The 57,671-nt window shown below is 41.2% G+C and carries 34 protein-coding genes (2 of these 34 running past the window's edge); 1 reads left to right on the forward strand and 33 read right to left on the reverse strand.

The features are described from left to right. The 33 genes from EJN84_RS05780 to EJN84_RS05940 all read right to left on the reverse strand — a co-directional run. Positions 1-281: the start of a TIM-barrel domain-containing protein gene (locus EJN84_RS05780; protein WP_129594524.1), read on the reverse strand. It extends 2,578 nt beyond the left edge of the window; 281 of the gene's 2,859 nt are visible here — the first part of the coding sequence; it begins with the start codon at positions 279-281; its stop codon lies beyond the left edge, outside the window. A gap of 85 nt (positions 282-366) precedes the next feature. Then, positions 367-1,998: a glycoside hydrolase family 9 protein gene (locus EJN84_RS05785; RefSeq protein WP_129594525.1), complete on the reverse strand. Its 1,632-nt coding sequence runs from the start codon at positions 1,996-1,998 to the stop codon at positions 367-369. Between the two features lie 8 nt (positions 1,999-2,006). Next, the gene (locus EJN84_RS05790; protein ID WP_129594526.1) at positions 2,007-4,313 is read right to left on the reverse strand and encodes a glycoside hydrolase family 3 N-terminal domain-containing protein; all 2,307 of its coding nucleotides are present in this window, start codon (positions 4,311-4,313) and stop codon (positions 2,007-2,009) included. Between the two features lie 12 nt (positions 4,314-4,325). Further along, on the reverse strand, positions 4,326-5,756 hold the full coding sequence (locus tag EJN84_RS05795) for a sialate O-acetylesterase (protein ID WP_129594527.1): 1,431 nt from the start codon (positions 5,754-5,756) through the stop codon (positions 4,326-4,328). A gap of 5 nt (positions 5,757-5,761) precedes the next feature. Continuing rightward, entirely contained in the window at positions 5,762-6,736 is a 975-nt protein-coding gene (locus EJN84_RS05800; RefSeq protein ID WP_129594621.1) for a glycoside hydrolase family 5 protein, read from the reverse strand. Between the two features lie 30 nt (positions 6,737-6,766). Then, positions 6,767-7,996: an AGE family epimerase/isomerase gene (locus EJN84_RS05805; protein WP_129594528.1), complete on the reverse strand. Its 1,230-nt coding sequence runs from the start codon at positions 7,994-7,996 to the stop codon at positions 6,767-6,769. Between the two features lie 44 nt (positions 7,997-8,040). Further along, positions 8,041-9,468 carry an MFS transporter gene (locus tag EJN84_RS05810; protein WP_129594529.1) on the reverse strand — a complete coding sequence of 476 codons (1,428 nt, stop codon included), beginning with the start codon at positions 9,466-9,468 and terminating at the stop codon, positions 8,041-8,043. Positions 9,469-9,519: 51 nt separating this feature from the next. Then, positions 9,520-10,575 (reverse strand): glycoside hydrolase family 5 protein, encoded by a 1,056-nt coding sequence (locus EJN84_RS05815; protein ID WP_129594530.1) that lies wholly within the window; start codon positions 10,573-10,575, stop codon positions 9,520-9,522. Positions 10,576-10,666: 91 nt separating this feature from the next. After that, entirely contained in the window at positions 10,667-11,833 is a 1,167-nt protein-coding gene (locus tag EJN84_RS05820) for a glycoside hydrolase family 130 protein (RefSeq protein ID WP_129594531.1), read from the reverse strand. Positions 11,834-11,849: 16 nt separating this feature from the next. Beyond that, positions 11,850-12,989, reverse strand: a complete 1,140-nt coding sequence (locus EJN84_RS05825; RefSeq protein WP_129594532.1) for a glycoside hydrolase family 26 protein — start codon at positions 12,987-12,989, stop codon at positions 11,850-11,852. A 9-nt stretch (positions 12,990-12,998) separates the two neighbouring features. Beyond that, positions 12,999-14,387: a glycosyl hydrolase gene (locus tag EJN84_RS05830; RefSeq protein ID WP_129594533.1), complete on the reverse strand. Its 1,389-nt coding sequence runs from the start codon at positions 14,385-14,387 to the stop codon at positions 12,999-13,001. 68 nt (positions 14,388-14,455) lie between these two features. Then, on the reverse strand, positions 14,456-16,570 hold the full coding sequence (locus tag EJN84_RS05835) for a glycan-binding surface protein (RefSeq protein WP_129594534.1): 2,115 nt from the start codon (positions 16,568-16,570) through the stop codon (positions 14,456-14,458). A 22-nt stretch (positions 16,571-16,592) separates the two neighbouring features. Beyond that, on the reverse strand, positions 16,593-17,834 hold the full coding sequence (locus EJN84_RS05840; protein ID WP_238943942.1) for a glycan-binding surface protein: 1,242 nt from the start codon (positions 17,832-17,834) through the stop codon (positions 16,593-16,595). A gap of 26 nt (positions 17,835-17,860) precedes the next feature. After that, positions 17,861-19,558 carry a RagB/SusD family nutrient uptake outer membrane protein gene (locus EJN84_RS05845; RefSeq protein WP_129594535.1) on the reverse strand — a complete coding sequence of 566 codons (1,698 nt, stop codon included), beginning with the start codon at positions 19,556-19,558 and terminating at the stop codon, positions 17,861-17,863. An 11-nt stretch (positions 19,559-19,569) separates the two neighbouring features. Continuing rightward, complete coding sequence (locus EJN84_RS05850; RefSeq protein ID WP_129594536.1) at positions 19,570-22,812, reverse strand: SusC/RagA family TonB-linked outer membrane protein; 3,243 nt, start codon at positions 22,810-22,812, stop codon at positions 19,570-19,572. A 193-nt stretch (positions 22,813-23,005) separates the two neighbouring features. Continuing rightward, positions 23,006-23,896, reverse strand: a complete 891-nt coding sequence (locus EJN84_RS05855) for a helix-turn-helix domain-containing protein (RefSeq protein ID WP_129594537.1) — start codon at positions 23,894-23,896, stop codon at positions 23,006-23,008. Positions 23,897-23,901: 5 nt separating this feature from the next. Next, the gene (gene xylE, locus EJN84_RS05860) at positions 23,902-25,293 is read right to left on the reverse strand and encodes a D-xylose transporter XylE (RefSeq protein WP_101486826.1); all 1,392 of its coding nucleotides are present in this window, start codon (positions 25,291-25,293) and stop codon (positions 23,902-23,904) included. A 74-nt stretch (positions 25,294-25,367) separates the two neighbouring features. Next, complete coding sequence (gene xylA, locus EJN84_RS05865) at positions 25,368-26,690, reverse strand: xylose isomerase (RefSeq protein WP_101486825.1); 1,323 nt, start codon at positions 26,688-26,690, stop codon at positions 25,368-25,370. A gap of 18 nt (positions 26,691-26,708) precedes the next feature. Beyond that, complete coding sequence (locus tag EJN84_RS05870; RefSeq protein WP_129594538.1) at positions 26,709-28,196, reverse strand: xylulokinase; 1,488 nt, start codon at positions 28,194-28,196, stop codon at positions 26,709-26,711. A 26-nt stretch (positions 28,197-28,222) separates the two neighbouring features. Then, positions 28,223-29,407, reverse strand: coding sequence for a mannonate dehydratase (gene uxuA / locus EJN84_RS05875; protein ID WP_129594539.1), 1,185 nt, complete (start codon positions 29,405-29,407; stop codon positions 28,223-28,225). A gap of 16 nt (positions 29,408-29,423) precedes the next feature. Then, positions 29,424-32,072, reverse strand: coding sequence for a glycoside hydrolase family 3 C-terminal domain-containing protein (locus EJN84_RS05880; RefSeq protein WP_238943943.1), 2,649 nt, complete (start codon positions 32,070-32,072; stop codon positions 29,424-29,426). A gap of 27 nt (positions 32,073-32,099) precedes the next feature. Then, a complete protein-coding gene (locus EJN84_RS05885) occupies positions 32,100-33,071 on the reverse strand; it encodes a glycoside hydrolase family 43 protein (RefSeq protein ID WP_129594540.1) in 972 nt (323 codons plus the stop codon). Positions 33,072-33,093: 22 nt separating this feature from the next. Continuing rightward, positions 33,094-34,224 carry an endo-1,4-beta-xylanase gene (locus EJN84_RS05890; RefSeq protein WP_129594541.1) on the reverse strand — a complete coding sequence of 377 codons (1,131 nt, stop codon included), beginning with the start codon at positions 34,222-34,224 and terminating at the stop codon, positions 33,094-33,096. Positions 34,225-34,247: 23 nt separating this feature from the next. Continuing rightward, on the reverse strand, positions 34,248-35,726 hold the full coding sequence (locus EJN84_RS05895; RefSeq protein ID WP_129594542.1) for an MFS transporter: 1,479 nt from the start codon (positions 35,724-35,726) through the stop codon (positions 34,248-34,250). A gap of 39 nt (positions 35,727-35,765) precedes the next feature. Beyond that, a complete protein-coding gene (locus EJN84_RS05900; protein ID WP_129594543.1) occupies positions 35,766-37,721 on the reverse strand; it encodes a sialate O-acetylesterase in 1,956 nt (651 codons plus the stop codon). A gap of 12 nt (positions 37,722-37,733) precedes the next feature. After that, positions 37,734-39,809, reverse strand: a complete 2,076-nt coding sequence (locus tag EJN84_RS05905) for an alpha-glucuronidase (RefSeq protein ID WP_129594544.1) — start codon at positions 39,807-39,809, stop codon at positions 37,734-37,736. 33 nt (positions 39,810-39,842) lie between these two features. After that, on the reverse strand, positions 39,843-42,359 hold the full coding sequence (locus tag EJN84_RS05910) for a glycosyl hydrolase 115 family protein (protein ID WP_129594545.1): 2,517 nt from the start codon (positions 42,357-42,359) through the stop codon (positions 39,843-39,845). A 195-nt stretch (positions 42,360-42,554) separates the two neighbouring features. After that, entirely contained in the window at positions 42,555-44,525 is a 1,971-nt protein-coding gene (locus EJN84_RS05915) for a RagB/SusD family nutrient uptake outer membrane protein (RefSeq protein WP_129594546.1), read from the reverse strand. 12 nt (positions 44,526-44,537) lie between these two features. Then, positions 44,538-47,615: a SusC/RagA family TonB-linked outer membrane protein gene (locus tag EJN84_RS05920; RefSeq protein ID WP_129594547.1), complete on the reverse strand. Its 3,078-nt coding sequence runs from the start codon at positions 47,613-47,615 to the stop codon at positions 44,538-44,540. Between the two features lie 45 nt (positions 47,616-47,660). Further along, positions 47,661-49,910 carry an endo-1,4-beta-xylanase gene (locus tag EJN84_RS05925; RefSeq protein WP_129594548.1) on the reverse strand — a complete coding sequence of 750 codons (2,250 nt, stop codon included), beginning with the start codon at positions 49,908-49,910 and terminating at the stop codon, positions 47,661-47,663. Positions 49,911-49,929: 19 nt separating this feature from the next. After that, on the reverse strand, positions 49,930-51,255 hold the full coding sequence (locus EJN84_RS05930) for a glycan-binding surface protein (RefSeq protein ID WP_129594549.1): 1,326 nt from the start codon (positions 51,253-51,255) through the stop codon (positions 49,930-49,932). 23 nt (positions 51,256-51,278) lie between these two features. Further along, entirely contained in the window at positions 51,279-52,946 is a 1,668-nt protein-coding gene (locus EJN84_RS05935) for a RagB/SusD family nutrient uptake outer membrane protein (protein WP_129594550.1), read from the reverse strand. Between the two features lie 20 nt (positions 52,947-52,966). Then, positions 52,967-56,152: a SusC/RagA family TonB-linked outer membrane protein gene (locus EJN84_RS05940; protein ID WP_129594551.1), complete on the reverse strand. Its 3,186-nt coding sequence runs from the start codon at positions 56,150-56,152 to the stop codon at positions 52,967-52,969. 455 nt (positions 56,153-56,607) lie between these two features. Between EJN84_RS05940 and EJN84_RS05945 the strand changes: the two genes are divergently transcribed. Continuing rightward, positions 56,608-57,671: the beginning of a hybrid sensor histidine kinase/response regulator transcription factor gene (locus tag EJN84_RS05945; protein ID WP_129594552.1), read on the forward strand. 3,037 nt of this gene lie beyond the right edge of the window; 1,064 of the gene's 4,101 nt are visible here — the first part of the coding sequence; it begins with the start codon at positions 56,608-56,610; its stop codon lies off the right edge, out of view.

Consider the following 57,671-nt stretch of genomic DNA (forward strand, 5'->3'; position numbering starts at 1 on the left):
ACCTCTTTATCGGTTTCACTTACTTTAAATTTATCCGTATATTGGAGATTGGAAACGGTGATTAAACTCTTTTCCTGCGAAAAATCTTTATCGGCTGTTGCTTGTACATGCACGACTTTGTCGTTTACAACCTGTATTTTAATTTTTTGTGCAGGGATACTATCCTTTCCTTTTATGGAAAGGACAATTCCGTTTTCCACTCTTTGAAATGATTTGGAAGCACAGGAAGAGCTAAATATAACGAACGAAATAAAAATAATGATATAATATAAGTTCTTCATAATTAATGGAATAAAATTTTATGTTTATGACGACAAAAGATTGTTTTTATCAATCATAATGATTTTAGAAGGATATTTACAAAAATCATTTCAACATCCATCCCAATGCAAAAACCAGCGGCGCTTGCCAGTTAATAGCTATTTCATTACGAGCGTAATCGTTTTGTTCATCAACCCAGTCGGTAGCCGTATGCCCTCCGCCAACCAAATAGCCGGGCCACGGAGCTCTATTTTTGTCTGCGCCGGAACGTCTATCATGTGGGTGCATCGGTGGATTTATTCCAATTCCGGTTACATAGGACCGGTTGTAGTAGTTTCGTCCAAACAAGTGGGCAACGGCATCCGATGCGGTTTCTTTATAAACTTTATCGGAATTGAGACAATCCGCAACAAAGAGATTGATGGTTTGTCTGGCTACTGTTCCGTTGCAGCCCCAGTAATATCGCTTTAGCGGACGACGATAAATATCTTTTTGAGCGTTATTCACTATTTTTTGAGCAACTGCAATAATATTTTGTCGAATGGTTTGTTCAACATTTTTGTTTTTACCTTTTCTTTCACACAAGGAATAAGTGAACATACCCAAATTGGAAACATTTCCCCAATCCCAATCCTCGTCAATTCGACAATTCATTTTTGAGGCTCGTTTTTCGAAATCTTTCAAAAATTCCTCTTCGCCGGTTGTTTGCCACATTTCGGCAGCAGCCCAAAGTCGGTCGTCTTCATCAGAAGTTTGATAACCACCTGTTTTAAAATCCCCCTGAACAAAAGGTTTATTTTCGGGATGCGCTTTCAGATATTGATAACTCAGACGGGCAGCTTTCAAACATTTTTCACTAAAGGCCTTATCAAATGGAGCGAAAATTCGGGCAGCCATTGCCGTAATAGCTACAAAATCAGCCGTTGCGGCAGAACTCCATTCGGTAAAATATCTTTTTTCCTTATCTTCCTCCGGCATGATAAAAGGTGCAAACTCGACACGGGTAAGCTTATGCGATACACGGCCACTGCCATCGGGATATTGCATTTTCAAAATCCAATCCGTTTCCCACTTCAATTCCTTTAAATAATCAGGTAATTTGGGAGCTGTGTCCGGAATGTCCAACGAAATTTTTTCGATATCCGGTTGAAAATGTTCCCATGCCATAAACAGGATGCCGAGGGTGATTCCGGCATTTACAACATATTTGCCGTAATCACCTGCATCGTGCCAGCCGCCTGTCCCGTCACGTTTAAATCCCTTGTTGCCAAGATAATCATCATACCCATCATCCAAATGGCAAGCTGCATGTGAAAATATTTCTCCATTGTGCTTGCCATGAACGTCAGTGCCGCATCGCCACAGGTAAAAACCCCGCATGACGGTTTCGAACGGCTCATGATATACATTTTCATTAACCGGAAACACTGTCGATTTTTCACCGTCCGGAAGTTCGATATAATAATTCCCGCGATTTGTAAACGCCGAGAAATCGGCAATCCATGCCTCTTGATTCACATCTTGCTGAAAAATGGGGCCTCTTGTTTTGCCGGCAAAAACCATTTCATGAGTTGCTGCATCTTTTACAACAAAAGAGTCGCATTTTTTGATAATTGTTGCTTCCTTCATTTGCTGAGGCACAAACCCGAGCGAATTAAAACGTACGTTCGAAGTGTTTTGAGCATATGCTTCTAAGCACGAAATGCTTAAAAGAAAAATGAGCCAGTTTTTTTTCATTTCGATTTCTATTCTTTCACGTAAAAACTTTGTTTCAGTAAATCTTCCTCTCGGGACGAAGAACCGACCATTACGATAAATTCTCCGTTTTCAACCACCGGCTTCAGATTTTTATCCAAAAAAGTGAGTTTGTCGGGAGAAACAGTAAAATGTACGGTTTTGGTTTCACCGGTTTTCAGCGTTACACGGGCAAAATCCTTCAATTCCTTTATCGGCCGTGTTACGGAACTAAACTTATCGCGAAGGTAAAGTTGCACAATTTCCGTACCATCCATTTTGCCGGTATTGGTAACATCCACACTTACTTCAAGGTTTTCGTCTTTCGAAATTTCCGAACCGGAAAGTTGGAGATTATCATATTTGTAGGTGGTGAACGACAATCCGAATCCGAATGGATATAAAGGTTCACTGGAAGTTACCACATACGGATGAAAGTATTGCGAAGGTTTGTGATTGTAAATCATTTGTATCTGACCGACGCTTCGAGGAATGGTTATGGGAAGTTTTGCCGAAGGATTGATTTTTCCATAAAGAATCTCGGCTATTGCCTCGCCTCCGTACATTCCCGGTTCCCAAGCCTGAACAAGTGCATTCACTTTCTCAACTGCTTTTTCTACCCCCAACGGACGACCGGTAATTAAAATCAAAATCGTTGGCTTTCCCGATGCCGCCACTTTTTCGATCAGGTCGTTTTGCAACCCAACCAAATCGATATCCGAACGGTCTGTATCTTCGCCTCCGGTTCGTTCTGTCCAGCGAAAACGCATCATATATTCTCCGGCAACTACGATATTCAAATCGGCGGACTTGGCTTTTTCAGCGGCTTCGTTTACTTTTTCGGGTGACATGTTTCGTGGATCCCAGCCTTGATCGACAAATTCGAAATGTGTATTTGGCGATACCATTTTTAGTCCTTCCAAAACGGTGATCACATTTTCATCTTTTTGAACTGCACTCCAGTCGCCGAGAATATTCATATCGTTGGCATTGATACCGGTTACGAGCACATTTTTATATTTTTCCGTCAAAGGAAGAATTCCGTCGTTTTTCAGTAAAACAATGCTGTTACGTGCGGCTTCAAGAGCAGTTTGTCGGTGTTCGGAATTTAATCGGATTTTCATCGTTGTTTTTTCGTCGGCATAAGGATGCTCGAAAAGCCCCAAACGAAATTTTATCGTCAGGATTTTTCGTACCGATTCATCGATTCGTGATTCGGGGATACGACCTTCTTTCACCAGTTCCGAAACCAGTTCGTTCCAGTGAATGCCGTGCATGTGCATATCCATTCCGGCCATAATGGATTGATAAAAAGCCTCCTTCAGATTTTCGGCCGTTGCATGTAAGTCGTACAAATGTTCGATATCCATCCAATCGCTCACGATAAAACCTTTGAATCCCCATTCTTTCCTCAGCACATCGGTCATCAGCCACTCGTTGCTGTGGCAGGGAATGCCGTTAAGTTCGTTGTGCGACATCATCGCCGACATAGCTCCGGCATCAACACCGGCTTTGAAAGAAGGGAAAAAAACTTCGCGTAATGTTCGTTCCGAAAGATCGGCCGGTGAGCCATTGGTTCCGTTGATCGGTTCGCTTCCGGCAACGAAATGTTTAATGCAGGCTAAAACGTCGTTCTCACTGTTTAAATCGCCTTGATAACCTTTGACTGTTTGAATGCCCATTTGGGTGACCAGATGAGGATCTTCACCGAAAGTTTCGCCAACACGACCCCAACGCGGATCACGGGCAACTTCTACATTTGGATTGAACGTCCAGTGCATATTCATCGATCGCATTTCCTTTGCTGTTTGTCGGGCAATTTTGTATGCCATTTCCGTATCGAATGATGAAGCCAAACCGATATTTGTCGGATACACAGTATTGTCGGGTGCATTGGCATTTCCGTGAATGGCATCGATACCAAAAATGACGGGAATTTTCAATCGGCTTTGCATAGCCAGCGACTGAAGATAATTGGCTTCCTGAATAGTTAAAACATGAAGAAACGAACCAACCAGACCTTCTTTTGTCAGGTTTTCCAAATCAGTGGTCGAAAATCCGGGATAAAAAGCGCTTGCAGTATTGTTTTTTAGTTGTTCGGCCGTAAGATTAGCTTCGGCAGTTTTGATATGTTCAATGCCTACAAACTGATTCATTTGCCCGATTTTTTCTTCGAGTGTCATTCGCGAAAGCAAGTCATTTACACGTTCTTCCACGGTTGCTTTTGGATTCTGATACAAGGGGACGGTTTTTTGAGCGTCCACATTTGCATTCATTACCAAAATTAAACTAACGACGGAAATAAATATTTTTTTCATTTTTCAACAGTTTTATTTTTCGAAATTGTCCGTTCTGAAGGGAACTACAGGCAATTCGCGTGTGTTGTAAAGATTACCGATTTGGAAATTTTTAAAGCAATATCTCGCTGCTACGGGTTTTGATATATTTTCATTGGAAACAATCAAAATGCGATTGTTTAAATCGACTTCCACTTTTGCAGGATAAAAAATGTGATCTTCTCCGGCAATTTCAAAACCTTTTATGTCCACTGCGCGACTGAACCCATCTTCGGCATAGTTGAAGGAAAGATAAATTTTTCCGTCTTTTATTTCCATCGATTTATATTCCGGGCCGTGCGACGCAATTCCTTTCAGTCCATAAGTTTGCGAAAGAGCCAAAAAAGCCAGTCGTTTGCCCACGTCGATTTTGTTTCGCGGATGAATGTTGGTCTTTTCGTAATCTTTTACTAAATCGTTGGTAGAAATCATTCCGCTGTTCGGGATCAATGATTGAGTCTTAAATTGAGCTTCGCGCAACAAAGCTCCCGAAGTGCCGGTCTCGCCATCGCCATAAATCCACGGCGCTATTTCGACGTAATAAAAAGGCAAATCGCCCAATCCCCAATCTTTTCGCCACAAATTGACCATGTTGGCAAGTCGCTCGGCATATACATCATGTTTCCCCACATTTGATTCACCTTGATACCAGATAAATCCCTTTATCGTATAGTGGATTAACGGATGTATCATGGCATTGTACATAAGCATGGGTCGAGCCATGGGGTTGAGTTCGTTAATGGCCTTTTCGCTCAAATCAATATCAGGATAGGTCTCGAGAATCTCACGATTAATCCATCCTTCTACTCTCGTTCCTCCCCAACTGGAAACAATTATTCCTACCGGAACGTTTAATGTCCGATAAAGCATTTGGGCGAAATGATATGCTGTGGCGCTAAACCACGGAGCATTTTCCGAATTACATTCTTTCCAAGTTCCTTTAACGGTTTCCTGAGGCGTCATTGCTGCCGTTTTAGGAATGGTAACAAAACGCATTCCTTTGTTTTGTCCTGCCATCGCAATAGTTTCGTTAGCTTTGAGAATCAGATTGTTCCAAAAACCATTCAACGGCATTTCCATATTACTTTGTCCGGAAGCAAGCCAAACTTCGCCAATAAGAATATTTTTCAACGTAAGTTTTTCGCCATCTGAAAAGGTAATGGTATATGGAGTAAAACTTGCTGCAGGTGTAGCAACGGAAGCGATCCAATTTCCTTTTGCATCGACCTTCACTTTGGTAATTTCGGAAGTCCATGAAGGGCGAATTTCGACAGTTTTTCCGGGATCGGATTTCCCCCAGAGATTGACTTTTGTGTTCTGTTGCAAAATCATGTTATCGCTCATGATTTCGGGCAACAAAATTTTTGCTCCGAGTGAATTGGTCAGCATCAATAGGAGCAGTAATGGTAAAATTTTGATTTTCATATTAATTATTTTTTATGATTATTATCGATAATGCTTTGTCGTGCAAGTTTTCCCCAAGGTTTGAGCAGATTGTCGTTCCATTTTCCATAGGAAGAAGCGTTAGGCAAAAGCATTGAACAAGTTTCGTTTTTGTCGGAAACTGACCATGCAACCCAGCTCAGCTTTCGGCTTTCCATCCATTCCACATATGTTTTCCATTCTTCTGTTCCCAAACGTCCGTCGCCATTCGCCTCTGATGCCCCACATTCCGAGACAAAAACAGGAATACCTTTTGCAATGGCGGCATCGGTACGATCGCGCAACCATTTATCGTGAGTTGCAGCATAAAAATGCATGGTGTACATAATGTTTGTTGCATTCTGAATCGGATCTTCGGCAACCAAATGCAAATCCTGATCCCAATGAGGGTTTCCTACCAAAATAATATTATTCGGATCATTTTCGCGAATCACTTCCATCACTTCTTCCGCATAGGTTTTTACTTCCGGCCATTCAAAATAATCGGGTTCATTCCAGATTTCGTAAATAACGTTTGGATATTTCCCGTATTTGGTGGACATTTTTTTGAAAAAAGACTTTGCTTCATCCAAATATTTGAGGTGTGCATGAAAATCGATAATTACATAAATACCATTTTCAATAGCTCCTTCAATCACCGGAGTAATGCATTGCAATGCAAATTGTGGATTTTCACGATAGTTATTTTCAATTTGAACTCCCATTGCTGCGCGAATGACACTGCAATGCCAATCATTGGCAAGCCATTTCACTGCTTTTTTGTTGTAGAATCGTGGCCAAAGGTTGTGCCAACCCAAACTCACGCCACGAAGAACCACCGGTTCTCCTTTTTCATTGCAAAGTTGCGTTCCTGAAACTTTCAATTGTCCATTAAGAGCAACCGGCGAATTTTTTGGCGCTGCGAAACAGCTCATCAAGGAAAAAGAAAAAATCAATGTCAATATTTGTTTGCGATATTTCATCATTTTAGGTGACACTTTTAATTGAAATTGTCATTTAATTCGATTGATCAGTTCCAGGCACATTCGGCTGTTGTGGTAAGGACATTTCCAAAATCCGGCTTTATCGTTCAACGTGTCTTTTCGCCCGTCCTTCGAAACTGACCAGTACCATTCGCCATTTTCGTTGTCAATCAGGTTTTCTTTGATAAAATTCCAGGAACGGATCGCTTTTTCGAGGTAAGATTCTTTTTTCGATAGTTGATATGCATTGAAAAATCCGACCACAGCTTCTGCCTGTGGCCACCAATCGCAATTTGTATCGAGGTGATTTGTCTCGACGTTTTTTTCGTTCATCAGCCCTCCGTTTTCACGAAGTCCTTCTGCAGCTGCATCCGCAACGCGAAGAACGGTATTTCTCACTTTTTCCAGTGTTTCCGCATCACCCAAAACCACTCCGGCTTCGTCCAACAACCAGGAGGCTTCAATATCGTGTCCGAACGATTGAATGGACGATTTACACACCCAATTTTCATCGAAAAAAAGATTCAAATGATATGTTTCGGAATTGATAATTTTTTCGAGAAAAAGATTTATCAGATTTTTCAGTTGCTTTTCCAACAAAGGATTTTTCCAAACCCGAAATAAATGAGTGTAAGCTTCGAGCAAGTGCAAATGGGTGTTCATCGTCTTTTTTTCGTTGGCATCTTTTTCGCTCAAACGTACGTCGTCGAGCAAAATCCAATCGCGACTGTATGCTTCGAAATAGCCGTTTTTGTCCTTATCGAAACTGTATTTTTCTATCAACGAAAAAAGTTCTTTTGCCTTTTCCAAAGCCGTTTCATTGCCGCTCGCACGATAAAATTCGACCAATGCATAAATGAAAAATGCTTGACTGTAAATCTGTTTTTTGGTGTCGGCAGGCGAACCATCTGCATTCAGCATCCAATAAGTCCCTCCAAATTCTTCATCAAAAAAATGGTTGAAAATATATTCCTTTGCATGTTCAGCTTCCTTCAGATACGCTTCGTTTTTCAAATGAAATGCTGCGGAAGAAAAAGTCCACAAAATGCGTGCATTCAAAATTCCACCTCTTGGAGCGTTTTTTATCAGCTGACCTTCACCGGTCATTTGTCCAAAATACCCACCACGTACCAAATCTTTCATTTTTTCTGCCCAAAACGGAAGAATATCTTGCGTTAATTCGTCGTAAACTTCCTCCTTTAATTTTATTAGATTAAAAGAAATATTCTTGTTTGCTGTTTGTTTTGAATAATTTGTCATTTCGAAATCAAAGATTTACAACGTTTTGAATGAAAAAACCGGTTTTATTGAATTGTCGATTTAGCTCTTTTCTGGTCGAGTTGTTCGATTATTTCTTTTACTTTTTTGTCGGAAAGCGGATAAAACAACATTCCTACAAATGTCAACAAACAGCAAAATGCAGGGAAGATACTTATCATAAGTCGCTCTCCGAAAATGGTTTCTACAGCCTGTTGTGCAGCCTGAGGATTATAATTGAAAATTGCCAAAATCCAACCGCTTAAAGCTGCTCCTAACGCCCAACCCAATTTTTGAGACATGGAAGAAGACGAGAAAATCAATCCCGTAGCACGTCGTCCCGTAGTCAGTTCCTGATGATCGACAATATCGGCAAACATCGACCAAAGCAGCGGCAACACATATCCTGCGAAAATAGAAGTAAAAAATTGCAAAACAAGAATCAGCGGAACATTATTCGGAACAAAATAAAAACCTGTACTCAAAATTCCCGCCATCAAAATGGAAATCATGTACGTTCGTTTCTTGCCATATTTGGCAGAAACAGCAGGTGCTGCCATTACTCCAATCAAATTGGCTGCCTGTCCGACAAGGAAATAGATAGTCGTCATGTCCCATCCGGTACCGGCCATTCGGTAATTCACCCGAACATAATCGCGAAAATAGTAAATCGCCACACTATCACGTATGGCATTGAAAAGCAAAGCTGCCAGTCCTGTTCCAATGAGAATCCACCACGGAGAATTGTGAAACAGATTTTTCAAATCCTGTTTGACGGAAACATTTTCTTCGCTTTCAATTTGCGTTACGCGTTCTTTCGTCCAACTAAAACACAGTAAAAACAAAATGACACACACAACGCCGATTGTTCCAACGCCTAAAACCCATCCCGTAGGGTTGGTGCTAATTGAATTTTCTGTTGTTTTTATAATGGTTTCCCCTCCAAAATGTCCGGCATAAAAATCGACCAACGGTTGCAACAGCATAAACGTTACAAAACTACCGATAAATGCAAACGACATTCGGTAGGAAGAAAGTGTGTTACGTTCAATCGGATTTGAAGTAATGGATCCTAACAATGAAGCATAAGGCACATTAATCAGCGAATACACAATCATCATCAGTGAATAGGTGACGTAAGCGTAAATCAGCTTTCCGGTTTGCCCGAAATCGGGAGTGTAAAAAGTGATAACACCCATCACGGCAAAAGGAATAGCAAACCAAAGCAAGTATGGGCGATATTTTCCCCAGCGGGTTTTGGTACGGTCGCTCATTATGCCCACGAATACATCGAAAAAAGAATCCCACAAACGTGCCACCAGGAACATCGTTCCGGCAGCTGCAGCCGTTATTCCGAAAACATCCGTATAGAAAAACAGCGAATACATTCCGAAAATCTTCCAAAACATGGAAGAGGCTGCATCACCAAAACCATAACCAATCTTTTCCCTTAACCCGATTTTTTCTGTAGTCATTCTTTTGTTTAATGCTAAAAAAATAAATCAATAATAGTTGTTTTTGTTGCTCTAATTTACGCTTTGTGCAGCAGGCATGGTATCTTTTGTAAGAGCATCGACCAATTGCGTTCGATATGTTTTTGTTTGCGGGTCGTAAATACCAAATCCGGAATTCCATTCCCAGTACGCCCAGCTAAATCCTTGCTGTTCGAACCATCGGGAAAGGAAGCGCGTCCATTTTACTCGCGAATCCATATCGGCTTTTGAATAAGCTCCAAATTCACCGATATGTATGGGAATATTTTTTGATTTTGACAAAGCAATGGCTGCCTGAAATTCATTCATTACCGCTTGCCGTTCGGCTTGCGTGTCGTTCCATTTTGTCCCCAGCCAGGCATCGGAACCTTCTACCCATTCAGCTCCCTGATGCGTGAACTGAAAAGGATTGTAGTAATGTATCGTGAGAATCAAATGATTATCATTCGGCACAATGGTAAGCGACTTCAATGCCGAAATGCCACCCCATTCGGCAACACCCAGCAAAACGCAACGTTGAGGATTCGTTTCACGAATTACTCTCAACGCATCTCTGTAATAGTCGTTCCAAAGTCCGGCGGTAAGTTTGTCGTGTGGTTCATTTAATATTTCAAACACCAAACTGTCGGGATAATCCTTGAAATATTCCGAAATCTGTTTCCATTGAGCCAGAAATCGAGCTTTTTGTCCTTGCGGATCGGCCATTAAGTCGTTGTGGTGGTGCATGTTGATAATAATGTGCAATTTATTTTCCAAAGCAGCATCCACAACCGATTTTATCGTATTCAGAAATTCAGGATAAATGGTGTAGGGTGGTGTGCTCATGCTGCGGTCGTCCCTTTCCCATTTGATCGGAACACGAACATGCGTAAATCCCAGTTCGGCAATTTTTCGAAAATCGTCTGCATCGAAAGGCGATTGCCACGATTGATCGGCTTCGAAGGTGTTGCCGATGTTTATCCCCCGTCCCAGCCGTTGATTCATTTCTGTGGCAGTTGCCCACTGTTTTTCGTGTGAAGGTTCAGAATTCGATTTTTGACAACTTGTAATAAAGGAAACAAGAATAAACAATAAGATTGATTTGCTCATTTTCATTGTATTGAGTATATTACGATATTAGAAAAATAGTGTCGAAAGTTTGTCTGCTATATCTGATGCTAAGTTAAGCAAAACTATTCGATTAAAAGCCGATTGATTTGTTTTTGAGAATTAAATCTTTAATTTTTAATACAGAAGTATACGAATAAAATCCGTCAGACGGTGTGTTGAGACAATAATCCACAAGCCTGTCGATGGTAGTGGTCGCCACATGCATGCGTGTATCGGAAGATGCATAATAAATGAACACTCTCCCGTCGTCATCGGCAATCCAGCCGTTACTGAATAATACATTGGATACATCGCCAATGCGTTCTTCTCCCTGAGGAGCCATAAAATATCCTCCGGGAGTTGCAGTCAATTGCGACGGATCTTCGAGTGACGTCATGTATAGATACAAAACATAACGCAAGCCGGCAGCGCAACCTCTTACTCCGTGAGCCAGGTGTAACCAACCTTTTGATGTTTTTATCGGTGCCGGTCCTTCGCCGTTTTTCATTTCCTTGATGGTGTGATAATAACGCCGGTCGATTATTTTCTCTTCGGTTATGATGGCTTTTTCTATGTTATCAACCAATGCCCAGCCAATTCCTCCTCCTGATCCGGCATCAATGAAACTGTCCTGCGGACGAGTATAAAAAGCATATTTTCCATCTACAAATTCGGGATGCAGCACCACATTGCGCTGCTGACTTTTTGATTGAAGATCTGGTAAGCGTTCCCAATTCTTCAAATCCTTTGTACGGGCAATTCCTGCACTTGCAGTAGCTGCAGACAAATCGGGATTATTTTTGTCTTTTCTCTCTGCACAAAAAATGCCGTAGATCCAACCATCTTCGTGGGCTGTAAGGCGCATGTCGTAAATGTTTGTTGCCGGTTCATCAGTTTCGGGCATGGTAATCGGTTCTTCCCAAAATCTGAAATGATCAATTCCGTTAGGACTTTCGGCAACGGCAAAAAACGATTTTCTGTCCACACCTTCCACTCTTCCTACCAAAAGATATTTATCGTGCCATTTGATAGCACCGGAATTCATTACAGCGTTCATCCCAATTCTTTCCAACAGAAAAGGATTGGTCTTTTCATTCAAATCGTATCGCCATGCAACAGGGACATGAGCTGCGGTAAGAATGGGATTTTTGTAACGTTGAAACCATCCGTTGCTCTCTTCAACGGGCATATTTGTTTTGGTAATCAATTTTTCCTGATTTTCAAACAATTTTTTTACTCGGTTTTGAAATGGGTTCATAACTATTTACTTCAATTTATTTGTATAAATTCGGAATATCTTTACAAAAAAGCGTTTTCGGAGAATGATAAAACTTTATAAAATCTGCAGCTGATTTTTGACCGGGGTAGGGTGCATAATAATGATTTTCTCTTTCCCTTGCATTTCGCCAAACCATGACGTAACTAATTGGATATTTATCAACTATGGGCAGTAAAACGCCTGTCCACCAATTGGCAATTGGGATGGCTTCCAGCCCGGTTTCGGTTAAAGCAATGGGTTTATTTCGCTTTTTCCCCTCGTCGGTCATAAATGAAAGAATGGTATTTAGCGAATTTTGAAAGGATTCGATTCCGGCTTCGTTGTCGCGGTGATAACCGTCGAGGCCCAAAATATCGACATATTCGTCGCCCGGATAACGTTCCATATAAATCTGTCCGGGCCCTTGAATATCCGGAGAATAAGCATAAAGCAAGTTATTCACTCCTTTTCCCCGAAAAAATTCGACCGTCATCTTCCAAAGTTGCTTATATTCTTCGGTCGCACAAAGGTCTTTGCCCCACCAGAACCAGCTTCCGGTATGTTCGTGCCAGGGACGGAAAACAATCGGTATCTTTGTCCCGTCCTCGGTTTTCAACGAATTGAAAAAATCGGCAGCACTTTGTAGCCAACGCAAAAATTTATTGTGATTTTGTCCACCGGGAAGAACGCTGGCAACAGCATTTTCTTCATTTTTTACATCCCACGAATCACCATCAGTAAGAGGGTTGTTCACATGCCAGCTCATTGTTATCATTCCGCCACGTTGGTATTGACGAATGATTTCCTGTCGGATTTTTTCGAAAGAAACGTTGTCAATGTTTTTTTCGCTCCCCAATTCTATTCTTCCCAAATCGAATCCCATCACGGCAGGATAATCGCCAACAACACTTTTCACATCCGAACGCCCATCATCGCCTTCCCAGCCAATTCCGTACAATGGATCGTCCTGATGACCAAACATGAATCCTTTTTCTGAAATGACTTTCAGATTTTTGAGAAGATTTTGGGTTTCGGGGGTTAAAGTTTTTAATCTATTATTCTGATTGTTGTATTTTATCTCTAATTGTTGTGAAAAACCATTTATGCAAATAAAAGACAACATCATGATTATTATTCGAAAGCGATATTTTTTCATGTTAAAAAATTATTTTAAGTCAGGCATTTGATCCCGAGTTATAACGTGAGGATTATTCATCACCGTTTGCCAATAGGCAGCACCATTGTGAGAATCATCTCTTGTATGACTGCCATACCATGGCATGAACCAAAGCCAGGTATCACCTTTTTGGAACATCAAATCAGGATCTGGAATGCCTCCACATTCCGAAAGTGCAATCATTTTTCTGTTTGATATAATAGCTTTAACTTTATTGAATTCCGTCAATTGTGAATCATGAATATTTGTTGTTGGGTACAAATCTCGTCCCACGATATCCACATATTCGTCACCGGGATACCAGTCGGCATCATTCCCTTCGGAAGTCCACACCCAAATCAAATTATCCAGATGATGATAATGGATCATCCTTTCGAACATGAGTTTCCAAAGCGATTTGAATGGTGCAGCTCCTTTTGCTCCCCACCAAAACCATCCGCCGGCAGCTTCATGCAAGGGTCGCCAAATTACAGGAATGCCTTTTGATTTCAAAATATTAAGATAACCGGAGATGGTATCGATGTCTTTTATCATTAATCGATATTCTTCGGAATTTTCGTCCGAAATTTTACTGATATCGAAAAGCGTTTGATCGGATTTACTCCCGTAATAGAATGCATATTGATCTGAAATGCCACTGTTTGCAGGTACATTCCAATGCCACATGGCAGCTACAAGTCCTCCGGCTTTCCACCAATTTTCCACTACACTTGTATTGCTATAATCAATCCAGTTGGATGGGGAAAAAACAAAATGAATAAAATCAAAACAATTCAGTGCAGGATATTTCTCCGTTTGAGCATAAACCCAATCGGCCTCATCCGTGTTCCAGTTGACGTTTGCCATTGTTCCTGAAATGGTTTTTATTCCGTAGGTCTGCTTTAAAAAGTTCATAACATTTTGTGCTTCAGGAGAAAAAGTTCTTGCAGGCGGTGTGTAAGTAGTAAAAGTCAACCTAATTTCTGTAGAAATAAATGCTCCTGTTGGCCCTTTAATTATATTCGCTGGAATTATTAGCTCGTAAGTCGTCCCTTCTTTCAATTCCGGTAAAAAAATCTGCAAATTTTTTTGAATTCCCGGCCTAATATCAGTTAATACATTTCCATTTAAGGTGATATTGTAAGGAACTTTTAATGTTACATTAACATCAAAAATCAGAACAATTTCCTTTGTATAAATTGAAACATCTGTCTCATTATTTGTCGGGGTAGATGAAATTAATTCCGGAGAAAATGTTTCAATAATGCCATTCCCTGATTTCTTACAGGAAAACAATGATAGTAAAAATAAAAACAAAATAACAAATCGATGATTCATGAGTACAAATTTCGAAGTGGCGCAATATCCCAAGCTTAATAAAATATGAGAAAAAACCATAAAAAGAGGATGTCGTAAAAATCAATACTCATTAATTTTTTTGACACCCTCTCCAACAATCTATTTTTTTACCTTATTTTTTCAAAACGAACATTATCGATACACATATTCACAAATCCTGCATCTCCTGCCGTAGCCAGTCCGAAATCTTGTGTAATGTTTTGAACGTTTGGTAAAATGTTTGTTCCATATCCGTCATTATCTTTGAAATCCGTTAAAGGAATAGTTACTGTGTACCAACCACCTCTATTTTCCATTCCGGGAATGATAGCCCAGAAATCCCCATCGGTACCTTTGAGACGAAATTTAAATGCCATCGTCGTTCCGCCCAAAACATTGACATCCATTTTTATAGCCCACTCATCAACTGTTACCCCAGTAACTTTTAGATCATTCTGGCTATTTCTCCAGAAGAAATCAACCCAACCGGATGGCAAATCCTGATTGATTCGGAAATAGTTTCCACTCAACGATAGAGCAGGATCATTTTCTACTTTTCCGTAACTTCCCCACCACGAATTTTTCCCGTCAAAATCAAAAAACACATAACTTGGATCGGTAATAGGATCGGTTCCACTTATAGTTATTGGAACAGAAACTTCTTTACCTGCAAAAGTGATCAACTTTAAAGTTACTGCACCTTTTGCGGCATTTTCAGGTACATAAACCTCCAGCAAGGTTGCCGAACGAGTTCCAAATTGGGTTGCTTTCACATTATTCTGGAAAATAACCGATTCAACCAAATTTAATTTTGTTCCTTGAATAACCAGCAATTGACCAGGTTTTGCACTTGCGGGGATGCTCGTTATAACCGGAATATCGGCTTCGGTTACCGTGAGTTCACTTGGAGATGAAATTTCGGTTCCATTCACTGTAACAAATTTTACAATGCCACTTGTTGCATCAGTTGGAACATTAACAACAAATGAGGTAGATGAACTTGGTTCAACATTCACGGTCTTAGCTGCAGATGGGAATATCACTTTTCTTATCAAATCCAAGTCACTTCCTGTAACGGTTAATTCACTTCCAGCCATTAATGAATTTGGCGATAAAGCGGTAATTGTTGGGTTTACATAATTAAATTCAGGCGTATCGATCGTTTTAGTGGAGAAAGTAACAAGAGTTGCCACTTTTGAATTGGCTGTTTCCGGCACTATTACAGAGATTTCTGTTTCTGATTTGGCATTAATTTGCCCCTCTATATCACCAAATTTTATGCTTGCAACCAAATCCAAATCTTTACCTTTGATAGTTAAAGTGTGGCCATTTTTAACTGTTCTTGGATCGACCCCGAGATTTGAAGGCATTACGGTAATCAGTTTCTTGTTTCCTTTTACTTCGAGACCCGATTTGGTAATCAATTTTAGGGTATCGTCCTGGGCTTCCAGTGGTACATTTACTGTAATTTGTGTGGAATCGGCATTTAAAATAACCTCATCTACTATTTTATCTCCGCCAAACTTAACACCCGCTACCAAGTCCAGATTTGTACCTGTAATATTGATGTTATTTCCCGGTTTCACAGTAACAGGAGAAAATTCTGTGAATGTAGGTAAAATAATATTGATTACTTCGTTAGAGTAGATTTCAATAGGTATTTCTTCTCCGTTCGATAAAATGATTTTTCCTGTTTGAGCTTCATCCGGAACCCTTACTTGCAGTTGATCTCGGGACTGAGATACAAAATCTTTTGATTCCACCTCAACATTGTCAACAAAGATTACTTTTTTAATCAAATTCAGGTAGTCGCCTTTCACAGTAAGTATTTGACCGGCTCTTAAAGTAGTGGGAGTAATACTGCTTATGGATATAGGTTCTGAAAATGTGAGAGGAGTTAATGTTTGAATATCTCCTTGTGGTGTTTTTAAGATTACTTTACCCGGACCAGCATTCTGAGGAATGGTAACCCGAATTTCTCTTTCGTTGACAACTTCAATTTCACTAACTTCTACTGTTTCTCCAGATGTCAGGCCCTGAAAAACTACAGCTGTAACTTTATCGAGATTGCTCCCTATGAACCTGAGTTCACCACCTCTTAAGGCAGGTGATGGACCAAATGCTTTTAAAACTATCGAAGTGTCGACGGCTTCTTCATTATCGCATCCGGTATATAAACCTCCATTGATAATCAATATAAAAATTATCAGCCATGAATACCATTTATTTTTATGTGTTTGCATTTTTTCAAGATTTATGGATTAATTATTCAATTGGAACCACCCTAATGTTGTCAATACAAATATATGGTGTACAGTCTGTACCCGCAATTCCTCCGTGATAAACAAAGAAAGTTAAGCCTCCATAATTCCCTGGCCCTGCTACTTGAAGCGCTTTTCCGGTATGGTCATATTTGAAGTCTTTGAGTGGGAATGATACAGTTATCCATCCATCAGTCTGATAAGAACCACTTGATTCCCAAGGCCGCCACAACCCCCTCGGGGTGACTCCATCCGCTATATAACCATTGGTGTCTTTGGTTGACCATGGAGTAAAAATCATTTGCAGTGCGCCAGCCGACCAACTTTGCGTAACATTGATTTCAAACTTTAATTGTGCCGAGTCTATTGGAATAGAGAATAAATCTCCTTCAGGACGTCCGTTTGAAATTCCCCAAAGATTAAATGAAAAATTATCTTCATCCCACGTGGATAAATCCCCTTTCATGTTTCCTGAAAAGTAAACATAATTTCCACTAATACCTTCAGGATTGCTGTTGGCAATTTTTCCTGAGCGCCATCCTCCCGATGCGTTTTTGTTGTCCCAATCGAGAATAATACCTCTGTCATCCCTGAATTGAAATTTCGATCGCCCCGTTCCATAAATGGATTTGACATTGATATATCCTTTTTGTGATCCTTCTGGGATTTTAAATACAATTTTTGTTTTTTCTATACTTAATATTTCAGTTACAGGAACATTCCCTGGCATGTTAACAGTGAGCGGAACATTTGGATCGTCGATAAAATAATCGCCATAGAGCGTTGCAATTTCCCCATCATGGGCGTATTCGCAAGAAATGCTTGCTACTGAAGGATTTGGAACTTGAACACCAAAATCGTATGCAATTGTGTCATTATTTTTAGTTATCATGTAGATCTTGTTCGTAACGACCGAAGGAATTTCGTTCGGCACATTCACAAACAAAGTGTTTCTAGTAATAAAACTGGAATTCAAGATGGCTTTCTTGTCATTAAACCACATCTCCTTGATGCTCGTCAAGTTATCACCTACCAATACTATTGTATTGTTCATATAAGCTTTAACTAATAGAGAGTCAGCTGATTCAGGATTCGGAACTCGTACATAGTATATATCCGGAATGCCATCTGTACTCTCATACTTATCCGGATTATCATCGCAAGACACCCATCCCATGCAAACCAACGTCGCGAATATAACTATCAGCAAATTGTTATAGTCTTTTATATAAAGTTTATTTTTCATATTTTTAAATTCAATTGTTTTAAGAATCAATAACTTATGGATCCAAAATCGAATTCAACAGGATCTTTCAGCAGATTAGGATTCATGGTTAAATCAGTATCTGGAAAAGGAAGTTGAAAGTGTGCATCCGTGATGTTTGGAATATTTGGATTTTGATCATAGTAAGTAACCGTAGGATCAAAATTGCCTGATTTATAATAAGTGCCAAGACCAACATAATAACTCCTTCGCTGTGCTTTAAGCTCGGCTATAGCCTTTTGTGGTTCGTAATAATGCCAACGCACATAATCATACCATCTGTCGCCTTCACAAGCAAGTTCGAGGCGACGTTCTTTCCAGATATCGTCCCAAGTAATGGATGACTTGGGCTCGTAGCCTTTTACCGATCTTTTTCTGACATCATTAAAAGCTTTTAAGGCCTTAGGGTCTGAAGTAGAAGAACTATTTCCTAAAACTGCTTCTGCATAAATCAAATATACATCTGCAAGTCGAAGCAAATGTGTACTAAGACTCGTTGCCATACGAGCCATGTGAGTGCCGGTTCCAATAACGTGATCGTTATCGTTACCTACCAGATGTTTTACTTCGTTTGCCCCAACTGCACTTTGATATTCCATACTGTTAACTGCAAATTCAGTGTAGTCGAACCCCCCTTTGTCAACCCAGAAATAATCATATTTATCGCCATACATCATCATTGTAGCTTTTCTCCTATCATCTACATTATTTCGAGTTAAACTAAGTGCATTTTCACTAAAAGCATCTTGCAGATCTACTGATGGTCCATTATATCCACCCCATGTAGCTCCATATTCATCAAAACCCTGAATTCCCAAGTCGGATTGTAAAGAATTTTGCGAAGTCCATTGGTTAGAAACTACCCAATGCCAAGCTATTAAACTTTCCTCACTAAAATTGTTCTTTAATCTAAAAATGTCGGAATAGACCGGCAATAATGATCGTCCACTTTCTTCGATAACTTTACTGGCATACAAAGCGGCCTTATCTAAATCCTCTTGTCTGCGAGAACCTTCCATCCCATAACCTGATTTGGTTAAATAAACTTTTGACAGCAATCCATATGCAGAATATTTATCAATACGTCCCGGTTGATTTTTTTCGGGTAACCATTCTATAGCTTTCTCGAGAGTCATGATAATGTAATCATAAACATTTGGGATAGTGGCTTTGTAAACGTTGTTATAATTGCCCTCGGCAATCATGGCCGAATTGCTGTGAACAATCGGAACGGCACCGAATGTGCGCACCAAATAAAAATAAGCCATAGCTTTCCATACAAGAGCTTCCCCCTTTACGGTCTTTTTAGTAGCTTCACTTACAGCAGGGCCTGCTTTCATGTCTATATTTTCCAAAATGCTGTTGCAATACCCATTGACAGACCATAAGGAAGCCGACATATTTACTAAATCTGCATCGGTGGAATTGATAGTAAAAGTTAAATAAGGTGATGACCCCCAATAATAATTACCAGATAGTACTTCTCCGACCTTAAAGAACCCACGTTGAAAATCATACCATGGTGAATTATATACCGGATTCACCGCTTGAAAACATTGCTGATCGGTTTTATAGAAACTGTCAACGGTGTAATTATCTTCTGTTGGTCGATTAAGAAAATCTTCACAGGAAGACAAGAATGATATAACAAGGACTGCGAAAGCAAGGCCTTTTATGGTATTTTTAATTTCCTTAATTATTTTCATTTTTTCTATTATTAAAAAGATAAACTCAATCCAAATGTGTAGACTTGAGGTGATGGATAACGACCGTTATCCAGCCCAAAAACGTTTGCACTTGCTGTGCTTGCCCCAATTTCAGGATCGTACCCGCTATATTTGGTAAAAGTGTATAGGTTTTGAATATTAGCATAGATCCTGAGATTATCTATTTTCATTTTACGTACAAATGTCGCAGGTAAATTATATCCAAAGGCTATGTTTTTGATACGCAAATATGACCCATCTTCAATATATCTGTCGCTGATACGATTATTATCATTGGGATCATTATAAATAGCACGAGGAATTCGAGTATTTGGATTCGATACTTTTACATTGGTAATATCGTCAAACCAATTATTCACAGTCACTCCATTAATCACTGTGGGATAAGTTTTATTGGGATCTATAGGTTCGAGCTGAGCTCTTTTGGTTACTTTTTTCAATTGGTTGTCCCAAACACTCGTCATCCCTGACAAGTGCATATCCATATAATTGAATACTTTATTGCCATATGATCCACTGAGGAAAATAGACAAATCAAAATTTTTGTATTGCATCGTATTAGTCAACCCGAAAGTAAATTTTGGCCAGGGTGAACCGATGTTGGTGCGGTCGTAAGTGTCAATAATCCCATCTGGTTTTCCGTCGGGTCCGCTTATGTCTTCAAATTTCAAATCCCCAACCCATGTAGTGTTATAGCGATTGAATACGCCATCAGTTGGATATTTTTCCGGCTTTGGTGAATTTTGCAAATCTTCCAAGTCTTTGTAAACTCCTGCGACTTTGTATCCGTAAAAATTATATAATGGGTCACCTATGTTTGTAACAGTGACAACATCACTCCATTGGCCATAACCCTCTATGTGAGCCGATTCAGTGCCATCGAGTGCAACTAATTTATTTTTGTTGAACGACATTTGAAAATCGGTATCCCAGATGAAATCTTTCGTCAGATTGTGGGTCGTCAATGTAAATTCGATTCCTTTATTATTGATTGTTCCATAGTTTCCATACGGTGAAGCTAAGGCAGACGAGGCATTGCCTCTTGTACCCATATATGATGGAAGTTGGAGTTGCATAAGCATATCAGACGAAGTTTTATCGTATGCATCTACTACAAAATCTATTTTTCTATTTAATAAAGATAAATCAAGACCTAAATTCCACTGTTCTTGAGTTTCCCATTTAATGTATGGATTGGCAATGTTGGATTGTCTGTATCCAAGACCCAGCCCTGATGGCATCTTAGATATGGACGCACCCCATCGATAGCCTCCTATATTGGAATTGCCGGTTTGCCCCCATCCTAGTCGAATTTTTCCGTTGTCAAAAATTCCTAATAGAGGTTCGAAAAATTCTTCGTTTGTAAAACGCCACGAAACGGCAAACGCATGAAACCCTGCCCATCTATTTTTAGGCCCAAAATTAGATGATCCATCTTTTCGGTAAGTATAGGTTCCCATATATTTATCGCCATAGTTGTATGTCCCACGCCCAAAGAATGAAGCCATCGCGCTACTCCCGAAACCAGAATTAATCTGAGGATCTGAACCTAAACTAGGATTATGAATATCGTTTGAAGGCAAATTAGTAGCACGTACTCCTTCATATTCCCAACTTGATTCCCATAACTCTTGTCCAAGCATCACGGAGTAATTATGTTTATCTTTCGACCCCGTATATGTTAAATAATTTTTTAACTGCCAAAAGAAATTATAGTTTCTTTGTATTGAACTCATATTGACGTTACGACTCCAATTTCCATATGTCACCGCAGGCTCGAATTGTTCGGCTCTTGTGTTTCCGATATCATATCCTAATTCGCTGTGCCAGGTCAGATTTTTGAAAGGCGTTACTTCAGCAAAAATACTTCCGTTAAGTTTGTTTCTGCCTAAAAGGATGTCTTCATCTAACGCCATTGCGATTGGGTTGATTCTTGTATACCCTTCTCTCACTACGCTTGCATAATTTCCGTCCAAATCGTAAATAGGTATGTCTGGTGGAGTTAGAAGCGAATAATTCACGATACCTTCATCACTATCAGCCAGTCCTAATCTTTCGTCAGTATTCGAATACATAATGTTGACTCCCAATTTCAACCATTTTTTTAGTTTTGCATCCAAATTAGTTCGAAAAGAATATCTATTAAAGTGTGTACCAATAATAGTTCCGTCTTGATTCATAAAAGATCCAGAAACATAATAAGTAACATTATCAGTCCCACCTTGAGCTGAAATCTGATGCTGATTCATAGGTGCGTGTCTAAAAATGGCATCTTGCCAATTTGTTCCTGCTCCAAGCAGGCTTGGATCAAGAAATTCAGGTCGAGAGTCTTTCGAGTTACTCTCTTGAGCAACTGAATTGCTGAATTCGGCAAACTCTTTTAAATTCATCATTTCAATTCTACTCGCTTGTCGCTGGATGCCGAAAGATCCTTCATAATTGAATTTTGCTTCTCCAGCTCTCCCTCTCTTTGTGGTAATCAAGACTACGCCGTTTGCTCCTTGCGCTCCATAAATGGCAGTAGCGGAAGCATCTTTTAAAATTTCCATCGACAAAATATCTGCGGGATTAATGGTTGAAAGTGGTGAGATTGTCGATACAGGTCCATTCCCCAATGCATCGCCTAATCCAAACGAGGCTCCACTATTTCCCCCACCCTGAACAATAACTCCATCGATAACATAAAGTGGCTCTGCATTGGCATTAATGGTCGCTTGTCCTCTGACTCTTATGGCTGATGACGATCCGGGAGCACCCGACGTTAGGACGGCATTCACGCCTGCTACTCGACCCTGTAAAGCTTGGTCTAAATTAGTAATAACAGATTTTTTTATGGCATCCTCGCCGATTGAAACAGATGCACCTGAGAGGTCGCTTTTTCTCATCGTTCCATATCCCACTACTACCACTTCATCAAGCAGTTCTACGTCCTCTTCCAAACTTATATTAAACGAAGACCTGTTCCCCACGCTAACTTCTTTGGTTTTGTAACCAACGCTCGAAAAGACTAAAACCGGGTTTTGGGTGGTAAGTCTCAGTGTGAATTTTCCATCGAGATCCGTAACGGTACCGTTTGAGGTGTTTTTTTCCATTACCGTTACGCCAATCATAGCAGAATTGTCCCTGGCATCAACCACAGAACCTGTGATGGTTCGCTGTTGAGCCGCGAGTTGCAGGCTCAGTAATAGAGCCGGTGCAATCAAAATAAAAAATTTTCTACAAATGTTTCTCATAAATAAATGTTCTTGTTGTGAATTAATATGATACGAATCTTGTTTTAGGTAATATTTAAATTTTGTTGCGTATTGCGTAATAAACAAAAGGTCACCCTCTCTCATCGTAATTTGATACATGCAAAGATAAAATGCTAAAAGATATTTTTTTGCATATCTTTTAGCATTAAATGATACTATTTTGATGGAATAGTTAAAAGATTTGTTTCGTCTTTCTGAAATTTTCTCTAAATTCTTTTGGAGTACATCCTTTCTTTTTCTTGAAAATTCTGTTGAAGTTTGACAAGTTATTGAATCCGCAATCGTAACAAATTTCGGAAATAGAATTTGTAGTATCGGCTAACAACCTGGCTGCAAATCCCAACCGAATATCGATTAAATAATCTGAGATGGTTTTGCCAGAACGAATTTTAAAAAAACGACTTAAGGCCACAGGTGTCATGCCGACTAATTCGGCTAATTCCTCCAATCGGATAGGTTCTTTGTAATGGGTATTAATGTATTGACGTATCTTCAAAACCCGACGGCTGTCGCTGCTCTCATCCGATTTCGCGAATGAGGAACTGGCTAACAAATGAATATTATCGAAAAGCGAAAGTTCATAGAGTATGGTCAAAAATTTGATAACGGCATAAAAACCTTCCTTTTCAGAAGATAACGTATCCAAAAGCGGATACACTTTCATAATGGCTTCCATAGGAAAGCTGATGCCTGTTTGTGCTTTTTCGAGCATGCGACGAATGCTGTCAAACTGATTTTTCCCCAAAAAACTTCCGAAAAACAGATCCGGCGAAAATTGGATTGTTATTTCTCGAATATCTTTCGATTCGCATTTATATTGTTCCCACACATGTTCCAAATCGGCTCCTGAAATGAGTGTTAAATCATAATTTCCAATCGTTTCTACCGAATCGCCCACGATGCGTCGGACTCCCGGCGCATTTTCGATATAATTCAATTCGTACTCGGCATGTGAATGCAAGGGATATGTAAACTCCGATTTTCGCCGATCGGCTATATAAAAGCAGTCCTTATCTGACAACGGAGTTATCTCGCGAATAATATAATTGTTGTTGATATTCATGAAACTTATTCCTTCTTCCACAATCCTTCCATCTCTTCCAGCGATTTTCGCTTTGTTTCCGGAACCATTTTCCATACAAACAGGGCCGACAAAACGGACATCGCGCCATAGAAGGCATATGTAAAGCCCGAACTGAACTCCATCATGGCCGGATAGGTGGACGATATCAGGTAATTGGCAAACCATTGGAATGCGACGGCAATGGCTACCGCTTTTCCCCGTATTTTGTTCGGGAAGATTTCGGAAATCAATACCCAACAGATCGGTCCCCACGACATCATGAACGATGCCGTATAGATGATGATGAATACCAGCGTACTGATGCCGATGATGTTGTTGAACGCCAATGCCGAGATTGCAAACATGCCTATGGCCATCCCTATCGACCCGGTCATCAACAAAGGCTTCCTGCCCCATTTGTCCACCGTAACGATCGCTACCGCCGTAAAAACGACATTCACAAAGCCCATGATGATGGTTTGCAGCATGGAGGCATCTTTGGCGGCGCCCATGCTCTCGAAAATACGCGGGGCGTAATACAAGGCCACGTTGATGCCGACAAACTGCTGGAATACCGACAGCAGGATTCCGATGATGATGACCTTCTTACCGTAAGAAAATACACTGGCCTTGATCGAATGGTCGACCGTTTGTTTTATCTCGTCCAGTATCCGACGGGCAGTTTCTTCTCTCCCGTTTATTTTCTTCAATACCGCCAAAGCTTTTTCGTCCTGATGCACCAGCGCCAGATAGCGGGGTGTTTCCGGTACAAACAACAGCAATATCCCGAACAAAGCTGCAGGTATGGTTTCCGAAGCAAACATGCGCCGCCAACCGATGGCATTGATCCATTCTATCGACTGACCTCGGGCTATTTCCCAGTTCACGAAATAAACAACCAGCATGCCGAAAATGATGGCAAACTGATTGAACGATACCAAACGCCCGCGAATAGCGGCCGGAGAAATCTCGCTGATATACATGGGCGAAACGGCCGATGCCAACCCTACTCCGATACCGCCCAAAATGCGGTAGATATTGAAAGTGATCAGTAAACCGACCGAAGGTTCTCCCCAAGGGAAGAAAAAGGTTTCGGGATATCCCGATCCCAAAGCCGATACAAAAAACAGGACGGATGCCAGAAGCAGGGTATTGCGGCGCCCCAATCGGTTGGAAAAAAAACCGGACAATATCCCTCCAATGATACATCCGATCAAGGCGCTCGATACTGTGGCACCGTGAACCAGCGCGTTTAATCCCAACGGCTCGATCAGAAATGCCTGAAGGGATTTTTCGGCTCCCGAGATGACGGCCGTGTCGTATCCGAAAAGCAGTCCGCCTAACGTCGCTACCAGCGTTATCGCGAAAATGTATGATGCGTTGTATTGTTTTGTCATTTTTTACCCGTAATAAAAGAAACCCGGCCGGTTTTTCAAGCAACCGACCGAGAATCCGCTATGTTTTACCTTTTTTATATATACATGTTTACGATAGCTTCGTAAAGTTCCTGTTTCCCGCTGATTTGTGCGGGTTCCCTGCCCAACGAAAGCGCATAAGCGCGCAGATCTTCCAACGAAAGTTTTCCTTCTTCGAATGCTTTCCCTTTTCCGCTGTCGAAAGAAGCGTAGCGCTCTTTGAGCATCTGCAGATAGGGCGATTTTTCGAGTATGGCGGCGGCAGCTTCCAATGCCCGTGCAAAAACATCCATCCCCGCTATGTGCGCAATGAAGATGTCATCCAAATCGGTGGAATTGCGACGCGTTTTGGCATCGAAATTCGTACCTCCACCCTGCAAGCCGCCATTTCTCAGGATGACCATCATGGCTTGCGTTAGTTCGTAAACGTCAATGGGGAATTGATCGGTGTCCCAGCCGTTTTGGTAATCGCCCCGATTGGCATCAATCGATCCGAGCATGCCGGCATCGGCAGCACATTGCAATTCGTGCTCGAAGGTGTGGCCGGCCAGTGTGGCATGATTGACCTCGATATTCAGTTTGAAATCCTTGTCCAAACCATTGGCGCGCAGAAAACCGATAACCGTTTCAGCATCCACATCGTACTGGTGTTTGGTCGGCTCCATGGGTTTGGGTTCGATGAGGAAAGTCCCTTTGAAACCCTTCGAACGGGCATAATCACGCGCTTTGGTCAACATCATGGCCAGATGTTGTTTTTCGCGTTTCATCTCGGTGTTCAACAGGCTCATGTAGCCTTCTCTGCCTCCCCAGAACACGTAATTTTCGCCTCCCAGCGCGATGGTGGCATCCAGCGCATTTTTGATCTGCGTGGCAGCGTAGGCAACACTGTCGAAATTGGGATTGGTGGCTGCTCCGTTCATATAACGCTTATGACCGAATACGTTGGCCGTTCCCCATAAGAGTTTGATCCCGGTTTGAGCCATCTTCTCCTTGGCGTATGACACCATCTGTTTCAGGTTGGATTCGTACTCCTCGAGCGAATTTCCTTCGTCCACCAAGTCAATGTCGTGAAAGCAGAAATATTCGATTCCGATTTTTTGCATAAATTCGAAAGCGGCATCCATCTTGTTTTTTGCCCTTTCGATGGGATCTGCTTCCCGATTCCACGGAAAACTTTTCGTCGGTCCGCCAAAGGGATCACTGCTTTCTGCACACATCGTATGCCAGTAGGCCATCGAGAATTTGAACCAGTCTTTCATTTTGCGTCCGTAAACAACTTTTTCGGCATCGTAATACCGAAATGCCAACGGATTTTTACTTTCTTTTCCTTCAAATTTGATTTTCCCGATTTCGGGGAAAAATTCTTTCTTGTTTTCCATTTTTTAATTGAGTTGATGTTAATTATTGAGTAAATTCAGATTTGTTTTCCACTCTTGATAAGCAGTTTCGTACTGCGATTGATTTTTTGCATCGGGTTCGATGGTCATGATCTTTTTAAGAGAGGCGAATGCTTCGTTGTGTGAAGCATAAATGCCGACACCTATTCCGGCCGCTTTGGCCGCTCCGGCCGCTCCGTCGGTATCGTAGAGTTCGATGGTTGCACCGGCAATGCTTGCGAGAGTTTCCCTGAAAACCGGACTGAGAAACATGTTGGCATTGCCTGCACGAATCACTTTGATGTTCATCCCCATACTCTCCATGATTTCCATACCGTATTTGAACGAAAAAACGATGCCTTCCTGCGAAGCTCTCACTACATCGGCAATGGAATGAATATTGAAATTGATGCCGTGAAACGAACATCCGATGTTTTTGTTTTCGAGAATGCGTTCGGCGCCGTTTCCGAAAGGAATCACCGACAAGCCTTTTGCTCCGATGGCAGATTGTGTGGCCAGACGATTCATATCGTCGTATGAAAGTCCCTCGCGAATCATGTTTCGCTTGATCCACGAATTCAAAATTCCCGTACCGTTAATGCACAACAAAACACCCAATCGCGGTTTTTCGGGAGAATGGTTGACATGCGCAAAAGTGTTTACGCGCGAAAGCGGGTCGTAATTTATTTCACCCAACACGCCGTAAACTACACCGGAAGTTCCCGCCGTTGAGGCAATTTCTCCCGGATTGAATACGTTGAGCGAAACGGCATTGTTGGGCTGATCGCCGGCACGATAACTTACCGGCGTACCTTCTTTCAGCCCTAATTCGACGGCTGCGGTGGCCGAAACAGTTCCTTGAATTCCGAATGTGGGAACAATATCGGGAATGAGGGATTTGTCGAATCCGAAATATTGCATCACATCTTCCGAGAGCCGGTTTTCCTTGAAGTCCCAAAAGATTCCTTCCGACAGGCCTTCAACCGTTATTCCGACGGAATCGGTCAGTTTCATGGCGATATAATCGCCCGGCAGCATAATCTTGTCGATTTTACGGTAAGTCTCGGGTTCGTTTTCCTTTATCCAGGCAAGCTTTGAGGCTGTGAAGTTTCCGGGAGAATTGAGCAAAAGCGACAATGCTCTTTCCTTACCAATCGCATTAAAGGCTTTTTCGCCGTAAGCAACGGCCCGAGAGTCGCACCAGATGATCGACGGTCGCAGCACTTGACGGTTTTTGTCCACCGGAACCAGTCCGTGCATTTGCCAAGAGATGCCGATGGCTTTGATCTCTTCCGCTTTTACTCCCGATTTTTCCATCACCGAACGATGCGCCGTTTTCAAGTTTTCCCACCACATCTCCGGGTTTTGTTCTGCCCAACCGGGATAGGCTGCATGAATCGGCATTTCGGCTTTCGGAGAAAAATCGGCGGCAACTATTTTCCCGCTTTCAGCTTCTACCAAACAGGCTTTGACGGACGAACTACCTATGTCATATCCTAATAAATACATGATATTTTTTTAGTTTTAATGTTGTTTCAGTTCATGAGATTTGATTTCATTTCATTGCGAACGACGGCCATCATGCCTTCCACCTGCGCCAACGCAAACATTCGCCCCAAAAAGGAATAGCCCGGATTGTAATTTTTTGCGACATCATCGAGCATGAGTTTTCCGTGATCGACACGCATGGGAACAGCGGGATTTTTCTTTTCAAAAATTCGGATCAGTTCAATCAGGTTTGCTCTCCCACCCAGATGAGAAGCTTCCACGAAATCGCCGTTTTCCTTGATTTCCGTACTTCGCAAATGTACGAAAAAGGATTTTTCGGCAAATTTTTTGGCCAAATCGACTACGTCATTCTGAATTCCGGCACTCAGCGAACCGGCACAGAACGTAAAACCGTTGGACGGACTTTCCACGGCGTCCAAAATCCACCGAATATCATTCTTGTCGCTGACAATTCTCGGCAAACCAAATACGGGAAATGGCGGATCATCGGGATGAATGCACAATCGCATGCCGTATTTTTCTGCCACGGGAATCACCTGCTGCAGAAAATATTTCAAATTTTCACGAAGTTTTCCTTTATCGACATCTTCATATAACCGAAGCAGATTTTTAAAGGCCTCCACCGGATCTTCATTGCCGTGCACTATGCTTCGATTGATAAATCCCTGCGTCCTGACGATAATGGTGTCGATCAATTCGGCTTTTTCGGCTTCGGTGATAACGTTTTCCAGCTCGTTCACTTGCTGCATTTCTTTCTGCGAATAATCCTTTTCGGCATCTTTCCTCTTCAAAATCTTACAATCGAAATAGGCAAACTTGATTTTATCGAAATAGAGCGTTTGGGTGCCATCAGGCAATGTTTTATGCAAATCGGTTCTTACCCAGTCTATCACCGGCATAAAATTGTAACAAACCGTCGTAATGCCTGCTTTGCCCAAATTTTTGAGCGTTTGTTTGTAATTTTCAATCAACAAATCCCTGTCTTTTCCTCCATATTTTATTGATTCCGAAACCGGCACACTTTCCACCACAGACCAACGCAACCCGGCAGCTTCAATAAATTTTTTCAAATCAAGAATATCTTCCGTTTGCCAAACTTCATTGTTTGGAACATCATAAAGCGACGTTACAATTCCTTCCACGCCAATTTGTCGGAGCATATCGAGCGTGATAGGATCTTTTTTGCCAAACCATCTCCACGTTTTTTCCATATCGAATCAACCAAAATTATTCGTTTACATAAAATTTATCGCCGGTTACCTCAACATTTTTTTGAACGACCTTCGCTGCAGCAATAGATTTTTCATCGGGTTGCTTTCCGCCGACAGAAATCAACACCTTGCCTGCCTCTACGAGTGGGATATTTTCTTCGTTGCGTGCAGCAAACTGATGGGGTTTGAGCAGAAAATCAACCGTTTTGGTTTCGCCGGCTTTCAAATAGATTCGTCGAAATCCCTGTAATGACCGAATCGGCTTCCGGAGTTTGCTGTCGGGCAAAGAAACATACAGTTGAACCACTTCCTCGCCGTCTTTTTTTCCCGAATTAGTTACTTCCACCGAAACGGGAATATTTTCTCCCGATTTAACCGACGTCGGAATGCTCTTTAAACGGTAATTAAACGTTGTATAACTCAATCCGTAACCAAATTCGTACAACGGGTCGCCTTCGAAATAACGATACGTTTTTCCTTTCATGTCATAGTTTTCGAAAGCCGGAATTTGGTGAATGTCTTTATAGAAAGTAACCGGTAACCGTCCTGCCGGATTGTAATCGCCAAAAATCACGTCGGCAATCGCTGTTCCACCCGCTTGACCCGGATACCATGCTTCGACAATGGCGGGAATGTTTTCGTTCTCCCAATTAACAGCCAACGCACTTCCGTTGAGCAGAACCAGCACCGTCGGTTTCCCCAGTTTTACAATTTCCTGCATCAATTCGGTTTGAACTTGCGGTAATTTGATGTCGGTTCGGTCGCCTTTGTAGAATCCATCGATATTCACATTCATCTCTTCTCCTTCCAGCGACGGACTTAACCCCATGCAGAGTACCACCAAATCGGAATTTTTTGCCAAATTTAAGGCTTCATTTTTCATATCCCTTTCTTGCACGTCCCACAACATTTGTACGTGAGGATATTCGGTGTTGTTTTGCACATATTCCAGCTCAATTTCATAAGGTTTTCCTTTTTCCAGCTTTACCGGTTCATAACCTTTTTTGGAATGATGTTCGCTTTGTCCGAAGTTTAATACTTTCCCTTCCAATATCAGTTTAAATCCGCTGAAAGCTTCACCTCCGATGATATAATTCCCGCTTACGGGTGGGACAAGGAAGCCTTTCCAACGAACCGAAAATTGGTCGTATTTTATATCGGGAAATGGTGCAGTTGTCCACCAAGCGAAATCAATATTTTTGTCCACACGAATGTGTTTGGGAGAACCTTCGCAGTTGACATTATCGAAATACTCTGCTTTTAATCCTTTTGTTTCCAGTTTTTTATCTACGTAAAAATAGTTTTCGGGAATGGGGCTCAAAAAGGGCATCCCTTCGGCCAATCTGCATCCCGGAGCGTATTTCACTTCTGCATTCGGAAGTTTATCTTTTATTCCCTGCAATGGCGAAATGGGGTGGGAGGGATAGCCGTTGTAGTTACCCGACAAAATTTCTTCGTTATCGGCATTCGGACCGATGACAGCTACTCTTTTAACTCCTTTCGAAAAAGGCAAAATTCCGTTTTCGTTTTTGAGCAATACCATCGATTTGCGTGCGGCTTCCAAAGCCAGCAACCGATGTCTCTCGCAATCTACTACACTGATGGGAATTTGTGCATATTTTACTTCTTTGTCGGGATCAAACATTCCGAGTTTCATCCTTGCCAACAACAATCTTTTGACTGAAACATCAATTTCCGATTCGGTGATCAAATTCTTCTTTACGGCATCCACCAAATGTTTGTAAGTGTCGCCACAATTCAAATCCGTACCTGCTTTCACGGCCATTGCGGCAGCTTCTTCCGGAGTGTTCACAACATGATGCTTGTCCGGCTCGTAAAAATCGCTGATCGCACCACAATCCGACACAATGTATCCCTTCAATCCCCATTTGTTGCGCAGAATGTCCTCCACATACTTGCTGCCGCAGCAAGGTTCACCGTTCAGACGCTGATAGGCACACATCACCGAGTAAACGTTGGCTTCTTCGATAGATCTTTTGAAATGAGGTAGATAGGTTTCGGCCATATCGTATTCGTTGGGATACACATCAAAAGAATGACGAACAGCTTCTGGTCCACTGTGTACCACAAAATGTTTCGCCGTAGCCACCAGCTTCAGGTATTTCGGATCGTTGCCCTGCAAACCTTTGATGAATGGAATAGCCATTTCGGCAGTCAGGAAGGGATCTTCGCCATACGTTTCCATGCCTCTTCCCCAACGCGGATCGCGAAAAATGTTGATGTTGGGTGTCCAGAACGTCAACCCCTGATAAATGCCCCGTTTCCCTTTTGCCGCGTAGTCGTGATGTTTGGCCCGCGCTTCGTCGGAAATCGCTGTGGCGATATCGAACATTTCGTCGGTATCCCACATGGCAGCCATCCCGATTGCTTGCGGAAAGACGGTTGCCAATCCCGAACGTGCCACGCCATGCAGGCATTCGTTCCACCAATTGTAAGCCGGAATTCCCAATCGCTTGATTGCCGGCGAATCGTAGAGCATCAAACTCACCTTTTCTTCCAATGTCAGACGCGAAAGCAAATCGGTTGCTCGTTCTTCAAATGTCAATGAGGTGTCCAGGTATCGCTCAATCGGTTTACTTCCTTGAAAGAAAAGAAAGACTATGATTGAAATTAAATAAAGTGCGGAGCTATTTATCTTTTTCACAATTAATCGAATTATAGGATTTATACGTTAGTTTCTCATTCCATCAATGGTCTTAATGCTACCATCCTCATTGTATTCCAATTCGGTTACTTTCATGCTTCGTAGCCATGTTTTCCCTCCCGAAGGTACGCTATCGTGGTGAAACAAATACCATTTCCCTTGAAATTCTACAATGGAGTGGTGCGTGGTCCATCCAACAACGGGTGTCAGAATAACTCCTTTGTATGTAAATGGCCCGTAAGGATTGTCTCCGATTGCATAACACAACAGATGTGTATTTCCGGTCGAATAGGAAAAATAGTACTTCCCGTTGTATTTATGCATCCAGGAAGCCTCAAAAAATCGGCGCTTATGGTCACCTGCCTTCAACGGTTCGCCCTTCTCGTCCAAAATAACCACATCGCGAGGTTCTTCAGCAAAGTTAAGCATATCGTCGCTCAGTTTTACAACTTTTGCACACAAAGCAGGCTCATCGTCTTTGGGTTCGTGACCGCACTCAATGGCTTTATTGTTGCGATAACGTTGTAATTGTCCTCCCCACAATCCGCCGAAATACATGTAAAAGTTGCCGTCGCCGTTATCGAATACGGCCGGATCGATGCTGTAACTTCCTTTTATGGGATCACTTTGAGGAATAAACGGACCTTCGGGTTTATCACTTGTCGCTACACCAATTCGAAAAATATCCGTTTTATCCTTTAATGGAAAGTAAAGGTAATATTTTCTGTTTTTATATGCTGCATCTGGAGCCCATAATTGTCGTCCGGCCCACGGAATATTCTTAATGTCGAGTGCAACACCGTGATCCGTAACTTCTCCGTCAATGGAATCCATTGAAAAAACATGATAATCGCGCATGTCGAAATGATCGCCATTATCGTTTTCCGGAATTCCGGCGTCAATATCGTGAGAAGGATAAATATAAATTTTACCGTTGAATACATGTGCCGAGGGATCGGCCGTGAATATGTCTTTTACCAAATATCTCATTTTCGCCATTTTTTGTTCTCCTATATTTTGTTTATTGGTTTGCTTCTTTGATTATTGTTTCTACAATCGGTTTTGGTTGATAATTGCGATCGAATAACAACGGATAATCCGTCCGACCCGGAACAGGCCAGTTATTTCTCCAGCTGTCTCCGTCCGTGAGTCCCCACATGGTTACTCTGTCGATTTTGTCGGCATGTTTCAAAAACAATCTGAAAAACTCCGAGTAGTGATCGTGTGCTGCTTGAGCTACCGAATCCGGCAAACCGTTGGGATAAGGGTTCAATTGTTTCTGATATTCATAACTTAAAGCAACATCTGCAGAAACTTTGGTACCGGGTGAAGGCAGCACAGTTAAATCCAATTCGGTAATCATCACTTTAACACCTGTTTCGGAAAATGCGACAATACTTTTCTCTTCTTCCTCCAGCGTAGGAAAATCCATCGTCATATGTCCCTGCATGCCGATTCCGTCAATTTTAACTCCCTCCGATTGAAGTTTTTTCACCATTTTGACAACTGCATCGCGTTTTCCCTCTTTAGACATGGAATAATCGTTATAGTAAAGTTCTGCTTCGGGATCGGCCTCATGAGCAAACTCAAAAGCCAGCCGGATAAAATCTTCCCCGATAATCTGATAGAATTTACTTTTTCTGAAAGAACCGTCATCTTCTATAGCTTCATTTACCACATCCCAACCGTGTACTCGACCCTTGTATCGACCAACAACGGTAGTAATATGGTTTTTCATTCGTTCGATCAGCACTTCACGCGAAACATCCTTTCCGTCCTTATCCACAAAAAACCATTTCGGGGCCTGAGAATGCCAAATAAGCGTATGGCCAACGATAAACATATTGTTTTTTTGGCCAAAATCAACGTATTGATCCGCCAAAGCGAAATCGAATTTCCCTTCCTCGGGTTGCAATACTTCGCTTTTCATGCAATTTTCGGGAGTAATCGAATTGAAATGCTCCTTGATTAATCTTACTCCGGCTGTATCTTTTCCGGTAATTTGATCGGCATTCATGGCGACTCCAATTAAAAATTTCCCTTTTAACGCTTCTTGCAAAGCTTTTTCCGATTTACTTTCCTCAGCTTTACAGTTTGCAAATAAAGCTATAACCATAAAGGAAATTACAAAATAATACGATTTCAATTTCATAAAAAAGATATTTAGTATGTTTATTAATTATTTTTTCTTCTTTCTTCTAATTCTGCCTGAATACGTTCGTTTAATTTTTTGGAAATCGGATAGAAAAATAAAGCGCACACGCCGATAAAGAAAGTTGATGCAGGAATAAGACTGGCTGAGAGTTTAATTCCAAAAACGGCAGAATCGGTTTGAATTTGGTTTGGAACAAATCCGAATGCATCTATAATTGACCCGCAAATGGCGCCTCCAACACCAAGTCCTGCTTTCAAAGCGAAAACGATTCCGGCAAAAACAAAACCCGTTGCGCGACGGTGATTCACCCATTCGGAATGATCGGCCACATCCCCCATCATCGCCCAAAGCAACGGAATGGTTGGTGCGTAAGCAAGGCTTTTTAAGATATTGATGACAAAAATGGACTCAATATTTTTAGGTGAGACCACATAGAAAAGAGTGGTGAACAATGCCGTCAGTGCCAAACAGACAATAAACACGTTGCGCTTGCCGAATATATTGGAGAGAAAGCGAGACAACAAGATCACGCCCAATAAAGTAATCATTTGCCCGATCATATTAAACAGACTAAACCCAACCGCAAAAACATCACTGTTATCGCGCGCAATCAATCCGAAAGCATCCAAAAACTGATGCCCTGCACCATAACTCTCCCCCGCTTCACTGATTAAACCAACCTTGCTAAGGAACACAAAAAGAGCATCTTTATCCACCACATAATTAAAGTAATAAGACATGCTGCTCCCCCACATGGCTAATGTGATGAATAGGAATAACGTAAGTACAAACATGGCTTTCCATGGTCTGTTTTGTATGATATCCTTAAAATCTTGTTTGACTGATGTTTTCTGGTTTACCGGAGGTTCGATGCGTTCTTTTGTGGTAAAAAACGTGATCACAAACAGAACAACAACAAGAGCAGCAAAAAGAGAAATGGTTAACAGCCATCCTTTCTGCTGGTCGCCTTGTCCAAATTTCGTCACCAGAGGCAAGGTCAATCCTTGTACGACAAAAGTGGCTATAGTCGCAGTTACAAAACGATAGGTTGAGATACTCGTGCGTTCTTTTATATCGGCGGTCATCACGCCTCCTAATGAGGAATAGGGCGTATTGTTGAAGGAATAAATCGACATCAACAGAACATACGTGATGCCTGCATATAAAATCTTTCCGCGTTCCGAGAGATCGGGAGTGGTAAAAGCCAGAACAAAAAAGATGGCAAATGGCAACGCTGTCCATAATATCCATGGGCGATACTTGCCCCATCGGGAGTTGGTTCGATCGGACAAAATTCCCACTACCGGATCGACAAACGCATCAAAAACACGGGCTATCAGTAAAATCATTCCGGCTGCAGTAGCTTTTATACCGAACACATCGGTATAAAAAAACAACTGAAACATCATTGTCATCTGAAAAACCAGGTTGGCAGCCCCATCACCCAGACTGTAACCCACTTTCTCATACCAAGGCACTTTTTGTGTAGCTGTATTCATTACTCAATTTTTTATAGGGTTAATTAATCATTGTTTGATTTACCAATTATCTGTTCTGAAAGGTGAAGCGGGCAAATTTTCCTTGTTGTAAAGATTGGCATTTGCAGGATTATCTGCCCATGCATATCTCACTGCCACCGGTTTTTCAATTTTGTCGCTCCAAACTTTCACGCTGTTCCCCACAATTTCGGCATTTGCCCAAACGAATTTTTTGTTGGCCCCGGCAATAGCAAATTCTTTGAGGGGTAAATTTCCTTTAGCTATTAATCCGCTACCGATTTCCGTGAAATCAATCCAAATCACATTGCCTTTCACTTCCATCGATTTGTATAGAGGACCTGAACTTACTAAGTTTTTTTCGCCATAAGCAATTTTTTGAGCCGGAAGTGCTAATCTGTCGCCAACGTCCTTTTTTCTCAACGGGTGAATGTCGTTCCACTCGCCCAAATCAATAGCGACTGCCATCCCTGTTTTTGGCACTTTCTTCAACGTCATCAGCTGCGATTCACGCAGAACAGCCCAGTTGCTTTCTGACGGTTCACTAACAGGCGGTCCGTAATTGGGTAATTGCACAAACAGGAAAGGTAACTCTCCCTGATTCCATTCACTTCTCCAGTTTTCAATGAGTTTCGGAAGCAACAGACGATATTCCAAGGGTTTGTCGGCATTTGCTTCTCCTTGATACCAAAGAAAACCTTTGATACGGTAATTTGTTACCGGTGCAACCATAGCATTATACAACCCTACCGGTTTCCAACGCACGAAAGTTTGTCCGGCAAGAGGCGGCATTTTGGCTCCCTGCTTCATTTTCCATTCGCCGCTTAAATCAATCGTATCTTTGTCGATAATTAAGGCATACAGTTTATCGGGAACGAATCCACCTTTCCCCATGTTGCTGATAACCCTTACCACGATTTCGTTTTCACCTTCTCTCAGTAAATTTGCCGGAACTTCATATCGACGTGGTGGATATTGATAACTTGTTGTTCCTACAAATTTTCCGTTTAAATAAACCGAATCGGCATCAACAATTCTTCCCAAAATCAGTTTTGCCGGTTTCCCGGCCAAACGAGAAGGAATTTCCACTTTTTTGCGAAACCAAACCGAACCATTTTGAATTTCGGGATATTTATTCGACCAATAACCCGGAATATTCATGGTCAACCAATCAGAAATATCGATATTGGGCACAAACCACGGCAAATCTTTTTGAAATCCTTCGTCGTGTTTTCTCAAATCGCTATACCATCCGTTTATTCGTTCATTGTCTTTTTGTTCGATTTCACGAATGAGATCGTCGTTTTTGAATCGTTGGGCTTCCTGAAAATAGGAAGGAAATTCCTTTAAAGCCTCTTCGCTCATCCACGACTGAATGGGCGATCCACCCAAACTCGCATTGATAATGGCGACAGGTATTTTATATTTTTCGTAAATATTTCTGGCAAAAAAATAAGCTACGGCCGAAAAATCGAGCACTGTTTCGGGATCGGCCGATATCCATTTCCCATTCGGCAAATCGTTTTCCGGCTGCTTGAAATTGTATCGTTGCGGAACAAAAAATTGGCGTATAAAAGTACATTCCGACGTTTTGATTTCATTCTCATAAATCGGAGCTACGCGCCGCATCGGCAGTTCCATGTTCGATTGTCCTGACGCAAACCAAACGTCACCAATCAAAATATCGTGAAGCGTAATTTTTTCCTTTCCACTTTTCACCTGCATTTCAAAAGGTCCGCCGGCTTTTTGCTCCGGCAATATGATTTTCCATTCGCCTGCAGCATTGGCTACCGTGTGATATGTTTTTCCCTTAAAATCAATCGTAATCGCTTCGTTACTTTTTGCCCATCCCCAAATGTTGAGCTTTACATCCCGCTGCAAAATCATTCCGTCGCTCACCAGTTTAGGTAAACGAAGTTGGGCAAAATTCGGCAGCGTAAACAATAAAATTGAAATGCTCAACCAAAATTTCTTAGCTGTAAAAAGTTTTATTTTCATGCTCTTTCTATTTTATTTTCTGCTTTGCTCATCCTTTTTTATCAAATCTTCCAAATTATTCACCGGGCGTTCCATATCGTTTGGAAAAGGCATTTTGCTGAACTGCCGGAAATAGAGCAAACAGGCATCTTTCCACACTTGTGCGTTCATACATTGTTCTCGAAGTTTAATTTGAACTTGCGAAAATCTTTCTGCGTCCACATACCGTTGCACTTGATCCCACGTTTTCTGAAAATCTCGAACCTGCCGGACTCCTTTATCGTAATGATAGCATAATTCGTCCCAAAGTGTTTGTCCATCTTTCATTATAAAATTCCAAGGCAAATGGTGAACCCACAGCAAATAAATATCGGGACAGGTTTGTGAATTGGAAAACATCGACTGAAGTGGTTCTTGGTACTGACTCACGGCATTGCTGCCGGTTGCAGTTCGGTCAAACCCAATTCCAATCGAATCGGCTTTATGATAATAGGGCGACGTCCAATCTTTTCTGACGCCTGTGGGTGCCCACCACGGACCGGGTCCGTAATGGTGATCAGCAGCAAAAAGGTGGTGTAACCCTAACGGCATCATATAATTGACGGCAGCTTCACGACTGTTCAACATCATTTGCTTGACAGGCTGCAAAAAATTGACCTGCCAATCGGCGGAAAAAATGGAATTTTGAGTATCGATTTTGCCGGAATAATCAGCAAAAGTCAACTTAATCCATTCGTCGGCAATTTGTTCACTCGATAAGGAATTATTCCATGCCAATCTTCCGAAAGCATACCAGTTGGATTGTGCAAAAGGATGACCGCACCAGTTGACGTCTGAACCGATATTCGAAACTCCGGCGATTGCTGTATGCTTTTGCGGGAAAATACTGCCATCGGTACAACGAGCCACTGTACTGCCTTTGCCTTCCTGATAGGTGTCACTTTTTAGAAATTCCTCCCACATTGTCGCCAAGTATACCAGATGAACCGATTGTCCCAGATATTCCTGCGTGATTTGAAGTTCGGGCATGACAGAAGTTTTTTTCATTGCTCCGAAAAGTGGACTGAAAGGTTCTCGCGGCTGAAAATCGATTGGTCCGTTTTTCACCTGAATAATCACATTATCGCGAAACTGACCATCCATCGGCATAAATTCCGAATAAGCTTGTTTCGCTCTGTCTTCATCGGAAGGATTATATATAAATGCACGCCACATTACCATTCCACCAAATGGGGAAAGTGCATCTGCAAGCATGTTTGCTCCGTCCGCATGTGTGCGGCCAAAATCCTGCGGGCCCGGTTGTCCTTCGCTGTTGGCCTTTACCAAAAATCCCCCAAAATCGGGAATCAGACTGTAAATTTCTTTTACTTTATTTTTCCACCATTGGGCAACTTCCGAATTCAGCGGATCAGAAGTTTTTAAACCTCCTATCACTTGGGGTGAAGCAAAATTCACCGACAAATAGGTTCTAATGCCATATGGTCGCAGAACATCGGCAATTTCTTTTGTCTTTTTCAAATAATCGGCTGTCAATATCGAAGGCGAAGCATTTACATTGTTGAGTACCGACCCATTTATTCCTATTGACGCATTGGCACGGGCATATTCCTGCCATAACTGCTTATCCGTATATGTAACTGTTAATGAATCTTTGCCTTTTCTCCAAAATATCGAACTACCGGCATAACCGCGTTCAATGGTTCCGTCGAGATTGTCCCAATGATTGAGTATTCGCCTTTCGTAAGAAGGATTGCAAACTTCTTCGTGAATGTTCTCTCCTGTTTGCTGCCGGCGCATTAATTCGTAAACTCCGTAAAGAATCCCAATGTCTGTATTGGCTTGAATTCTGTTTTTGCCGATTCTAAAGCCATCACCCTTAATTGCCTTATCGGATTTAACGACAAGTTCTATTTTTTCATTTGCATTTCTCTGCCAGCCTTGTTGCAATTCCTGCATTGCAATGCTGAGCGTTGGTGATTTTTTGGAGCAAATCACATTCACGGAATTCGTTCCTTTTCCCCGCAACCACAAATCGTGCCCGTCTTCTGCCTGAAGGTTAAAAGATAACAGCACAAAAAATGAAAAAATAGTTATGATTTTTCTACTCATTTGTTTTAATTTGAAATTTACCATGAAAATATTTCAATCCACCATTCGTTTGCTTTCAGGAGCACCGAGATAACTCTTTTTCAAATTACCTGTATCAATGATTATTTTTTGCAATACGATTCCCGGTTCCAATACTCTAAATCGGATGGTATGCTTTCCGGCTGACTGAAACATGTGCGTCGTAATAGTTTCATTGATGCGTTGTGCCTGCCATTTTTCCAGGAGTTTTGTATCGTATTTTCCATTCATGTTTACAATCTTTTCTTCCTGATTATCAACCGAAATGCCATATCTTAATCCTTTGTTGTTGTTGAAATTAAGCGTTGGCGAAACCAATACGTGTATCGGAAAATTTCCTGTTGACCGGGTAATGACGTCATATTCCAGATAAATGCTGTCTTCCGGTGTTGGATATTCGTTTTGCGGAAAAGTAGTTACACCCGATAATGTTTTTCCCAAATTCGGAATCACTTTCCATTCTATTCGCTCGTTTCCTTTCGCACGATTGAAATGTTCGGCTTCAATGGAAATATAACCGGCACTTTCAACAAATTTTTTGTTTTTTTCGTCGGCTGAAGGTGTTACATATTTTACTTCAGGCATTACACGCTGCTTTGGCTCCTGCCAATAGGTATATCCGATACGAATTTGGTCCATCATGTGCTTCCATTTTCCACCTGCAACTTCAGTGTTGTAATGCAGGGTAAGCAGCGAATCGCGTTCGAAACATTTCTTTACTTCATCAGCCCAAATATTCGCTTCGGGATTATTTTGTTTGGCTAATTGTTTGTTTTTGGCAACGGCAAAATACATTTCGTATAAATTGCTGCAAGCATTGATGGGAAACAAAACCAGTTCGTCAAAAGCATCTTTTGTTTCGTCAGGAATTTGTTGGTAAAGTCTGAATGCATCCAAAGCCAATTTCACATACTCCGAAGTTACCTGCTGAAACTCATTGTAATTTTCCAGACTGTAAATCGTATCGTTCAACAACTCCGGCGTAATGCGGTGATTGTATTTTGTGTAAGTATCAATCAGCCGAGCCGATTCTTTGGCATATTTTTCTCCAAACTGCTCAGTACACCATTTTTCGGTATGTTCCCGCAAATTATTGGCAGTAAATTGGTTGGGATTCCATGCCATATCCAGAAAGAACGAAATCGGATATTCCATCGGTTTCAAATCGCCGACGTTAACTATCCAGAGTTTATCGACTCCGTGCCGATAGGTGAGACTCATTTGTTCCCAAATACGTTGTACTTGACTGACATTGATCCATTTATAATTTCTCGGCCCGCCTACATAATCGAAATGATAATACATTCCATAACCGCCTTTTCGCTTCGGAGCATCCGGTAACGGCAACTTTCTTACATTTCCCCAATTGTCGTCGCAGAGCAGCAAGGTTACATCATCCGGAACGCGCATCCCCTTGTCGTAATAGTCCTGAACTTCCTTGTATAGTGCCCAAACTTGGGGCGTTTTGGCAGCATCCTTCCCGGATATTTTGGAAATAATGCTGCGTTGATCGGAAATGATTTTTTCGAGCAATTTTATATTACTTTCTTCGCTCATCGGTTCATCGCCATCGCCACGCATACCGACAGTAATCAGGCATTCTGTTCCGTAAGCTCGTTTAAAACCTTCTGTCCAGAATCGTTTCAGAACTTTTTTATTCGTCTGATAATTCCATTCTCCTTTTCCGTATCTACTCCATTCCACATGAGCACGCGCCATCGGTTCGTGGTGAGAAGTGCCGATCACAACCCCCATCTCGTCGGCAAGCACCGCATTTTGAGGATCATCGTCATAAAAAGCCTTTCCCCACATGGCAGGCCAAAGAAAATTTCCTTTCAAACGAAGAATGAGTTCAAAAACCTTTTCATAAAAATTGTGATTAAAACCACCAAACGTAGCTCTTGTCCAACCACCCAAAGCAGGTTCTTCGTCATTAAGAAAAATACCGCGATAGGCAACGGCAGGTTCGCCGGCAGTATAAACCTCACGTTTGATATAAATATTTTCGGATTTCCGAACAGGAACATCTGCCCAGTAATACCAAGGCGAAACGCCTATTTGTCGGGAAAGTTCGTAAATTCCATAAACCGTTCCTCGTTTGTCGCTGCCGGCAATAACCAATGCTTCGTCTATTCCTTCAAAGGGATGCTTTACGGTTTGAATGATGAATTTTTCATGTTTGCCCAATAAATCGGTTTTATTTATAATATTTTTGTTGGCAAGTTGGTCGATGAATTTGCTCTTGCCAATCGTACCCACAATGAGTTTAACAGATTTTGTTTTTGTATTGTACGTTAAGGCCGGCTTTTTACCGGCAACTGCCAAAAAATCGTTCTGCAAATTCGCTAAGGCAAGTTGTATTGCCACAAAATCGGCAGAATCCGACAAAATAGAAAATGTTGCTTCGTTTTTAGTCGTCAAAGCAAAAACATCATCTCCCCCTAAAAAACACACCAAGTCCGGTGCATTTTGGGCTTTCCCACTCAAAGCGATTATCACTAAAAATCCAAAATAAATTAATTTTCTTTTCATTTTATTCAGCTTTATAAAAACTTTTCAAAAATGTTTTCGCATTAATTCTATAAAAACATTGTTTATCACCGAAAATCCAATTTATTCGATTTTTAACTTCATTAATAGCACTCATTAATTATAATAGATTAAGAGATTGGTTGCTAACTATAAGAACAACCAATCTCTTCGATTAGAATTTCATAATCTTTATCATCAATATCCCGGATTTTGATAAGCCTCTTTCTCCTCCGGCGTCATTTCCATTGCATCCAATTGCCCTTGAGGTATAGGCCTCAGGTAATGATACTTCTCAATCGTTCGAGTATAAGTTTGAGGTGTGTGATCTCCGTAGTTGCTCCCACAAATTTCATAACTAGAAGCCAGTTCTTCCCATTTCTGTGTGCGTATCAAATCATACCACCGGTAACCTTCGCCATAATATTCGCGGGAACGTTCCGCTAAAATGTAATTAATATCAATTGTGGCCGGGGTTGCAGCTATCATAGCGGCACTATTATCCTGAACTTTTGCCATATTTCCATTGTTGTCCCAGCGCCATTTACCTGCACGTGCACGAATCACATTGATCAAGCCGCGAGCCGTACCATTATTGGCATAAGATCCGGCAATAGTTCTGGTTGTTGCTCCTTTTACAGCGGCTTCGGCTGCAATAAAGAAGAATTCGGAAAACTTGGCAATATTAAACGGACGAGTACTCCCTGCGTTTGGCTGACCTAATCCTCCTGCATTGTCGGTACGATAGGGGCCCAGTTTCCATAAACCCGGGTAAACAATTCGGCTGATACCTCTGGGAGAAATTACATAATCTGCTCTACCGGGTAAAACCCCGGCTCCAATATTACTTTTATAGGTTGAGTTACTGTAGTCTATGTCGGTCTGAGGTTCTTCGTTTAGAAAAGTCAATATAGCTCCGCCTGGATTTACCGTGATATTGTTCCCGTTATATACAAATGGTATGTTGGCATTGTTTGGATTTTTGTTCCAGTTTCCCCGATAAACTGTTGTAAAAGTTCCATCGTATCGTGAATCATTGGTTTTGTCGGCAAAAGTTTGTGTAATCACGTTAATAGTAGGGCACATTCTTGTCCATGGACGGCCCAATGCCTGAACCGCTTCACGTTGAACGGAATTGATGGTTTTAGACCAGTCGGGTAAGGTGGCGCTGGTAATTACGGTATAATTCCATGTCATCATCCATCCGGCAAAATTATCCGGCGCGCCTCCACTACCATATGTAAGGCTACCGCCATTGTAATATTCACTTTTCTCTGTATGATCGGCATAAAGCAGTATTTCGTTGTTCCGATCATTCTGTGCAAGGTTTACATCATAATAAGTAGATTGCAAACCATAAGGACCGGGATTTTCGATAGCCGTTGCGGCAATGTCATAAGCCTGTTGAAAATACCATTGGGCATTGTGTCCATCCGGATCAACGCGATCACAAGCAGGATAAGTTGGAATATTATTTGGATTTTCCAACCACCATGCATAAGTTAAATAAGCTTTTGCCAAATAAAGTCTTGCTACAGTCTTTGTAACTCCTCCGGTGACTCTCGGATTATCCGGCAGATCGTTAACGGCTGTTATTAAATCAGGGAATATTGCTTGGGTATAAACTTCCGGCACGGTATTGCGTACAGAGGTTCGTGAAGGTGTAGTATTAAATTTTAATATGCCACTGCCCAAATCCAAAGGAACACCGCCAAAAGTCTGAACCAGCATAAAGTAATCGAAAGCTCTGAAAAATTTCGCTTCTGCTATCAGGGCATCGGAAATAGTTCCAACGGCAGTAGCATTTTCGATAATTCCATTAGCCGTATTGATATTAGAGAAAGCAGCTCCCCACAACACATCGGCACGGCTACTGCTTGCAGTAATAGAACCTACTCCTGAAAGATCCATATCTTTAAAATTAGCATCAGCACTCTGCGCGTAGGTTGCCTCGTCCGTACCCGTGAGACAAGTATTATAATAATAGGCTTGACCATAGATATATCGGAGATGGCCATATAAGGATGTTATTCCCCCCATTACTCCTTTTTCACTTTTGAAAAAGCCGGGTTCGTAAATACTGCGAGGTTGTTCTTCTAAGATATCGGAACATGCAGTCAAGGCTATTAGGATTGTTCCTATTATGAATTTAAAATCTATTTTTTTCATTATTTTCATGTTTTAGAATGATAAATTAATTCCAATCAAGTAATTACGAGTAGAAGGAGTATTCGTTCCTATCGTTAACAGACGTGATCGATATGTATCTGTAACCGCAACATTTTCATCACCATAGGAATTGGTTTCAGGATCCATGCCGGACTCACTATGGTAGGGCGAGAAAAATACAAATGGATTTTGAACGCTGCAATAAACCCTTAATTGATTGATGCCGGCTTTTTTTACCCAATCTTGCATGAAATTGTATCCCAAAGAAATATTACGTATCTTTAAATAAGAAGCATCAAAATAACCCAGTGTAGTGCCGTATTTTGGATTATCACCTGATAACACACCGGCCGGATTAGGATATTTGGCATCGGTGTTTTCGGGTGTCCAATAATCTACCTGCACATTTCCTCTACGGCCTGTCATCATATTCAAATATCCTGCCGACGAATAGAGGGTACTGATAAGGATTCCTCCACTTTTAAAAGCCCCCACTACGTTCAGGTCGAATCCTTTATAAGCAACGCGCGTATTAAAACCGCCCTGAAAATCGGGATCAACACCCATAATCTGTCGGTCATCCGGCCCAATTTGTCTAACGGGTTTTCCGTTATCATCATAATCGCCTGTGTATTTTACTTTTATCATACCTTCATTTCCACCTGGTTCGAGTATTGAAAGATATTGATAATCCTCATCGGTTTTATTCCAAAGGCCGATCTTTTCGTAATCATAAATACAATTAATCGGATAGCCGACAAACCACCAGTTAGCTTCATCACGTGTTTGTCCGGATGCCAGGGCAACCAATTTGTTTTTATTGCCATAGAAGTTTACTCCGGCTTCCCATGTCCATCCATTCACATTTTCCAATATGGTCCCATTAAGAGACAGTTCCCAGCCTTTGTTTTGAGATTCGCCTATATTCGCCATATAGCTGCCGACACCGGAGGTATTAGGCAAATTCACCCCTAACAGAATATCTTTTGTATTGGTTACATAATATTCCAACGAACCTGAAAGCCGATTATTAAGTAAAGTGAAATCCACTCCATAATTCCATGTTTCAGAATATTCCCAGCCTAAATTTGGATTTGGGAGCTCTGAAACGTAGTATCCTGTGGAATAGGTGTCCCCAAAATTGTAAGGTCTTGTGCTCAATAATCCCAGTGTTGCATACGGATTAACTGCTTGGTTGGAAGTCTGTCCATAACCGGCACGCAGTTTCAGCATATTTATGGAAGAAATATTTTCCATAAACGATTCGTTTTTAATGTTCCATCCAAGCGAGATTGCCGGATAAGTATGCCATTGATGTCCCGGAGCTAATCGGGAAGACCCATCAGAACGCAAAACGGCGGTTAACATATAACGATTATCATAATTATACATAATTCGCCCCATCCACGACTTTAATCCGCTTTGATAATAGTTCTGGTTGTTTGGATTAATCGTAATTTCACCTTGAGCTGTACCCAAATTATAAAATTGGAAATGATCCGCAGGAATATCTTTTGCAGAAATATTAGAACTGTTGTAACTAGTTTCTTCAGCCGAATACATTCCCATTATGTTTAACTGATGTTTTTCGGCAAACGTGTGGTCGTAAGTCAATAAGTTTTCTACGACCCAACTGGTAGTTAACGAATTGCTGATTGAAGCTGTAGATGGAGTGGTAGGTACCGAGCTGAATACTCCTTGGCCTGTATAGCTGCCTCCATTCGTGTTTCTATAATTCAAACCGATATTGATGCGATACTTTAACCCTTCAACACCCGGAATCTTTGCTTCACCATACAATGTGTTATATGAGCCAAATGCTTTGCTCTGGTCTTTCCACTTATCACCTAAATTTTCGATAATTTCTCTCGAATAAACCCATTGTTCATCCAAAGGCATCATGACTGTTCTTTTCCACGTGCCATCTTCATTATAAGGATTGGCTATTGGAGAAAGACTTAAAACACCATACAGCCCCAAGCTGCTTCCATTGTTTACAGAATAATTGTTGTTGGTGGTAATGCCGAAGCGTAAATAATTTCCTATTCCCTGTTCGAGTGCCCCGCGCAATGTAATTCGATTATAGTTTTGTCCCGGAATTACGGCCTCTTCCTGGTAGTAATCTGCGCTAAAATTATAGTTCCCTTGTTTAGTTCCGCCTAAAATTGCCAAATTATGATCGGTTACCATGCCTGTTTTATAAAAAAGATCTTGCCAATCGGTATTGACATCGTCCGATTCGTCTTTTGCATTCTGAAATTTTCCTGCTGCTTTACGTAAAGCCACAAATTCGGGACCGTCCATCATAGGGTATTTGGCAAAAATATCTTTGGCCCCATAATATCCATTGTATGATATTCGAGCTTTTTGTCCTACGGTTCCTTTATTTGTTGTAACTAAAATTACGCCATTGGCTCCACGTGAACCGTAAATCGCCGTTGCAGAGGCATCTTTTAAGATATCGATACTCTTAATATCGTTTGGATTAATATCACCGATTGATCCAGCGAATGGTATTCCATCCAAAACAACCAAAGGATCGTTGCTTGCATTCAACGAACGAGTCCCACGAATACGAATTTGCATAGCTGCTCCGGGTTTAGAAGAAGTTTGAGCCATTTCCACGCCGGGTATTCGTCCTTGCAAGGCCTGAGTAATATTGGAAGAAGGCATTTCTTGAAGAACATCTCCTCTTACAGAAGCTACCGAACCGGTCACGGCTTCTTTTCGCTGCGTTCCATAGCCTATTACCACTAATTCTTCTAATGCCTGCACATCCGACTCCATGACAACATTCAAGGTGGTTTTACCATTGACAGGAACTACAAGGTTTTTCATTCCTACAAATCTGAATTCGAGCGATCCGTCGGCAGGGACATTCGGTAGAATGTATTTCCCGTCTATGTCTGTGACAGTTCCATGTGTAGGGTCACCCGATACAATTACGGTTGCACCGATAACCGGCTCGTTGTTTTCATCGGTTACCGTCCCACTTACCGTGATGTTTTGAGCAAACACACTTAAGGATATTATCCACAGTATTGCGAATAACCATCCTTTTACTTTAATCGACACATTTTTGTTTTTCATTTTTCTCTAATTTGAATAAAATAATACACATTAATTTTCAACACATTAATACTGCAGTTCGCCTGTAAAATCGGCACTTACATCTCTTCCTGCCAAACCATCGGCGAAGCCTTTGTAAGCATGTTTTCTTTGGTAATCCTTATCCCAGAGGCAGGGTGCATCGTTGGGCAACCAATTGACATGTTCATCGGGATGATCCGAAACGCACCAAACTGTTATTCCATACCATTGTGGTTCAGGAATAAATTTTTTATACGCTTCTATCACATACCGATATAAGGCAGCTTGCTGTGCATACTGTTCGGGAGTTGGCGAAGCGGTGCCAATGCGAATATCCATTTCTGAGATTTTGATTAATTTGCCGGTAGCTGCCAGCTTCTGGAACATTTGGGCAATTTTTGTTGTATCGGAAGAGAGTGAGAGATGCATCTGCGTGCCAATTCCGTCAACTTGTGCTCCTTTGCTTTCGATATAGGTTACATAATCAATCAATCCGTCACATTTGGCCAAAGAATTTTCCAAACCATAATCGTTAATAAATAATTTGTCGGTAGGTTTGCCATATTGTCGAGCCAATTTGAATGCCGTTACAGCATAGTCCTTGCCCAAATAGTCCTGCCAATAAAATTCATCTGCTGCCGGTTCAGTTACATTCTTTCCACTGCGAAGTTGACCGGCATCGTTCATGGATTCATTAACAACATCCCAAGCATGAACGTCATTTTTATAATGATCAACCATTTGCGAAATCCAGTTTTCCATTGCTTCGCCAATAATTTGTGCTTTTTCTTCATCGGTTTTATCAACAATGATGGGACCGGAACGAAATGTGATCGAGCTTCGAGTAAGTGTTTTTTCAACAATTTTAATTTCGTCGATATAATAAGTAACATCCGGCAAATAACCCATATCGAAACTTAATTTCACATTTGAAGTGTTGCTTAATTCCACAGAAATCAGAGTCCATACTCCGGCAACAGTTGTAAAAGCTTCACTAGCTCCGCTTCCTGTCCAGTTCATCCAAGGATATTGATTCCCATCAACTCCACCCGGAAATGAAACGCGACCCTTTCCAGCCACATCCGATTTCACATAAAATGAAAAAGTATACGTTTTGGAAGGATCAAGAGTGATCTGATCACTTTCTAGCTGCAAGTCCCAAGCATTTTTAGAAGTGGAGCTTGAAGTCAATTTGACTGAATAAGAACCTGAAAATTTTTCTGAATTCGAAATTTCAATTCCGGCACCGGAGTTTGATGCCGACCATCCGGTTAAATCGCCTGTTTCAAAACCGCCATTATTAACATAATTAACTTCCGCAGGAGCAGCATCCAAATCAATCACGCTGATGGAGTTGATATCGACATAATAAACCCCCGGCACCTTTCCCATGTCGAAAGCAATTTTTATGGCATTGGCTACAGCCGTAAATGGAACATTTTTATTTTCCGAATCGCTCCACACTTCTTTATAAGTAATCTGCGTCCAAGAAGCGGATGTATTAAAAAGCGCACCACCATTTACCCATGGGTAATTGTTTATCATACCCTCAAACGACATTCTTCCCTGCCCGGGTGCTTCAGAGCGAATCCAAAAAGAAATTTCGTAGGCATGTCCTACCACTGCCGGGATTTCAGGACTTGTCAATTGCGTATCCCATTCATTTCCGGCTGTGGTGGTTTCAAAGCGAACAGCCGGTCCGTTGTTCAATCCTGTTCCTTGAACAACGGTTATTCCTGCAGAATTATTTCTGTTCCATCCCGTGAACGAACCATCTAACAAAGCACTAACATCCAACTGACTTTCGCCCGGAGAAGGAATGATTTGCGGAGCAATTAAACTGTTGAGATAACTGGCATTCTGATTTTGGTGCCATACGAGCGTATGACCAAAAACACTTAGATTTGCTTCTTTCAATTTATCGATTAAGCCATCAACTTTTGTAAAATTCAATTGACCGTTGGAATTAACCATTGCTCCGTGTTTCATGTGATATCCTACCGTAATTTCATCAAAATTCTGATTGACAATATTCCGATAAGTTTCATTTTCCATATATAAATCTAAATCAATTCCAATTCCCAGAATCATATCGGTGTAAGATTTCAAAACATCATATCGTGAAATTTTCTCTTGCAATGGCAAAGGCAATTCGGACATAGATACTTCTCCGTAATATGGATCGCGTCCCCATTCCATTTTATCGTCGTAGCACGAAACCAAATTACCGATCATGGCGAACAGAAGGACGAGTTGCAGCAAAATGTAATTTATTTTTTTTATTATTGATTTCATAATTTCAATCATTTAATGGTTAATCTTCTTCATCGGGAAAATCACTGTATGTTGGCGTATTCAGAGGAACCACACGTAGATTATCAAAGTAGATTTTAACATTCGTGGCAACCGGATCAAACACATCGGCCACCCCAATATTATGGAACCACGGACCTGCTTGCTTGTAGCTGGCATTCGCCATAGAGGTTACAACGTCACCAAAAGTTTTTCCATTATAATCTTCGCTGAGGCTAAATGGCAAGGTAATGGTAAACCAGCAGCCGGGATTTTCAAACTGAATAATTTTTTCGTTTACATACCATGGTCGGTAAATCATGCAGTATCTATCTGTTCCGTAGCCATCGGCCATAACCATTCTTATAACCCCCGAACTCCATTCACCTTCAACATAAATATCCATTTGTACGCCACAATCGGAAGTCGGGGTGCTTGCCGGAATCACGGACAAGAGAGCCGAAGGCCAATTGCTGCTGTTTGTCCAGTAACGAATATCGGCATTTGCAGCGATTGATTTTCCATCTTTATTAAAACACTGATATCCACCTTGTGATTTGGGCCCGACTCCATTAGTCGGAATCAATTGAGTGAGGGGTGTGCCGGCGTCGTCAATGCCCGATGCCCACGAATAATTGTTTACGTTGTCAAAATCATGAAATACTCCATTTTTGAAATTGAAACATGCCGGAGAATAAGCTCCTCCATTTGCACCAATAACCAAAAGAGATCCACCATCACCGGAAACACCTTCAGGAACTGTAACAATACAATATTCCCCTTTTTCATTATCAGAAATGATTCCATCGGTTACTACTACATTACCGGGGAAAGTTACACTCGTAATACCCTGTAAACCTGTACCATAGATAATTATTTGGTCACCGGGAGTTGGCATGGTATGCGAAATTTCTGTAACTGCAGGCGCCGAAGCCCTAATTTCGAATGAGTAAACAAAAAAGTTGGTAGCGCTTTTTTCTATCCGAATGGTATTGCGAACTTCCTCCGGAGCTTCAAGTGTAGGCACGTCTTGAGATATCGTGATCCACATCGAATTATCAGTTACAAATACAGGATTAAAATAATTATCGTATCCATTGATATATACTTTTTTTACGCCGGTAAAGCCAGAACCTTCGAGACGAATGGTTTGTCCTAAACGCGCAAATGTAACTTCTCTGTCAGGTACCGCAGATTGAGCATCTTCAAGATAAACCTTAGTTATCTTTACAGGGATTGAATTTGCTTTATCATCGCTGTCTTCGCATGAATTTAGCGAAAGGGTAATCGCAATCAATCCTAAAAATAGACATGTCTTTATAAGATTTTTATAACTTTTATTTTTCATCGGAATATACTTTTTAATGGTTATTAATCGAACAAGTCTGTTATCCTATCCTCCGTAAATGTGTAGGGAACGGGAGGATCGGCAAGTTTGGGATTTTGAATTAATTCAGATTCGGGATATGGAAGCAAAAATATAGCCGGAGTAACCTCACCTACCGCTCTGTTTCCGGGATCAGTTTCCGGATCTATACTGAGGTTATTGGGAGCACTAAACAAATAGGGAGTTATGGTTCCACGATTTTGATTTTTGATGTAGTTGATTACTTCCTGTTGTTGATAGTAAGCACGGCTTAACAGATCATACCAATAGCGTCCTTCCATACAAAATTCAACCCGGCGTTCGTGACGGATATCTTCCCACGTAATACTTGTTTTTGCCGGCAGACCGGCGCGTTTTCGAACGTCGTTGAAATATTTCAATGCCGTATCATCTGAAGTGCTTGTCGCATTACCCAGAATAGCTTCGGCATAATTGAGATAAACTTCTGCCAACCGGAGCATGTAATTATTTAAAGCAGAATTCATCCTCCCGATAGCAGGATTGTCTTTGCTTGAGCCGGTAACGCCTTTTTTGACATTCAGGGTTGTGGAGCTGTTTCCGGAAACATTTCGGTTGTAGGTGATGCCTCCATTAGCCTTATTGATTTCGGGATAATGATCTCCATAACCCATCCATGTAGCTTTACGGCGAATGGTATCATTTTTTTCGTATTCCTTGATCATGTCATACGGGCATCGTGTCCAGTCGCCCCATGCAGCATCATCACCGGTGATTTCGGAACTGTAAGCAAAATAGGCCTGATGTGTGTTAATAACCCCGTATCCGGTACTGCTATTGAGTCCGGGTACCCACTGAAAGGCGAACATCGACTCCGAATTGTTGTTATATTCGATTTTGAACAAATCCGGATAATTATCCATCAACGCAAAAGAACTTTCTTCGATTACTTTTTTAGCTGCTTGTTTTGCCAGATTCAAATAATTTTCATCTCTTGTTCCTACATTTGGATTTTCACCATAGTTAGAAGCAACAAAACCTGAATAAGCCAAATAAAAGCGCGATAACATTCCAAAAGCACTGTAACGATTTACCCGCCCAGCTTGTCCTACTGTTTCGGGTAAATATTTAGCAGCAAATTCCATATCGCGAATAGCAAATTCAAAGGCATCTTTTTGAGTATTGGAATTTACGATAGGGTTGGTTGTCAACGGCGAAGGATCTTCAGTAATAATCACGTTTCCCCATAATGAAGCAAGATACCAATATGCCGTACCACGCATAAATCTTGCTTCGGCTATGTATTGATTCTTTACTTCCTGGCTGGCAGAACTTTCATTAATACTTTTGATAACTTTGTTAGATTGTTGAATGACGACATATAGTGAAGCCCATGCGCTTACCAATGGTCCTGTCAAACCGGTTACCGACAAGTCTGCAAAGGGATATACATAATCGGAATAGGGGGCATATAAGTTGTAAGACATTCCGTCTCCCAATCCAAAATAAAATTTATCGTTGAAATCGAACCAAACTCTGTTATAAAGCGGAGCAGTAAGTGAAGGTAAATTATCGGCCGTCAAACTGCTTCCCGTTATCAGATTGTTGGGCTTGATATCCAAAAAATCGTTGCACGCGGCAAGTGAAAGTGCTAAAGTTACGACGAATGAAAATATTATATTTTTTGTTTTCATATTAGATCGTTTTAAAAAGTTTAGAAAGAAACATTGAGTCCTATCGTATAGATTCTTGGAGACGGATATCTTCCGTTGTCTACACCCATTAACTGATTACCACCACTGTAGGAGATTCCAACTTCGGGATCGTATCCGGTGTATTTCGTGAAAGTATAAGCATTCTGAATATTTGCAAAAACTTTTAAATCCGAAAGGCCTGTGCTGCTGATTAATTTTCTCGGGAAAGTATAACCTAACGATATATTCTGAATTCGTAGATATGAACCATCTTCAATAAAACGGTCGCTGAAGGCAAAATCGTAATCGGATGTAGCTGTGGATAAAGGCAAACGACACATATTCCGGTCGCCACCTACAATTTTCACGTTTCTGTAATCATTGGGGCCGTTGGGATCTATCAAATCCGTTTTGGCATAATTCACGGCATAACTGAATAGGTTTGAAATATTACGACGCGGATTTCCCATGTATCGTCGTGCATAGTTGACTACATCATTTCCGTAAACTCCAGTCAGAAAAATGGTAAGATCTACATTCCCAATCAGGAAAGTGTTGCCAATGCCGTACGTAAATTTTGGCTCGGGATTACCTATGAAAGTGCGGTCTTTTTGATCAATAATGCCATCTTTGTTTTGATCCTTATAGATATAATCCCCAATCCACAGTCCGTTTTGCTCATCTATGGTCAATCCACTCATGACCGGCATGGGTTTTACGTTCCCATTTTCATCTTTATAATAAAAATCGGTTGCTTTTTCGAAACGTCCAATTATCTGATAGCCATAAAACTGCCCGATGGGCTGTCCGACAACTGTGCGGTTGATGATCGTATAACCGGTTGCTCCCCAACTCGAGTCTTCAATCGAGCGAACATCTTCTCCGGTTTGTGTATTAATGGATAAAACTTTGTTTCTGTTCAACGTAAATACAACATTGCTGCGCCATTGAAATTGTTTGCGATCGATGTTTACCGTATTCAGTGTAAATTCGAATCCTTTATTTTCTAATGATCCCAAATTCACCCATGGCCGACTGCTTGAGCCTTGCCCGGAAGTCCCTACATAGGCGGGTAGAGATGCTTGCAGCAAAAGGTTGTTTGTTTTCTTGTAGTAAGCATCGGCTATAAATTCTATTCTGCCCTTAAACAAACTCAAATCTACACCGATATTACTCGAGCTGGTTGATTCCCATGTCAAGTCTTCATTGGGTGTATTGGCGGCGATTAATCCGGAACCCCAATTGGTAGTTGATGTGGCGTATGTAGCCAGCCATGCATAATTGTCGGGAATGTTTTGGTTGCCTACGAGCCCCCAACCTAAGCGAAGCTTCAAATTGTCGATTGCTGTCGCGTTTTTCATAAAATCTTCTTCTGTGACCCTCCAAGCCAAAGCTGCTGATGGGAACCATCCGTCGCGATGTTTTGGAGCGAACTTCGAAGAGCGATCGTAACGTAGGGTGCTCGTCAACATATATTTATCTGCGTAAGAATAAAAAACTCGCCCAAAATCCGAAAGAAGTGCATTTGCACCTGTATATCCGTTGTTGGCAGCAGTGGTCGCATCACCCAGAGTAAGATCTGTAGCTCCATTGGTAGGAAATCCAGTACGCGAACCATTTAGATATTCCCACGAGGATTTTTGCATTTCATGTCCATACATGGCATTTACTTTGTGCAATCCAAAAATAGCATCGTAGGTCAAAATATTTCGCCAACTCCAAAACAAATTGTTTTGCTTGGAATAGGTCCCTTCGTTATCGTCCCTGAATTGTGTTTCCGATAAATAATAAGTTGGTTGAAAGCGATAGGTATTGAACAAATTATTATTGAACGAATATTCGGTACGGAAGGTCAAATTTTTTATCGGCGTCAATTCCAAATAAGTATTCGATCGTAAATCGTAGGTCTTATTGTTGTTGTCAATCAACATGGCCATAGCCATAGGATTGGTTGGCATAAACTGTTCATTCGAAGCAGCAAACGATCCGTCAGGATTACGTACAGGAACGTCTGGTGGCGTTTTAAGTGCGGTGATAACCAATGATTGATCCGAAACGGTTAATTTCTGAGAGGTATTCGAAAAAGCAAAAGTTACTCCCGCTTTTAAATAACTTTTTACTTGCGAGTCGAATGTCCCCGTTAAATTCCATCTTTCAAATCCTGAACCCGCAGCTATTCCGTCTTGATTGGCAAATCCTCCGCTCAAATTGTATGTGTTTTTTTCTGTTCCTCCCGAAACATAAAGGTTGTGATTATGCATCAATGCTGTATTGAACAATTCCTCTTGCCAATCCGTCCCTTTTCCCAATAAATCGGGACGAACATAATTATTGTTATAACTTATTAGTCCCAACTCGGCTAACGTATTTCTGTGGGTAGCATATTCTTGCAAATTCAACACATCAATTTTCGTTGGAATTTGTTGCCAGCCCACATATCCGTTATATCCAATAGTGGCTTCTCCTTTTTGTCCTTTTCTAGTGGTAATAAGAATAACGCCATTCGAACCCCGCGATCCGTAGATAGCAGTCGCCGACGCATCTTTGAGAATATCGACAGATAGAATGTCTGCAGGATTGATTGTAGCCAAGGGATTAGTGTTAACATTCGATGCGCTCGATGATCCTCCTTCAATGATTACTCCATCTACAACATAGATTGGCTCGTTGGATGCATTCAACGAATTGACTCCTCGAATACGAATGGTCGAACTTGACCCCGGAATGCCTGAATTTTGCTGTACTTGTACTCCTGCTGCACGACCCTGTAGTACTTGATCGATTGAGGTTGAGATGGATTGTTGTATCGCTTCACTGCCTACCGATACGACAGAACCTGTCAAGTCGCTTCTTCTCATCTGTCCATACCCAATCACTACGACTTCTTCCAATCCCAAAACATCGGATTCCATTACCACATTAATGACTCTCTGGTTGCCAATTTTAACGGTTTTTGTTTTAAAACCAATGTAAGAAAATGTAATTGACGAGTTTGGAGATACAACAAGGTTGTATCTTCCATTTACATCCGTTACCGTGCCATTAGTAGTTCCAACTTCAATAACGTTTACCCCTATTAAAGTTTCGTTGTTTTCATCGGTAACCGTTCCACTAATCTCAAAACTTTGAGAAAATACATACTCCGGGATAATTAGTGCTAATACCAAAAACCCCAATTTTGTTAATGCTTTTTTGATGTCTTTCATACCAAATATATATTAAAAAAAAGTTTTAGTATTTATTTTGATTATATGTAAATGAAAATTACCGAACAAATTTAAAGGAAGCAGAATAATGTCATTTGCTTAAATATTTCATTTATTTTTCTGTATGTTACATCAACTGAATATTTTGTTACAAAATGTTGTATAATAGTTGCGGATTGAGGGTCAATTAGAAAGCACTATATTGTATAATACATTCAATCGGTGAAATAGGTGTGATTTGTTGGCGTTTAGCATATCATCCGGCTTCGAAGATTCGATGCACCGATTTTTCTTTGTTATTCTTGTCAACAAGCTGAAAATTTGTTTTCTGTGTTCTGGTATTCTACGAATTGACATCGAGTAGCTACTAATATATCGGGATATGTATAAATAAGTTGTGTGTAAATTGAAAATTATCATGTATTTTTGTCAATATTTCTGTTGGTAAGGGTAACATGAAAAAACAATTTTTACTCGTTTATATTTTATTTGGATGTATTGTGTTTGAAGCATACAGCCAGATAGGAATCTTTTATTCCACCGATAAAGATCTATCCAACAGCTTGATCAATTATATTTATCAGGACAAACGAAATTATATATGGGTTGCGACAGAAGATGGATTGAATAAGTTCGACGGCATTAAATTTACGGTTTACAAAAATAACCTCAAAGACACAACATCGCTCAAAAGTAATTATGTAAGATGCTTGTTTGAAGATTCAAAAGACCGTTTTTGGGTGGGTTGCATAAACGGGTTGCAGCAGTTCGACCGTAAAACCAACAAGTTTAAAGAAGTTAAATTATTTTCATCCGACAAACGCATTTATACCCATATTACATCTATCACCGAAAGCAATGATGGCTCTATCTGGTTAAGTACATCGGGTGAGGGGGTTTTAAAAATATCAAATGAGAATGGCAAAATTTTTAACACTGTTTCTGAAATAAATTCAAACTTACCTACCGCTCACCTGACTTTTATTTTTCAGGATAGTGACGGGAGATATTGGATTGGTACCGAAAATTTCGGTCTCTATCTGTATGATGCTTCAACCGGACAAATGCATGCTTTTAACGTACGAAATCGGAAAATCGGAAATAATGAAATATCCGCTATCACCGAAGACGACGACAAGAATATTTTTGTGGGCACACTTTCCGGAGGGCTCTACGTATTCGATCGACAGCACTTTTCTTTCGTTCCACTAAAAGATGCGGCAGGCAACACATCATTGCCGGTAAAAAGCTTATTTTTTGACCGTAAACAAAACATGCTGCTTGTCGGCACCGACGGGCAAGGTCTCAGAAAATTAAACGATAAAACACGGCAACTGGAAAATATAGAGATTAATTCCTCTCCCTTTGATTTCTCGAAAACAAAAGTTCATTCCATCTTACGGGATAAGGCGGGGAATATGTGGTTCGGGCTTTTTCAAAAAGGGGTTTTCCTGGTAAGAAACAATCCCTATCAATTCAATTATATCGGGCATAAATCTTTCAGCCGGAACTTGATCGG

The sequence above is a fragment of the Seramator thermalis genome (genome assembly GCF_004138125.1).
GTDB lineage: Bacteria > Bacteroidota > Bacteroidia > Bacteroidales > Dysgonomonadaceae > Seramator > Seramator thermalis.

Coding starts and splice junctions, on each gene's coding strand:
- EJN84_RS05785 (WP_129594525.1), bottom strand. CDS start 1,998: ATGAAAAAAAACTGGCTCATTTTTCTTTTAAGCATTTCGTGCTTAGAA.
- EJN84_RS05790 (WP_129594526.1), bottom strand. CDS start 4,313: ATGAAAAAAATATTTATTTCCGTCGTTAGTTTAATTTTGGTAATGAAT.
- EJN84_RS05795 (WP_129594527.1), bottom strand. CDS start 5,756: ATGAAAATCAAAATTTTACCATTACTGCTCCTATTGATGCTGACCAAT.
- EJN84_RS05800 (WP_129594621.1), bottom strand. CDS start 6,736: ATGAAATATCGCAAACAAATATTGACATTGATTTTTTCTTTTTCCTTG.
- EJN84_RS05805 (WP_129594528.1), bottom strand. CDS start 7,996: ATGACAAATTATTCAAAACAAACAGCAAACAAGAATATTTCTTTTAAT.
- EJN84_RS05810 (WP_129594529.1), bottom strand. CDS start 9,468: ATGACTACAGAAAAAATCGGGTTAAGGGAAAAGATTGGTTATGGTTTT.
- EJN84_RS05815 (WP_129594530.1), bottom strand. CDS start 10,575: ATGAGCAAATCAATCTTATTGTTTATTCTTGTTTCCTTTATTACAAGT.
- EJN84_RS05820 (WP_129594531.1), bottom strand. CDS start 11,833: ATGAACCCATTTCAAAACCGAGTAAAAAAATTGTTTGAAAATCAGGAA.
- EJN84_RS05825 (WP_129594532.1), bottom strand. CDS start 12,989: ATGAAAAAATATCGCTTTCGAATAATAATCATGATGTTGTCTTTTATT.
- EJN84_RS05830 (WP_129594533.1), bottom strand. CDS start 14,387: ATGGTTTTTTCTCATATTTTATTAAGCTTGGGATATTGCGCCACTTCG.
- EJN84_RS05835 (WP_129594534.1), bottom strand. CDS start 16,570: ATGCAAACACATAAAAATAAATGGTATTCATGGCTGATAATTTTTATA.
- EJN84_RS05840 (WP_238943942.1), bottom strand. CDS start 17,834: ATGAAAAATAAACTTTATATAAAAGACTATAACAATTTGCTGATAGTT.
- EJN84_RS05845 (WP_129594535.1), bottom strand. CDS start 19,558: ATGAAAATAATTAAGGAAATTAAAAATACCATAAAAGGCCTTGCTTTC.
- EJN84_RS05850 (WP_129594536.1), bottom strand. CDS start 22,812: ATGAGAAACATTTGTAGAAAATTTTTTATTTTGATTGCACCGGCTCTA.
- EJN84_RS05855 (WP_129594537.1), bottom strand. CDS start 23,896: ATGAATATCAACAACAATTATATTATTCGCGAGATAACTCCGTTGTCA.
- xylE (WP_101486826.1), bottom strand. CDS start 25,293: ATGACAAAACAATACAACGCATCATACATTTTCGCGATAACGCTGGTA.
- xylA (WP_101486825.1), bottom strand. CDS start 26,690: ATGGAAAACAAGAAAGAATTTTTCCCCGAAATCGGGAAAATCAAATTT.
- EJN84_RS05870 (WP_129594538.1), bottom strand. CDS start 28,196: ATGTATTTATTAGGATATGACATAGGTAGTTCGTCCGTCAAAGCCTGT.
- uxuA (WP_129594539.1), bottom strand. CDS start 29,407: ATGGAAAAAACGTGGAGATGGTTTGGCAAAAAAGATCCTATCACGCTC.
- EJN84_RS05885 (WP_129594540.1), bottom strand. CDS start 33,071: ATGGCGAAAATGAGATATTTGGTAAAAGACATATTCACGGCCGATCCC.
- EJN84_RS05890 (WP_129594541.1), bottom strand. CDS start 34,224: ATGAAATTGAAATCGTATTATTTTGTAATTTCCTTTATGGTTATAGCT.
- EJN84_RS05895 (WP_129594542.1), bottom strand. CDS start 35,726: ATGAATACAGCTACACAAAAAGTGCCTTGGTATGAGAAAGTGGGTTAC.
- EJN84_RS05900 (WP_129594543.1), bottom strand. CDS start 37,721: ATGAAAATAAAACTTTTTACAGCTAAGAAATTTTGGTTGAGCATTTCA.
- EJN84_RS05905 (WP_129594544.1), bottom strand. CDS start 39,809: ATGAGTAGAAAAATCATAACTATTTTTTCATTTTTTGTGCTGTTATCT.
- EJN84_RS05910 (WP_129594545.1), bottom strand. CDS start 42,359: ATGAAAAGAAAATTAATTTATTTTGGATTTTTAGTGATAATCGCTTTG.
- EJN84_RS05915 (WP_129594546.1), bottom strand. CDS start 44,525: ATGAAAAAAATAGATTTTAAATTCATAATAGGAACAATCCTAATAGCC.
- EJN84_RS05920 (WP_129594547.1), bottom strand. CDS start 47,615: ATGAAAAACAAAAATGTGTCGATTAAAGTAAAAGGATGGTTATTCGCA.
- EJN84_RS05925 (WP_129594548.1), bottom strand. CDS start 49,910: ATGAAATCAATAATAAAAAAAATAAATTACATTTTGCTGCAACTCGTC.
- EJN84_RS05930 (WP_129594549.1), bottom strand. CDS start 51,255: ATGAAAAATAAAAGTTATAAAAATCTTATAAAGACATGTCTATTTTTA.
- EJN84_RS05935 (WP_129594550.1), bottom strand. CDS start 52,946: ATGAAAACAAAAAATATAATATTTTCATTCGTCGTAACTTTAGCACTT.
- EJN84_RS05940 (WP_129594551.1), bottom strand. CDS start 56,152: ATGAAAGACATCAAAAAAGCATTAACAAAATTGGGGTTTTTGGTATTA.